A 57,671-nucleotide genomic window follows, 5' to 3' on the forward strand; every position below is an offset into this window, starting at 1 on the left:
CCCAGTCCCTCGAAGCGTTCCTGCGAATCATGGGGCGCGATCGACTCGATGACACCCTGCACATGATCGCGGACCCGCTGGAAGTCGGCGCTCGGGGGCGCCGCCTCAACGCCGAACCTGCCGGCGTGACGCGTGGCGTGGGCGGCGTGCGCGGCTGCGATCAGGGACTTGGACGGTACGCATCCATAGTTCAGGCAATCGCCGCCCATCTTGCCGCGTTCGATCAGGACGGTGTCGACGCCGAGTTGCGCCGCGGCGGCCGCGACGCTCAAGCCGCCGGAGCCTGCGCCAATAATGCAGAGGTATGGGTACAACGTGGTATCTGATGAAGTCATCGCGCTTGTGAACTATCCAGCTGGTCGTTTGGTCATGCCCCCCGGCACCATAGACTTGGCCCGCGCAGCGCGCGATTCGAGAAGAGGGTGGTTCGCTTGCTGCCGGGTGGGCACATCATCCCGTATGACGTAGTGCTTTCCTCGGCGGAATACCAAGGCGCGATCACGATACCCCGGTTGCGCACCTGATACCCGTCCACCACGCGTTTGCCGATCCGCCGAGGGGGACTGCGCCGACCGGATCCACGCCACTGCGCTGCGGCATCAACATGCCGCAGCCGCCATCAGCGCCCCCGCTCGCAGGCGTCTCCGCGCGACCGCCGCCGTCAGGCCGTCGTATAGACTCGCGGGCACGCGCGATGCCATGCGTGGATCACTTGTCTCCGGTCGACCATCGAGGTAGGGAACCATGGCCCAGCTTCCGAAGTATCAGATGCATGTTGGAGGTACGTGGGTGGACCCGCTGTCGGGGGAATGGCTCGAAACGGACAACCCGTTCAACGGCAAGCCCTGGGCATTGATTCCCCGCGGCAACGCGGACGACGCGAACCGCGCCGTCGCCGTCGCCAAGGATGCGTTCGTCGACGGCGAGTGGCCCCGCCTGACCGCGACAGAGCGCGGCAACCTGCTGCGCCGGCTCGGCGATCTCATCGCCCGCGATGCCGACCGGCTAGCCGCAACCGAGGTTCAGGACAACGGCAAGCTGATCGCCGAAATGCGCGGGCAGCTCCGGTACGTGCCCCAGTGGTACTACTACTTCGGCGGACTCGCGGACAAGGTCGAGGGTGCCGTGATCCCGTCCGACAAGCCGGACATGTTCAATTACACCCGTCACGAACCGCTCGGCGTGGTCGTCGCGATCACAGCCTGGAATTCGCCGCTGCTGCTCACGGCGTACAAGCTGGCACCGGCGCTCGCCGCCGGCAACACGGTGGTCCTGAAGCCATCCGAGTACACGTCCGCGTCGGCGCTCGAGTTCGTCAAGCTCGTGGACGAAGCCGGGTTCCCGCCGGGCGTGGTGAACGTGGCCACCGGGTACGGTCGTGAGGTCGGCGAGGCGCTCATCTCGCACCCTGATGTCGCCAAGGTCGCCTTCACGGGCGGCAGTGTTACCGGTCGGCACGTCTACGAGACGGCGGCCGGCGGCCTCAAGCGCGTGACACTGGAACTCGGTGGCAAGTCGCCGAACATCGTGTTCGAAGACGCCGACATCGAGGATGCCGTCAAGGGCGCCATCTCAGGAATCTTCGCGGCATCCGGCCAGACCTGCGTCGCCGGTTCGCGGCTGCTGCTGCAGGAAGACATCCACGACGAGTTCGTCGAACGACTGTTGCGGACCGCGGAAACCGCGCGCATGGGCGACCCGATGGACATGGACACTCAGGTCGGCCCGGTGACGACCCCGCCGCAGTTCGACAAGGTGCTGAACTACATCTCGATCGCCAAGGAGGAGGGCGCCAACTGCCTGCTCGGCGGCCGGGCCGCCCAGCGCCCGGAGTGCGGGGACGGCTGGTTCGTGGAGCCGACGATCTTCGACGACGTGAACAACGACATGCGGATCGCGCAGGAAGAGGTCTTCGGCCCCGTGCTCTCCATCATTCGCTTCCGCGATGACGACGAGGCCGTCGCGATCGCGAACGACGTCATGTACGGCCTTGCCGCAGGCATCTGGACCCAGAACGTCCGGCGGTCGATCACCGTTGCCGACCGACTGCAGGCCGGCACGGTCTGGGTCAACACGTACCGCGCCGTCAGCTTCATGTCCCCGTTCGGGGGCTACAAGATGAGCGGAATCGGGCGGGAAAATGGCGCGGACGCGATTCGCGAGTACCTGCAGACGAAGAGCGTCTGGATCAGCACGGCCAGCGAAGTTCCGAACCCATTCGTGTTGCGGTGAGCCGGAACCCGCCGAGTTTCCCGAATTCGGTGTCGGCGCGCGACGGTCGGCACCGGGAGGACTGACGGCCGGCTTGCCGCGGATATCTGGGGGCGGTTCGGCCGGATCCCGAACGCCCGGTTACCCTTCTCTCGTGTACGGGATGCCGATCGCTTTCGGTGGCACGCCGCGCCCCACGAACCCGGCCAGCAGCAGCACGGTCAGCACGTAGGGAAGCGCCTGCACCAGATGAACCGGCACCTCGCCCAGACCGGGCAGCGATGCGCCCTGCAACCGGATGGACACAGCATCGAGGCAGCCGAACAGCAAGCAGGCCAGCACCGCCGGCACGGGACGCCAATTGCCGAAGATCAGTGCAGCTAGGGCGATGTAGCCCTTTCCCGCGGTTATGTCGCGAAGGAACCCAGCGCTCTGCGCCAGTGCGAGATAGGCGCCGGCCAGACCGCAAAGCACGCCCGCGCAGACCAGCGCACGATAGCGGACCCCCGAAACCGACACGCCTGCCGTGTCGACCGCGTAGGGGTTTTCGCCAACCGCCCGGAGACGAAGGCCAAACCGGGTCCGATAGAGCGCCAGTGCCACCACCGGAACCGCCAGCCAGGTCAGGTACACGATCGCGTTGTGGCCGCTCAGGAGTTCCCCATACACCACGCCCACGATCGGAACCGCTTCGAGCACGCCCGCCCCCGGCCACTCCATGGACAGGAAGCGCGCCGAATCGGGGAGCTGGGGCGTGCGGCCGCCCTGTGCGAACCAGGCCACCGCGAGGAACGCAGTCAGGCCGGAAACCAGAATGTTGATCGCGAGCCCGGACACCACCTGGTTCCCCCGGTGCGTGACGCAGGCGTACCCGTGCAGGAGCGCCAGCAGTACGGACGTTGCAATGGCTGCAGTCAGCCCGACCCAGGCCGAACCCGTGACGGCCGCAACGCAACCTGCCGCGAAGGCCGCGCCGAGCATCTTGCCCTCGAGCCCGATGTCGATGATCCCGGAGCGTTCGGAGAACAGGCCCGCCAGTGCCGCGAGAACGAGCGGCGTGGCAAGACGCAATGTGGAATCGAGAACCACGACCGCGGCCACCAAGACCTCCATGTCAATCGACCGCGCGACGCGTGAGGAAGGGCCGAAGCGCCGGGGCGAACATGTATTCGAGCGCGCCTGCAAACAGGATGACCAGCCCCTGAATGATCACCACCATGTCGCGTGTGATCGCGGGGATCTCGAAGGCCAGTTCCGCCCCACCCTGGTACAGCGCACCAAACAGGACTGCTGAAGGCACGATCCCCGCAGGATGGCACCGTCCCATGAGGGCTACCGCGATGCCGACGAAACCGAACCCGCCGGTGAATTCGAGCACGAGCCGATGCTGCACACCCATCAGCTCGTTCAGGCTCATGCATCCCGCCAAGGCTCCCGAGAGCATCATCGCCACCAGCACCTGCGCACCGGGCGATATCCCGCCGAAGACCGCTGCTGCCGGATTGGCGCCAACCACCCGCGTGCGGTAACCGGCTCGGGTATGCCAGACAAACAGCCACGCCCCGGCACAGCAGAGGAGCGCCAGAACGAGCGACACGTTGAGCGGTGAAGACGGGAGTTCCAATCCAAGAGCGGCAGCTACCTCATGCATGTAAGGGAGGCGGGCGTGTTCGGCAAAGGCACGGGTCTCCGGCTGCATCGAACCTGCCGGAGACATGACGTCGACCAGCAGGTACACCATGATCGACGTTGCAATGAAGTTGAACATGATGGTGGTGATGACAATGTGGCTGCCGCGCCCGGCCTGAAGAACGGCCGGCACAAATGCCCAGGCCGCCCCGAACAGCGCGGCAGCCGCGATCGCAACCGGCACCAGCAGGAGAAATGGGAGGAAATCCAGGTACAGGCAGACCAGGGCCACACCCAGTCCGCCGATCAGTGCCTGCCCTTCTCCACCGATGTTGAACAGACCGCACTGAAACGCCACGGCCACCGCCAAGCCGGTAAAGACGAAACTGGTGGCGTAGAACAGGGTGTAGCTGACCGCATCGGCAGACCCGAAGGCGCCCCCCACCAATACCTGCACCGCCTGCCACGGATCCTCTCCGGCGAGCAGCACAATCAGGCCGCAGGCGGCGAACGCGGCCAGCAGGTTGAGCCCGGGCAGCAGCCCAAGCACCGACCAGCGGGGAAGGCCCGAGACGGGATCGGGTGCCGTGACGCTCATTGAGCGTGATCCGGGACGTCCGACTCGCGCACTCCGCCCATCAGCAGTCCGAGGTCCCGTTCAGCCGCCCGTCCTGCCGGAACTTCACCCATGATGCGGCCGCCTGCCATGACCATGACCCGATTTGACAGGTCCAGGATCTCGTCCAGATTCGCGGATACCAGCAGTATCGCCTTGCCGGCGTCGCGCAGGCTTCGAATGCGGTCATGGATGAACACGACGCCACCGAGATCGACCCCGCGCGTGGGCTGGCCGACAAGCAGCACCTTGGAGGCGCGCTCTACCTCCCTGGCCAGCATCAACTTCTGCTGGTTGCCACCCGAGAGTTCGGCCGTCAGTTGCTGGGGGTTCGCCGGTCGGACGTCGAACGCCTTCATCCGGCTCTGGGTGTCGCCGGAAACGGCCGGCCAATCCAGCATCAGTCCACGACCGTAGCGGCGATCGTGGTGGTAGCCGAGGATGGCCGATTCGCAGGCCCGGAAGGGCATGACCAGTCCGGTGCGCTGGCGGTCCTCGGGGACGTGGGCTACGCCTCGGCGGCGGCGGTCGCGACTGTTGGAGACTGTCGGTTCCCCGTCCACCAGGATCCGTCCCGTGGCGACGGGCCTGAGCCCAGCCAACGCTTCCAAGAGTTCGCTCTGCCCGTTGCCCGCGACGCCGGCGATTCCCACTATCTCACCCGCGCGGACCGAGAACGACACATCGTGCACGCGCACAACGCCAGATGAATCCCGTACGGTCACCCGATCAACATCCAAGAGAGAACGGCCCGGCTCGACCGGACCCCGCCTGATTGCCGGGCGAACTTGCCTCCCAACCATCAGTTCCGCGATCTCGGAAACCGTGGTGTCGGCAGTGCGTCGATGAGCCACGACCGCGCCGTTTCGCATGACCGATACGTGGTCGGTGGCCGCCACGATCTCCGCCAACTTGTGGGTGATGAGGATGATGGTCTTGCCCCGACCAGCCAGCGTACGGAGGATGCGGAACAGCCTTTCCACTTCCCGCGGGGAAAGCACGCTGGTGGGTTCGTCCAGGATCAGAATGTCAGCCCCCCGGTACAGGGCCTTCAGGATTTCGACCCGCTGCTGCTGTCCGACCGGCAGCTCACCGACGGGCACATCCGTGGGCACCTTCAGGCCAAATTCGCGCTCCAGTTCCGCCAGCGCTCGCCTCGCCCGCCGGCCGGCCGGACCCAGCAGCGGGCTGCCCTCCGCTCCCAGCATCACGTTCTCGACTGCCGTAAACGGTTCCACCAGCATGAAGTGCTGGTGAATCATGCCGATTCCAGCCGCTATGGCGTCGCCGCTGTGCCTGAAGTCGAGGGGCTTGCCGGCAATCAGGATCTTGCCTCGATCGGCGCGATAGAATCCGTACAGGATGTTCATCAGCGTGGTCTTGCCGGCGCCGTTCTCTCCAACGATGCCGTGGACAGTCCCGGGCGGCACCGACAGGTGCACCCGCCGGTTGGCATGAATTTGGCCGAACCACTTGTCGACGGCACACAGCTCTACGGCTGGTGCACCGTTCGCCGCGGTCACCATCCCATCGATGGCCGGAAGCGCCCTTCGGCTAGTCCACTGGACAGCGTCCGTCCGCGACGTAGTCGTGGACGCGGATGTTCCCGCGCTTGATGTCCGCTACCGCGCGGTCTGCGGCGGCTTTCATCCCGGGGGAGACAAGCGTTTCGTTGAATTCATCCAGCGCCCAGCCGACCCCGCCTTCCTTCAGACCCAGTTCGCGCACGCCGGCCGTCCACGTGCCCTGACGGGCGCTGTCAAATACCTCGTAGGCTGCCACGTCGACCCGTTTCAGCATTGACGTCAAGACACTTCCGGGATGGAGATGATTCTGGTTCGAATCGACCCCGATCCCCAACATGTCCGCGTCTGCCGCCGCCTGGAGTACTCCAAGACCCGTGGTACCCGCAGCATGAAAGATGACGTCAGCGCCTCGGTCGAACTGCGACCTAGCGAGTTCCGCCCCCTTCACGGGGTCGTTCCAGGCCGCGCCGGTAGTGCCCACCATGTTCTGGAAGATCTCGACGTCGGGGCTCGCGTGCCGCGCTCCCAGCACATAGCCGCAGGCAAACCTCCGGATCAACGGTACGTCCATGCCGCCGACAAACCCCAGCTTTCCGGTGCGGCTAGCCATTGCGGCCAGCACTCCCACAACGAATGCGCCCTCGTGTTCCCTGAACACGATCGATCGCACATTTGGCCGGTGAACTTCCGAGTCGATGATGGCGAAGCGGGTCTCGGGAAATTCGGCGGCAATTCTCTCCAATGCCGACGCGTACTGGAAACCCACGGCGAGGATCGGGTCGTAGCCGCGGCGGGCGAACGTACGCAGCGCCTGAACCCGCTGGGAATCCGTTTGAACTTCGAAGTCCCGAAACTCGATTCCCGTATCGGCGGCGAACCGCTTGGCACCGTTCCAGACGCCTTCGTTGAACGACTTGTCGAATTTGCCACCGAGGTCGTAGACGACACCGGGCCTGATGTCCGCGGCGTGGGCCGAGCACCCTACCAGTATCAGGATGATCGCCGCCAAGTTTTGATACTTCACACGAGGCCTCCGTCAACCTCTCGCAATATGCGGGCTCCGGCCGTGGATATTACATTCGGAGAAGTCGTGTTCCCTGACAGCATTATGACGATGCCGCCGCAAACGCATACGGTTGGACCGGACAGGCATGCCGATGGTTATCTTGCCAAGGGCACCGGCGCAAACAGACCCGTGACGCTGTCGTCACCCCACCGGGCCGCCGGAGTTCAAGGTGACTCGGTCGGTAAATCGCCGACTCAACTTCTCGGCGTTGCCAGCGGCCGTCATGGACCGCCTTCATCGTCCGTACCGACACCCGTACGAGATCGCGAGTACGCGGCCCGACCGCCGCAACTGACCTCGTGCCCACGTCCCTCCCGAGGCCGTCCGCGACCGTCAGACCTGAGCCACCGACATCCGCAATACGCCCCAACCATAAACCCGGCTCACCCTGTCGCTCATCACGGTCCAGCAGACGTGATGCAACGATCTGTTCGCGGCCACAGGGTTCCAAGTAACATACTGAATCATTAATCCTACGGAGGCTGGCGTCCGTATCACTGAGACCATCGCCAATGGCCTTCCGCGACTGCCGTCACGGCCAGGAACATGTCTCATCTGATGCGCTGCGCGGTCCTATGGCGAGAACCGATCCTCGCGCGGGCACTGCACCGGCGGGTACCTGCGCGAGATGGCGCCGGTCGCCATTGTTGTCACGGAAAGACTCGGATGTTTGCTTCCGCCGACCGGCACCGGAAGACAGGATGGCGGGCTGGGCAATCGAGGAATACACAGGGTGCGGGAACGAGTCCTCTCGCCTGGACGGCAGGAACCTTGGCTCGTTCATTGGCGCCGGCGTCGCTATCGTTCGTCACGCCACGGCACCGCCGTGATCCGCACCGCGGAGGCGGCGGCAATTCCGATGAAGCGGGATCGAATTGACCTCTTGAAGCCGCCTTCAGCCAGACCCCTTGAAACCGTGCACAGTTCGCAATTCCGAACCAATAAAGTATCGCTACTGCCAACTTGTGGATGGCAAGGTACGTACGGCGTGGCACACTTGATTCTTTGACAATCCGGAAATACATACTAAATTGCGCGAAATGCAAATAAATTTATTTTCATTCCGGTCTTTCACGACTCGAACTTATGGGACTGTACCGTCCCCACTTGCCGGGTCCTCGAGCAATGTTCATGCGGCATCCATCGCAATTCAGGGGAACAAAGCCGCACCGGTCAAGAGTCGGCCCAGTGGTCGCTCGGGCTCCACAGAAGCCGACGACCGCCTGAGAGGTAGACCTCGGCTTCGTCGACGGTTGTCGGTTTGGCGCGGTCGCCAGCCCTCGAACCAAGGCGGTCTGGAGAAACCAACATGATTCAGGAACACCTGACCATCCGCGGCTTTCGGACGACGATGCGGCGTATCGTTTCGGCGGTCGTGGGTGAGCTTCGGCAGATCGCACAAGAAGATGGCTATACTAGGGAGTGGCGGCCCGCACGCGACCGCAGGATTGAAATGCTCAACGCCTACCAGCAAGGCGCGTCTCTCCGGGCCGTAGGCGAACAGTTCGGGGTGTCGGGGTCACGCGTGCAGCAGATCCTGAAGTCGATGCCTGACTACCAAGCTGCCAGAGACGCCGCGAGATCCCATCGCAGGGGAACGTCGGCGGGAACGCGGCCGGCACAGCTCCAGTCGCCGCAGAGGACCTCGAATTCACGCGACGTGCGGCGATCGTGGAAAGCAGCGTCTGATGGCGAGGACGTCTTCGAGCGCCTCTATCAGATGCGCGCTGCCGGTAAGAAATGGAAGGATCTCGCGGAAGCAGTCGGTCGACCACCGGATCGGAGCAATGCGCACTCCACCATGCTGCACATGAAGCGGCAGGCAAAGGCAAAGGGCCGTCCGTGGCCGATCAAGCAGGCCCATGGTTCCGTGCAGCCGTCGCGCGCGCCCGGCATGCCCCCCGAGGTCGATTCAGCGGGATAAGCCGGACAGGCCGGCAATTGGCGCAACACAGGACGGCATCCGCGGCTCCAGTAGTTCGAGGCGCGTCCCCGCCCCAGAGCAGTTGCGACGAACCCGGGCATCTGCCAGTACATGACCCGCCCTGACAAGTAACTGGGAGAGAGACCGTCGTGCGTGGACTGTATTTCCTCGGGAACCGCGAACTGGACTTGCGCGAAATTCCCGACCCTACTCCCGGCCCTGGCGAGGTCGTGCTCAAGATCAAAGCGTCGGGAATGTGCGGCAGTGATCTCAAGTTCTATCGGCCGCCACCAGGGGAAGCGCAACGTGCACTCGGTCTAGGGGACGATGTGCCGCCAATCATTGGCGGCCACGAACCCTGCGGCGTGGTTGCTGAGCGGGGGGCCGGGGTAACGCCGGAAGCCGCACCGATCGATGCACGGGTCATGAATCACCACTATGCCGGGTGCGGCCTGTGCGACTCCTGCCGGGTTGGCTGGACGCAGATGTGTGAAACCGGGCCCGTGAAGGTCTACGGCGTGACGGCCGACGGTGCACACGCCGACTACATCGTGGTACCGGCCATCAGCCTCGTTCCATTGCCTGAAGCACTCAGCTTTGCCGAGGGTTCTGCGATCGCCTGCGGTACCGGAACCGCCTACGGCGCGCTGTGCCGCCTGCCCCGACTTGGGGGCTCGACCCTTGCGGTATTCGGCCTCGGACCGGTCGGTCTCAGCGCCGCACTGCTCGGCGAAGCCATGGGCGCGCGGGTCATCGCCGTCGAAGTGGAGTCGGAACGGCTGGCGCTCGCCACTGAGTTCGGCGCTGACGCGACTGTCGACGCCGCTTCCACTGACCCGGTCGAGGCCCTGATGGACCTTACCCACGGCCGAGGGGTGGACTTGGCCATCGATTGCAGCGCTTCCTCCGCGGCTCGCTCGGCGGCAGTGCGTTCGACGGGGCGATGGGGCACCGTATGTTTTGTCGGTGAAGGTGGCGACGTCACGATCGACGTCAGCCGCGACATGCTCCGCAAGCAACTCACCATCATTGGCTCCTGGACGTTCAACCCGACCGGACAGGCCGAGTGCGCCCGCTTCATCGCTGACCGCAAGATTCCGTTGGAGAAGATTTTCACCCATCGGTACACGCTTGATGAAGCCGTGGATGCCTATCGCTTGTTCGATACGCAGACCACGGGCAAAGGCGTGTTCCTGTTCGACTGAGCCCGCAACGCCGACGGCCCCGCCGTCGCTCCCCGCGGCGGCAGGCGTTCAGTGGATTTCCCTCGCGTCGGCCATGGCGCGCCGGAGCTGCGCGATATCGAATTCGGGCTGGCGTGCGCACGCCAGAATCACGGCCTCGCGCCGAGTCAACAGGTCGACGGCCGCTGGGAGCTCCTTCACTGCCTCCGGTGGAATGACGACGGCCCCATGACGGTCGGCATGAATGATGGCGTCATGCTCGACCCTCATTCCGTACACTTCGACAGGGCAGCCGGTCTCCACGACGTGTACATGTGCATGGCTGGGACCCACCATGCCGGCCAGTAACTGAAAGCCGGGAGCGCAGGCATCCAGGTCACGGATGGATCCGTTCGTGACGACTCCCTGTACCCCGAGGCCCTTGTGCACAGCCGTGTTCACCTCGCCCCAGAAGGCACCAAACCCGGGATTGGGGTCGATATCTTGAATCACCGCAACCGCCGGCCGCACGCCATCCGCAACGTACTCGTAGTACGCGATCCTGCCGCGTTGCTGCTGTTCAGCCGGCGCCTCGGACGGGACGCTACAACGGATCGTGGCCGTGCGCGCCCAGCCGACGATTGGCTTGAGGTCGGGATCCGCACAAACCATGGGGCGAACGGTGAAGCCGGTCGCCCGCCGGTCCGGTACCACCATCTCAAGCGCGTTGCAAATTGTGGGTGTGTCCCAAGCCGCAAGGTGCTCAAGATCCCGGGCAGTCACGTGTGTCATGAGAATCCCTCAAGTAGTTGGCGCTACCGGCGTGCCGCCTCGTGCCCTCCTGAGCATTGCTCCTGGCGTCAGGCATGCGACACGCGGAACGTGCGGCTGCGACAGGGTAACCGAGTCATCGTGCACCCCGTAGCACCTGCCTGACCGAAACTGCACGACCGCCTGCCGACCGGCGAACACCGTCTGCGTGGCGGCTGGCGCGGCACCAGCTTCCCGGTATCCGTAATGGCGGCGAACGCAGCGCCGCCTGCCGCAGCGTCGAATTGACAGCCCTTCTAGTATCATCGTTTCCGCAAGAACCTCCGAGGGAGACCATGGCCGCCCAGCATCGAGGAGCGCTACAGAACTCTTTCCTGAATCGGCTCCGGAAGTCGCGTACGCAAACGACGGTTCACCTCATGAACGGTGTACGTCTTCGCGGAACCGTTACGGCATTTGACGAATTCTGCATCTGGCTTTCAACGTCGGGTAACCAGCAGCTGGTATTCAAGCACGCGATCTCCACGATTGTTCCGAGCAAGCCGATCAGCCTCGGAGAACCGGGCGAGCCGGAGGCGCGCGGGCCCGAGCCGGCATCAACGGACGAGTGACTTCAGCACCGGTGGCCGAGGTTCCGGTTTGGGTTGTTCACCCGGTTGTCAGGGGAAACGACCCGCAGCTGCGTACACAGGCCAACCGGCTCGCTGAAGCCTGTTCACTGGCCGATTCCATTGGTCTTCGGGTCAAGCGTGCAGAGCAGTTCAGAGTCCGGCAGCCTCGGCCCGCCACACTGCTCGGACCCGGCGTCCTGGAATCCCTCCGGGCGGACATCGCTGGTGCCGCGGAAGCGCCACACCTGATCCTGTTCAATGTCGATCTGACGCCGGTCCAGCAGCGCAACCTGGAAGATCTGCTGCAAACGAAGGTCCTGGACCGTACCTCGCTCATCCTCGAAATCTTCGGTGCCCGTGCAGCCACCCGAGAGGGGCGTCTGCAGGTGGAACTCGCACATCTGGAATGGCAGCGGAGCCGGCTGGTCCGATCCTGGACTCACTTGGAGCGCCAGCGCGGCGGTTTCGGGTTTCTCGGCGGTCCGGGCGAATCGCAGATCGAGCTCGATCGTCGACTGATCACTGAACGCGTCATCCGGATCCGGAAAGAGCTTGAAGACGTGCGGCGACGACGGGGCCTTCACCGACAGCGTCGCGACCACCCGACCGTAGCGTTGGTCGGCTACGCCAACGCCGGTAAGTCCACGCTGTTCAGTCGCCTCACCGGACAATCCACCGACGCCCGGAACCTGCCGTTCACCACGCTGGATCCGCTGATGCGGGCACGGGCGCTTCCTTCCGGCCGCACCGTGGTCTTTTCCGATACCGTGGGCTTCGTCTCCGATCTTCCGACCCTGCTGATTGCGGCGTTTCGTGCCACCCTCGAAGAGGCGGTGCATGCCGACCTCCTGGTTCACGTCCGCGACATCACCCACCCGGAAACGGCGGCGCAGCGGCGCGACGTCATCAGCGTGCTGTCCACGCTGGGAGCACTTGCCGATGGCGCCGACCCGCAACTTGAAGTTCTGAACAAGATCGACCAGATGGCCGACGACGACATACAGCTGCTGCAAGCGCAGCTGCCGGCCGCGATTCCTGCATCAGGCCTGCTCGGTTCCGGTGTCACGGAGCTGCTGGAGGCCGTCGACCGCTGTCTTGGTCAAACCCGAAGCGAGTTCGATGTCGAACTCTCGCTGGCTGACACTTCCACACTTGCATGGCTGTACAGGCGAGGCGCAGTGGTACGTCAGCACGCTGATGCCACCTCTCTTCACGTGCGAGTGGCGCTGGACCCGGCCGACCGAGGACGTCTCAACGCACGGTTGGCAAAGGCGTCGCCGACCGATCCGTCCAGGTTGCAAACCTGAAATCCGGCCCGTCACCCGCTCACGCGGTTCGGGGGCACCAAACCTCTTTCCCCAAGCCCCTTGACATCGGGGGTTCGCATCCCCACTTCTACCCCTAACGGATTTTTTGGCACTCTCAGTGTTAGAGTGCCAATCCCGTTTTATGGGCGCCTCACGGACGCGCCGTACGCCCAGCACCCCTTTCCAATCAGAGAGGCATGGAAGCATGAAATTCAGGCCGTTGCATGACCGCGTCATGGTCCAGCGCGAAGACGACGACGAGCGCTCGCCAGGCGGCATCATCATTCCGGACACCGCGAAGGAGAAGCCCATGAAGGGCAGGGTCATCGCGACTGGTTCGGGCATCCGGAGCGAAGATGGCAAGATCACGCCCCTGGATGTGCAAGAGGGCGACACCGTCCTGATCGGCAAGTGGTCGGGCACTGAAGTCAAGATGGATGGCGAGGAATACGTCATCGTCAAAGAGTCCGACATCATGGGAGTCCTGGCCTAGGCCCGGTCCCGTCATTCCGCAGAGAAGGAACTCACACACATGCCTGCCAAAGAAGTTAAGTTCTCGGGGGACGCCCGCGAACGCATGCTCCGGGGCGTTGACGTCCTGGCCAACGCGGTCAAGGTCACCCTGGGACCCAAGGGCCGCAATGTCGTGCTCGACAAGTCGTTCGGCGCTCCCCGCACGACCAAGGACGGCGTGACCGTCGCAAAAGAAATCGAGCTTTCGGACAAGTTCGAGAACATGGGCGCCCAGATGGTGCGCGAGGTGGCCAGCAAGACCAATGACGTCGCTGGCGACGGAACGACCACCGCCACCGTGCTGGCGCAGTCGATCGTCCGCGAGGGCACGAAAGCCGTCGCCGCGGGAATGAATCCCATGGACGTCCGGCGCGGCATCGAGATGGCGACCAACGCCGTCGTTACCGAACTCAACAAGATGAGTCGAAAGGTCCAGGGCCACGACGAAGTCGCGCAGGTCGGGACCGTCTCCGCGAACGGTGAACGCGAAGTCGGCGACCTCATCGCGCGGGCGATGGAGCGGGTCGGCAAGGAAGGCGTCATTACCGTCGAGGAAGCCAAGTCGCTTGAAACGGAACTCGATGTGGTCGAAGGCATGCAGTTCGACCGAGGCTACCTCTCCCCGTACTTCATTACGAACGCCGAAAAGATGACGGCCGAGTTCGAGGACCCGTACCTCCTCATCCACGAACAAAAGCTGTCGTCGCTGCAGCCGATTCTTCCCGTCCTGGAGAAGGTCGTGCAGTCCGGCAAACCGCTGATCATCATCGCCGAGGACATCGAAGGCGAGGCCCTGGCCACGCTTGTTGTCAACCGCCTGCGTGGCGGCCTCAAGGTCGCCGCGATCAAGGCGCCCGGGTTCGGTGACCGCCGCAAGGCCATGCTGGTCGACATCGCCACCCTGACGGACGGTCAGGTCATCAGTGAGGAACTGGGAGTCAAGCTGGAGAACGTTGATCTCCGGATGCTTGGCCGCGCGAAGCGTGTGCTCGTCACGAAGGAGGAGACCACCGTCGTGGAGGGTGCCGGCAAAACAAAGGACATCCAGGGACGCTGCAACCAGATCCGCGCGCAGATCGAAGAATCCACCTCGGACTATGACCGCGAGAAGCTGCAGGAGCGGCTCGCCAAGCTGGCCGGCGGTGTCGCCGTCGTGCGGGTCGGTGGCGCGACCGAGGTCGAGGTCAAGGAGCGCAAGGACCGCGTCGACGACGCCATGAACGCCACGCGTGCAGCCGTCGAGGAAGGCATCGTTGCCGGTGGCGGCGTTGCATTCCTCTACGCTGCGCGACGGAGCCTGAAGAAGTGCAAGCCAGGCAATGACGACCAGCGCGTTGGTATCGACATCGTCCGCAAGGCCATGGAGACCCCGCTGCGCCAGATCGCCTCGAATGCTGGCTACGACGGTTCGATCGTGATCGGCAAGGTGCTGGAATCCAAGGACGAAGGCTTCGGGTTCGATGCCCAGGAGGGCGAGTACGGTGACCTGTTCAAGGCGGGCGTGATCGATCCGGTCAAGATGGTGCGGACGGCGCTCCAGGACGCTGCATCCGTGGCCGGCCTGCTCATCACCACCGAGGCAATGGTTGCCGAGAAGCCCGAGAAGCCCAAGAACGGTGCTGCTCCCGGCGGCGGAATGCCCGACATGGGCGGGATGGACTTCTAACGAAGCCCACCCGGCTTTTGACATTGAAGGGGGGCCGTGCCCGGCACGGCCCCCCTTTTTTCTTCGGCAATCTGTTCCGGTTTGCCTGACCGTCCGCGTGTTCGCGAATTCGATTCGCGGATTGTTGCCGAACGGGGCTGTCGGTGGTCGACCTCTCGCCCCCGGGCCGGCGGCGCCGACCCCCCGGTCTCTCTACTCGTCCTGCGGCTTGCGACGCCCTGCCGGCCGCTGCGCGACCAGCCGGGTTGCATGCGGCCGTCGCCCGATCCCCGCGACCGCCCGCATCGTTCGTCAATCAATGTATATAGGCCGTTCGGGACACGATGGGCCGGTACGGCCGCAACCAGCCGAGTATCCATCGGCTGCCGCGTCAATGTCCCGTCGCGCCGTCTGCGCATGACCACCGTCTAACATCTGGAGAAGCCGAGGCAATGGCCAACCCGCAACGCACTGCATTCCTAGGTCTTGGAGTCATGGGCTATCCCATGGCCGGCCATCTCGCAGCAGCCGGCCACGACGTCGTGGTCTACAACCGAACCCGGACACGGGCCGACGCCTGGACCAGCCAGCATGGCGGCGAATCGCGAGCGACACCCGCTGCGGCGGTCGAAGGCGCCGAGACTGTCTTCGTATGCGTCGGCAACGACCATGACTTGCGGAGCGTCGTCACCGGAGAGACAGGGGCGCTGGCTGGCATGAAGGCGGGCTCCATTCTGGTCGATCACACGACAGCGTCCGCGGGAATCGCCCGGGAGCTCGCGGCCGCCAGTGCCGACGGCGGCGTAGGATTTCTCGACGCCCCGGTCTCCGGCGGTCAGGCAGGAGCAGAAAACGGCCAACTCACCGTCATGGTCGGTGGCGAGTCCGGCACGTTCGAGCGTGCCCGCGGGCTGATCGACTGCTACGCCCGCGCCACCACGCTGATGGGGCCGGCCGGCGCCGGCCAGCTCACGAAAATGGTCAACCAAATCTGCATAGCCGGCTTGCTTCAAGGCCTGTCCGAAGCCATGAATTTCGCGAGCCGCGCCGGCCTCGACGGCGAGCAGGTCATCGACGTGATTTCGAAGGGAGCTGCGCAGTCTTGGCAGATGGAAAACCGCGCCGGCACGATGCTCGAGGGGAAATTTGATTTCGGCTTTGCTGTGCAGTGGATGCGGAAGGATCTCGCGATCTGTCTGGAGGAGGCGAAGCGCAACAACGCTCGGCTCCCGGTGACTGCGCTGATCGACCAGCTCTACGCGCAAGTGGAGGCACGCGGCGGGAAACGGTGGGACACGTCCAGCCTTATCCACCTGCTACAGAACGACTAGCGTTGTTGCCGGACGGCGGGGCCTGGCATTCCGGGCTCCGTCCGTGCCTACGGCTCCCCCGATGCGAGCTCAACCCATCCAGGCGGCGCTACCGGCTGTGCCAGACGCTGGCGCGCTGGTCGGGGGTGGCTTCCTGCAATCCCTTCCCTTCGTGCTGCAGCGTTCGCTCCAGCCGGCTCACACGCTGCTGAAACCGCGCGTTGGCATCATCGAGGGCGGCCTCCGGATCCACTCCGCTCATCCGCGACAGCCGCACCAGCGCAAACAAGGCATCCCCGAGCGTACGGCGGGCGTCGGCGTCGCCCGGCGCTACCGAACGCAGCTGCTCCAGCGGCTGGTAACTCTCGGCTGCAGGCTTGGCATCGGGTCCTGCCGTGTCGCCAGCCGCCCGGTCCAAGGCATCCTGTAGTTTCCGCGCCCGTACCAGCGCCGGGCCTGACCGCAGCACCCCTTCCAGCACGCTCTTTCCGCCGTGGCTCGGCGCCGTCTCCGCCGCCTTGATGCGCTCCCAGTTGCGCACCACCGCCTCCGAATCAGCAGCTGCCGCCTCCGCAAACACGTGCGGATGCCGGCGCACCAGCTTGTCGCTCAGCGCTTCGATTACCTCGGCCATGGCGAAAGCGCCGGCCTCCTCCGCCATCCGCGCATGGTAGATGACCTGCAGCAACAGGTCGCCGAGTTCGTCGCACAGCGCCTCCATGTCGCCCGCCCTGATGGCGTCGATAACCTCGTAGACCTCCTCAATCGTGTACGGAACGATCGTCTCGAACGTTTGTGCCCGGGTCCAGGGGCAGCCCCGCGCCGGGTCCCTCAGTTCCGCCATCAGCCCCAGCAAGCGTTGAAACGCGGGACCGACCTTGCTAGTGGCAGTTTCTGGAGTCCGGGTAAGAGAATCCTCGCGCGTTCGACGGTGATCGGGCATGGAACACTCCGGCAAGAGCCTGCGATGCCTGCGCTCGACAGGCGGTGCAAGCGCTCCAGTTTAGTTTCGGAAATACGGGAGCGAGCCCTTGCAACTGCGTGAGTTCCGAGCCCTCAGCTTCGACTGCTATGGCACTCTAATCGATTGGGAAACCGGGATCTGGGACGCTCTCAGCCCCCTGCGACGGGCCGGCTTGTCCGACCGATCAGCTGCTCTTGCAGCCTTCGCAAGACACGAAAGCGCTGTCCAGAAGGCGGAACCAGGGGCCAGTTATCCGGACGTGCTTGCCCGAGTGCACCAGCGCCTGTCGGAAGAGTTCGATTTTCCTCCCGACCCGGAACTCGATGTCCGGTTCGGCGGATCGGTTCAGGATTGGCCAGCGTTTCCCGATTCGGGGGCTGCGCTTCAATACCTCGGCCAGCACTTCCGGTTGATCATTCTTTCCAACGTGAGCAGGGCTGCTTTCACATCGAGCGAGCGCCGTCTCGTAGCCCGTTTCGACGCTGTCTACACGGCCGAGGACATCAAGAGTTACAAACCCGATCCGCGAAACTTCCGCTATCTGATCGAGCACTGCGAACAAGACTTCGGAATCGACAAGGGAGAACTCCTGCACGTGGCGCAAAGTCTGTACCACGATCACGTGCCGGCACGCGCCGCCGGGCTCGCCACCGCTTGGATCGACCGCCAGCAAGGACGGCCCGGCGCGACCAGGCCGGTGACCGACCGCCCCGACGTCAGCTTCGTCTTTCCTGATCTGGCTGCGCTCGCCGCGTCCCACCGGGCGGAACACGATTCTGCCTAGGGACGCCGCCACAAGATGATGACACGGTGGTCGGGGCCCGCCTGCGGATGCGGGCCGCTGAACTTCAAAACCCCGTTCTCCCAAACGATGTCGCGTTCAAGAGTGGAACCTATCAGCCTTGGATCGTGCGATAGATGGATCGTATGGTGCACCGTGGAACCAGAAAGGGTCCACGAACCTTGATAGGCAAAGAACCCGGCCCACGCCCGCGCCGCCGCCGCATCCGGCACCGGATTCTCCGGAAGCGACAGGTCGGAGCCGGCCAGCATCGCTATTACGGTGCGGTCGGCCCCGTAGTAGATCAAGCCCCGGGGGTTCTCTCCGAGGAGCGGAGTCCGCTCGCCATCCGGCGCTTCCAAATAGGTGTCTACCAAGTCCCAACGGCCCAGCAGGTCACGCTCAACGACGGCCATGAACCTCCCCAAAACCCGCGAAATCTGCTATAATCGATACGATTTCGCAACAGGGCACAACATCCTCCTGGCTGACCTACTCTGGCGCCCATATTGATGGTCTACGCGGCAGTGACGAATCGGAGTTGCATATGGGGCAGTCACTGAAACTCGACATTCCGGTCCAAATCAGCGCGCTCAGTGATGTGACCACCAAGGTTGAAGAGTTTTGTGACGCGGCCGATATTCCGATGGCAAGCGCCTTCAAGGTCAATCTCGTGATTCAGGAACTGGTCACCAACAGTTTGAATCACGGAGATTTTGGTGACCGGAAGCCGGAAATATCGCTATCAATCAATTGTGACGGCAGGCAGGTCGAGATGCTGTTCGAAGACAATGCTGCCCCGTTCGACCCCTTCACCGAAACGCCAGCACCTGATCTCAACTCAGATGTCAGTGAACGTTCGATCGGCGGTCTCGGAATCCACCTGATCCGGACGTTTTCGGATCAGTCCAGCCACGAGCACGTCGATGGCAAGAACCGGATTCGGCTGATCAGCCCGGTTGAATAGCTGATCCCGGAGCCCCCGTGCCTTTTTTCGCGGCGGCCAGATCCGGAAAGTTTCTCGTGTTTTCCCTGTCTGGTCGTATCGAAGGTGTGCGTGTGTCGGAATTCGCGGAACAACTCATGCGGCAAATCGATAGCGGAGAAAACCACATCGTCCTGGACTGTTCCGCGGTTTCCCGCCTTGCATCGCCAGCCAGAAGAGTGCTCCTCGCGGTGGCCCGCCGGCTGGAATCTCGCGGCGGCCTGTTCCGGGTCGCCGGTTTGCAACCGGCACTGCGAGCGCCCGTCGCGGAACTTCGGGGGCCGGGCGGCCCCCTGTCCCTCTTCGCGAGTCTTCCCGAGGCGCTGACTTCCCCGTGACCCAGCCCTACGCGGATTTTCGACCGTTCGAGCACGCCAATCCCCGCGGTCGTTTCCCGGCTCTGCTCGTCTGCGATCACGCGGTGAACACGGTACCGGAAGAACTGAGCGACTTGGGTCTGGACGCCAGGGAGCTTGAGCGGCACATTGGCTGGGACCCCGGGGCCCGAGCCGTAACGTTGGAGCTGGCCGCACTCCTGGATGCACCCGCCTTGCTCGCCGGCTATTCCCGTCTCGTGATCGATCCGAACCGGTCGCCGCATTCAGAAACATCGATCCTTGAGAACAGTGACGGCACGATCATTCCAGGGAATATCGGGCTGGATGCAAATGCCCGCCACGATCGGATCACTGCCTGTTTCCGGCCCTACCACGATGCCATCGATACGACGCTCGACCGGCTGGGCCCGCGCTGCGCCGCGCTCCTGTGTATCCATACCTTCACCCCCGCCCTTGCCGGCGACGGTATCGCGCGTCCATGGCACGCATCGATTCTGTGGGGCGGTAATCAAGCACAGTTTGCCGACCGGATCCGCATCGGACTCGGGCAGGTCACTGGCCTCAAGATTGGCAACAACCAGCCGTACGCCCAAACACCGGAATTCGGATACACGGCCGAAGCCCATGGGGAAGTCCGGGGACTGCCGAACCTTCTGATCGAAATCCGCCAGGATCTCCTGGAAGACGCGAACGCCCCACAACAGTGGGCCAACCATCTGGCGGAGGTGCTCGTGGCGGAACTGGCGACGGTCTGAGCCTCGGCATCGAATCAGGACCCGCTGTTTCGTCCGCAACAGCCGCCGCCCCGATTGCGAGGCTGCGTGTCGCCACGCACGGGCAGTTCCCGATTGCGGTGCGAAACCCCGACGGGCGATGCTGCCCCGCTCCGGCCAAGTTGCCCAGACGGCGCGCTTCCGCGTTGCCCGACGTTGCTCGCAAGCCATATATTGTCGGCGGCAATTCAAGGAGAAGCCCTCTCATGCGCCTGCTTCCCGCCCTGTTAACCGCGCTGCTGGTTTGGCCCGCAGCTGCCGAGGAGTCCGGCGAGTCGGTGCTCGAAAAGATTCTCGGAAGTGCGGACGCACCGCATGAAATCATCGAGTACGCATCGCTTTCCTGCCCCCACTGCGCCGCCTTCCACAACGAATCGTTGCCTGACATCAAGGCCCGTTTCATCGACACGGGACAGGTGCGGCTCGTCTTCCGGGACTTCCCTCTGGATCAGCCGGCCCTGACCGGATCCATGCTTGCCCACTGCCAGCCCGACAAGCACTTCTTTCCCGTACTTGAGCAGTTATTTGCGCACCAGACGAAGTGGGCGTTCGCCGAGGCCCCGAAAGACGTGCTGAAGGAAATATTTCTTCAGTTTGGAATCAGCGCGGACGATGTGGATGCGTGTTTCGCCGATACCGAAGCGAATCGCGCGCGCCTCAATCGCATCCTCAATACCCGCATGGACGGCCAAAACCGGATGCAAGTGGATTCCACGCCGACATTCTTCGTCAACGGGTCGAAGGTGGACGGGCGATTCGACGCCAATACGCTCGCGGAACTGATCGAATAGGGAGCAGTGGTTCAGGAAGCATTCGCTCCTGCGGAATGGACCGGGTTTCCGCCATGCGTCCAGCACCCGCGGCGATAGACTGATTCGCTGCTTGTCGCTATGCTGAGTTTCCGCTCGTGAGCGGTATCGAGACGGCAACGGCGCCCGCCATTCGAGGTCGATGTCCTCGGGTCGCCCGACGCATAGGCCGCAACGCTCGCCGGGTAGCCCGACATCCCGCTACAGCCAACCCGAAGGGGGCCTGTACCATGTTTCATCCCTCTCGCTTGCTATCGATATTGTTGTTGGCCCTGCTACCGGCAGCCATGGCTTCGGCCGGGAACGTCGTTGACCCGCTCGTCCACTACTCGACAGACTATGATGGTCGAGAACACCACCTGCGCATTACCGCCAGCTCAACCAGGGTTACCACACCCGACGAAACGTTCCGGGTGTCCACCCGCATGGTGCTCCAATACGACTGCCACGAAGTCGCGCCCCTGCATCCGGGAAGAGCCCTCCAGGCCGAGGCCTGGCACTTCCGCCTGCCGGCGGACGCAAAGGCCGCGGTCTCGGTGGAATCGCCTGCCAACTTCTTCGCCGATTTCTTCAATCTCGAGCCGCCGCCGTTCGTGGAAACGTCCGGTGTGTTGCGGGTCACCGATCTCGGTACGGGCGGATTCGTGGAGACGGCCGCCACGGTCATTCGTTCCGGCCACGGCTTTTCCACCGACACGGTCTACGAGACGCAGTTCGATTCCGGGGTGATCGCTCCGGAGAGGCTGCTCCGTGCGTTCGACGCCGGGCACTCCGTCGGGATCGAGCTGGAGTCGCCGGAATTCTCCTTGAGCGCGGTCTTCTCCCTGACCGCCGATCAAGCGGCTCCGCTGGCCACACTTGTGAACCGCTGTCCGCGGTAAGGCAACAGAGCTCGGCAACTTCCCGCGTCGGTTGGCGCTGGCCTCAGGCCGGCCGGCGCCGACTCGTCGACGCCTTAGCGGCACCGCCCATCCGAACTGACCGGCCGGAGGGGCCGCGGTCATGAACCAATCTCGCGCAGACGAAGCCGGGCGAATCGTTCACGATTGCTGGGCCGCCGGCTCGGTAGTCGCCGAACTGCCGGAGAACTGTCGGCCGGCGACGCTGGCGGCCGGCTACGAGGTGCAGCGGTCCTTCGTGCAACACTCCGGCGAGACCGTGGCGGGCTGGAAGATTGCGGCGACGAGTATCGCCGGCCAGCGCCATATCAATGTCGATGGACCGATCGCCGGGCGCCTGCTCAAGAGCCGCGTGCACCATAGCCCCGGCAGCGTGCAGCTCGGTCAGAACCGGATGAGCGTCGCCGAGGCGGAATTCGCATTCGTGCTCGGCAGAGCATTGCCGGCCCGCGGTGCGCCCTATACGGAAGCAGAGGTCTTCGCGGCGGTGGCAGATGTCCACCCGGCGATCGAGATCCCGGATTCCCGATATCGCGACTTCACACGGGCTGGCGGCCCCCAGCTCGCCGCGGACAACGCCTGCGCATGCCAGTTCATCCTGGGTCCCGCAGCTGCGGCGGACCTGCAGTCGATCGACTTTGTGGCCCATCCGGTACGTTTGGTCATCGACGGCGAGGAAGCCACCCGCGGAACCGGCGCCGACGCGCTCGGCGATCCGCGAACCGCCCTCGCCTGGATCGCCAACAACCACGCATTGCAAGGAGGTTCGCTGAAGGCCGGCGACATTGTCACGACGGGAGTCTGCGGGCAACCGAGCCCGATCAGACAGGGCAGCCGGGTCGTCGCGGATTTCGGCAGCCTGGGCACCGCGGTGACGGTCCTGCTCTGACCCGGCCGCCGACAGTGTAGATCCGGCACACCCGGCCTTCGGCCACGGCATCCGGGGCAGCCCGAGAATGCCATCGCCGGTCCTCCCGGGAATGCCCCATCCGCTGGAGCACGACACAGCAGCCGAATTGGCGAGCCAGGCTCACCGGTCAGGATGCGCCAGCAGCCCCAAAGCGCCGCCGGAGCCCGGAGTACCTAGCCCGATTTCTGGTAGATCTCGCTCCCGCCCTTGCGGAACTCCTGGGCCTTCTCCTGCATGCCCCGCTCGGCATATTCACGAACCTCCCGCGTGATTTTCATCGAACAGAACTTCGGCCCGCACATCGAGCAAAAGTGCGCCACCTTGTGGGCTTCCTTCGGCAAGGTCTGGTCGTGGTACTGCTGCGCGGTTTCCGGGTCGAGAGACAGGTTGAACTGGTCCTCCCACCGGAAGTCGAACCGGGCTCGCGACAGTGCGTCGTCGCGCGCCCGCGCACCCGGATGCCCCTTCGCAAGATCGGCGGAATGCGCGGCCAGACGGTACGCAATGACGCCCTCCTTGACGTCGTTGCGATCCGGGAGCCCGAGATGCTCCTTAGGCGTCACGTAGCACAACATCGCCGTACCGAACCAGCCGATCATTGCCGCACCAATGGCGCTGGTGATGTGGTCGTAGCCGGGCGCAATGTCGGTCGCCAGCGGTCCCAACGTGTAGAACGGAGCCTCGCCGCATGTCTCCAGCTGCCGGTCCACGTTCACCTTGATCTTGTCCATCGGCACGTGGCCCGGTCCCTCGATCATCACCTGCACGTCGTGATCCCAGGCGATCTTCGTGAGCTCACCGAGGGTCTCCAGCTCGGCGAATTGCGCCCGGTCGTTGGCGTCCGCGATCGAGCCCGGACGGAGCCCGTCACCAAGGGAGAAGCTGACGTCATACGCAGCCAAAAGTTCGCAGATCTCGGGGAATTTTTCGTACAGGAAGCTCTCACGATGATGTGCAAGACACCATTTGGCCATGATGGACCCACCGCGGCTGACGATGCCGGTAACCCGCTCAGCAGTCAGCGGAATGTGGGCGAGCCGCACCCCCGCGTGGACCGTGAAATAGTCGACCCCCTGTTCGCACTGCTCTACCAGCGTGTCGCGGTACAGCTCCCAGGTCAGTTCCTCGGGGACTCCACCGACCTTCTCGAGGGCCTGATAGATCGGCACCGTCCCTACAGGTACCGGCGAATTGCGCAGGATCCAATCGCGGATGTTGTGAATGTTGCGGCCGGTCGAGAGGTCCATGATGGTGTCGGCGCCCCAGCGCGTCGCCCAGACCATCTTGTCCACTTCGTTGGCAACGGAAGAGGTCACGGCGGAATTCCCGATGTTGGCGTTCACCTTCACCAGGAAGTTTCGCCCGATCACCATGGGCTCGAGCTCGGGATGATTGATGTTGGCCGGAATGATCGCCCGGCCGCACGCCACTTCCGCGCGCACGAATTCCGGCGTTACCCGGTCGGGAACGTGAGCACCGAAGGATTCTCCGCCCCGCTCCCCGGCCCCGTTGTCCGCCGAGCGCCCTTGATTCTCGCGCTCGGCAATGAACTCCATCTCCGGCGTCACGATGCCTCGCCGTGCGTAGGCGAGCTGGGTCACCGCAGCGCCGGTCGCCCTTCGCGGACGCCGCGGTACCGGAAACGACGGAACCCGATTTGCCGCCGACGGATTGCCGTTGTCCACGTCCTGAAGGGGTCGGCCGGCCTCGACACGCGTGTCGCCGCGGGCCTCAACCCAAGCTTCTCGCCACCGAGGCAAACCGGCTTCAATGTCGATGTTGACGGCCGGGTCGGTGTATGGCCCTGACGTGTCATACACGCGCAATGGCGGTTCGCCGGCCGATGGATGCAGCGAGATGTCACGGTGTGGCACCCGCAGACCGCGGGCCGAATCCCCTGTGTACACCTTGCGCGACGCGGGCAACGGGCCGGTTGTCACCTGAATGGGAATGGGCGTGTCAGCGTCCATGTGGAGTCTCCTGGGCCCGGAGGCCACGTTCCGAAGGACGTGCTTCGGGATGCGGGGCCGAGAGGACCGGGGAGATCCGGGCGCGTCCCGATCCCTCCGCCGGCATCACCCGGTTCAGGTTCGAAGGGTCCCCGCCAGACGGATCTCAGCCCCGGAACTCGGTCCGGGCACCCCTTCGGAACGACGCAGGATGAAGTTTGCGCTGAACGGCGGCTGACGTCAAACCGTGGTGGCCGGAACCAATTGTCGAGGCGAGGCACGCGCCATCGTGCCACGCCGTTGCACGCTGCCGGCCCTACCGTAAACTCCGCTCCTCGACCCGGTCCCGGCATCCAGACGTTGCTTCGCTGCAGGATATCGTCTTTGCTGTCGGGGGCGGCGGTCCCGGCCGGCCCCCTGCAACCGCGTTCCAGGTAGCGTCCTGTGCTCCGAATCGCCTTGTCAGCAGTTGCGATTCTGTTGTTCGCGACGGCGCCGAATTCGCACGCCGTACCCACATCCCCGCTCCACATCCAGCCGTTCAGCCTGATCGGCTCCGCCTTTGTGAGCGGGTTCCGTGCCGGCGAAGCCGTCATGGCATTCGATATCAACGCTGACAGCTACTCGGTACGCTTCAACGCTGAATCGCAGGGATTGATCCGACTCCTGTTTCAGTGGGCTTTCGAGCTGGAGGTGCAGGGCACGCTGACGGCCGAACACGCCGCCGGTCTCCGACCGGCCGTGTACCAGTCCCGGCGCTACCATCGGGACGGACATGTCGAGCGTCATGTTCGCTTCCGGGCCGGTTTCGCCGAGACGGTCCTTCCGGAGGGTGCGGAGCCGTATCCACATCCGGTGCCGCCCGAGGAGCGACGCCAGGTACTCGATCCGGCAAGCGCCCTGTTGTCGGCTGGATTGGTACTGGCCCGCACCGGCCGCTGCGAACAGACCATCCGCGTATTCGACGGCAAGACGCGAAGCAATCTGGTCCTGACGGACCGGGGCGACGGACCGGCGGCCGGTTCTCCGGCTTCAGGGCGTCTGAGCGGTGACGCCAAGCGATGCGCATTTCGAAGCCACCGGGTCGCCGGGTACAGTGATCGGCACATGCGCAAGCCTCCCGTCGAAGGTGAGATCTGGTTTCGTGCCCACGTCGACGGCCTGATGGTGCCGGTCCGGCTGCAAACCCCTACTCGGATTGGGATGGCGATCTTCCACTTCGAACCACCTGCCAGCTAGTTTCAAAGGCTCACGTCGAAACCGTGACATCCGCCGGCGCTGCACTGTCAGACGGGCACGGATGACGGCGGTTCGCCTCCCATCGTTCCCAACACCGCCTGCCATCGCGAGGTTCCATGAAAGCAGTCCTCTGCCACGCCTTCGGTCCGATCGAGTCGCTGTCGGTCGGTGACATCGACCCGCCGGTCCCTGCGGCTGACGAGGTCCGCATCAAGGTCCATGCAGCTGGCGTCAATTTCCCGGACATCTTGATCGTCGAAGGCAAGTACCAATTTCGTCCGGAATTCCCCTTCGCGCCCGGCTCCGAATGTGCAGGCGAGGTGATTGAGGTCGGCCGGGATGTGACGGACCTGGCCCCGGGGGACCGGGTCATGGCCCCTGCCAGGCACGGGGCCTTTGCGGAGGAAGTCTGTGCGCCGGCCATCAAGGCGGTGAAGTTGCCGGACCAGCTGGACTACACGATTGCGGCGACGCTGCTCCTGACCTACGGAACTTCCGCCCATGCGCTCATTCAGCGCGCCGATCTTCAGGCCGGCGAGACGCTCCTGGTGCACGGCGCTGCGGGAGGGGTTGGCCTGGCCGCGGTCGAGATCGGCAAAGCGCTCGGGGCCACTGTCATCGCCACGGCAGGATCAGACGCGAAACTCGCCTTCGCGCGCGAGCACGGCGCCGACCACGGTATCAATTACACTGACGGCCCCTTCAAGGATCATGTGAAGGAACTGACCGGCGGCCAGGGTGCCGACGTCATCTACGACCCGGTCGGCGGTGCCGTCTTCGACCAGTCGCTCCGCTGCATCAACTGGAACGGGCGGCTTCTCGTCATCGGGTTCACCTCCGGAACGATTCCCTCCGCGCCAGCGAATCTTGCGCTGCTGAAGGGCTGTTCGATCGTCGGCGTGTTCTGGGGTGCATGGGTGGAGCGCGACCCGGCCGCGCATCGGGCGAACATGGCGCGCCTGCTCGCGTGGCAGGCGGAGGGTGTCATCCGTCCCCACGTGGAACTCAACGTCGGACTGGACGGCGTTCCCGATGCTCTGCAAGCCCTGCGTGATCGCACCATCAAGGGCAAGGCGGTGGTCACGGTCCGGCCTGGCTGACCGAGGCCGTTCGCACGGATTCTTTCCGGCGGCGCGCCAGACGCCGCGGCGGCGGCGGCGAGCCATCGCGCATGCCCCCGTTCTGCGTGTGCTCCGCGAACCCTCCGACCCTTCGGTGCCGATCGTGAAGCCGATCTGCGCCGCGCCCGAGCGGCGGGACGCCGACCGGAAGCCAGTGATCGCGCACGCTGCAGCCACTTGAAACCGGAGGTATCGCCCGCCGCGTTGCGGACGCCTCCACGGGGGCCATAATGCGGGCGAACGTACTGTCGTCCGGGAGGGCCGACCAATGTTGGAGCGTTTTCCCGTAAACGGCGATGCGTGGTCTGGGAACGTCTTGGTTACCGGGTCCGGCGGCTGCATCGGAGCCTGGACGATGGCGCTTCTGGTGCGCGCCGGCGTGGACGTCACGGCGCTCGATCTTGATCCCAAGCCGCGCCGGCCAGCACTGTTGATGTCGGACGACGAGCTCGCCCGGATTAACTGGGTGGTCGGCGACATCACTGATCCCGAGACCGTCCGTCAGGCGGCAAAGGGCTGTCAGGCGATTATCCACCTCGCCGCCCTGCAGGTGCCCTTCTGCATGGCAGATCCAATCGGCGGCGCCAGGGTCAACGTGGTCGGCACGGTCAACGTGTTCGAAGCCGCCCGGCACGAGGGGATCCGTCGCGTCGGCCACGCCAGTTCCATCGCCGCCCACGGATTCTTCCCGGACAGCCCATTCCTGAAGACCCTGTACGGTGCCTACAAGACGTGCGGCGAGCAGATCGCGGCGGTCTACTGGCAGGACTGGAACGTGCCCAGCGTCGGGCTGCGCCCCAGCGTGGTTCAGGGGGTCGGGCGTGACCAGGGAGTCACCTCGAAGACGACGGTCGCGATCCAGGCGGCGGCCCTTGGCGCCCCCTATACCGTGCCCTTCAGCGGACCCGTGTCCTTCCTCCACGCCGGAGAGGTGGCCTCCGCATTCATCCAGTCCGTGGCGCGTGACGGCGACGGCGCGCCGGTCTTCGACATCAATGGAGGCGCTACCACGGTGGAGGCGATCGTGAGCCAACTCCAAACCCTGGCGCCCGACTCGAACATCGCCATCGAAGGTGACCCGCTCCCGTTTCCGGCAGATCTGCCCGATGCGGCTGTCCGCGCCCACCTCGGCGACTACGGCTCAATCCAACCCACAGAGGGCGTCGAAGGCACGTTTTACGCCTTTCGGTCACTTGCCGCGGAAGGCCGCATGACGGCCTCGGACATCCGCTGATCTGTACCGCCTCGGTTCTGGAATACCCTCCGGGGACGGGCGGATGAACACGCAGGACGGCAAGAGGCCGGTCGCGTTCGCCGCCGACCACGCCGGCTATGCCCTCAAGGAGCACCTGCGCGGACGGCTGGCCGACACCGGCGTGCCGGTCCTGGACCTCGGCACGGATTCCGACAAGTCCGTGGACTATCCCGACTTCGGAAACGGGCTGGCCGACGCGCTGCTACGGGGGGACGCGTGGCGCGGTGTGGCGATCTGCGGCACCGGGCTCGGCATCAGCATGGCGGCGAACCGGCACCCGGGCATCCGCTGTGCTCCGAGCCACGACGTCGATACCGTCAAGCTTGCCCGCGCCCACAACGACGCCAACGTGCTGGCCCTCGGGGCTCGGTTCATCGATTCGGAAACCGCATGGAAATGCCTGCAGGCATTTCTTGGGACCGAGTTTGAAGCCGGACGCCACGCGACCCGCGTGCGCAAGCTTGGTTGATCTCGCGCCTTGACCGGTCTCCCCGCACAAGTCCATCCGCGACCTGGCACGGACGGGATGCTGGCTGGCGATCCGGAGGTCCGCGCCGGGCTGAATCTCGAGCTCGAGCGGCAGCGCTCGACCATTGAATTGATTGCTTCCGAGAACTTCACGAGTTCAGCGGTGCTCGCGGCGCAGGGGTCGGTACTGACCAACAAGTACGCCGAGGGCTATCCGGGTCATCGCTACTACGGCGGGTGCGCGGCCGTTGATGTAGTCGAGGACCTTGCCATCAGACGGGCTCGCGAACTGTTCCGGTGCGCCCACGTGAACGTGCAGCCGCATTCCGGTTCAGCCGCCAACCAGGCCGCCTTCCTGGCGTTAATCAAGCCGGGCGACACCGTGCTGGGCATGAGCCTGGCGGCCGGTGGACACCTCACCCACGGCAATGCGCCCAACCTGTCCGGCCGCTGGTTCCGTACGGCCTTCTACGGCCTGGGAGGCGACGACCGCATCGATTACGACGAGGTGGCGAGGCGGGCTGCCGAGGCGCGCCCGCAACTGATCATCGCCGGCGCATCCGCCTACAGCCGGACGATCGATTTCGAACGCTTCCGGGCCATCGCCGATTCAGTCGACGCGTTTCTGCTGGCTGACGTCGCCCATTACGCCGGCCTCATCGCCGTGCACCGCTACCCGTCACCACTGCCGCATGCGCATGTTGTCTCGACCACGACCCACAAGACCCTGCGGGGACCGCGCGGGGGCATGTTGCTGACCAATGATCCCGACATGGGCAAACAGATCGACCGGGCCCTCTTTCCCGGACTGCAGGGCGGCCCCCTGATGCACGTGATCGCCGCCAAGGCGGTCGCGTTCGGGGAGGCGCTGCAGCCAGACTTCCGTACCTACATCGACCAGGTATGCGCCAATGCCGCGGCGCTGGCGCGGGTGCTACTGGCACGCGGGTTCGACATCGTCTCCGGCGGCACCGACACGCACATGGTGCTGGTGGACTTGCGCCGGCACGACGTCACCGGGCGCGATGCCGAGAACGCGCTCGAGCGGGCCGGCCTCACCTGCAACAAGAACGCCGTGCCCAACGACCCACGGCCGCCGCTGGTAACGTCCGGGATCCGGCTGGGATCACCAGCTGCCACGACGCGTGGCTTTGCCGTGCCGGAGTTCGAAACCGTCGGGCATCTCATCGCGGACGTCCTCGACGGCCTCCGCTCGAACGGGTCGAACGAGGAAGCCAACGCCGCAGTGGAAGGGAAGGTACGGCACCGCGTCGGGGAATTGACCCGCAGATTTCCCCTCTATCCCGAACTTGGCACTGAGTTGTCGGGAGAACTCTGATGCGCTGTCCGTTCTGTGGTGCCGAGGAGACCCGCGTCACCGACTCCCGCCCGGACGAGAACAAGACGGTGACCCGTCGTCGCCGCACCTGCGAGGGGTGCGGCCTGCGGTTCACCACGTATGAACGCATTCACCTCAGGGAATTGATGGTCGTCAAGAAGAGCGGCGAGCGGGTTCCGTTCAACCGGGACAAGCTGGTCCGATCCATGGAAATCGCTCTACGCAAGCGCGATGTGGCGCCAGACCGGATCGAGCAGGCTGCCAATGCCATCGTGCGACGGCTGGAGACCTCCGGCCAATCGGAATTCAACTCCACCGAAATCGGCGGCCTGGTTATGCAGACGTTGAAGCAGATGGACGAGGTCGCCTACGTGCGGTACGCCTCGGTATACCGAAACTTCCGGGAAGTCGAAGAGTTCGAGAGAGCGGTCGAGAGCCTCCGGGACGGTGATCGCATCTCCTGATTCGGCGCACCTGCGCACGGCCCTGGCACTGGGGCGGCAAGCCCTCGGCACGACGTGGCCCAACCCGGCGGTCGGCTGCGTCATCGCGGCTGCCGACGGGTGGGTCGTCGGACGCGGCGCCACCGGCATCGGCGGCCGGCCCCACGCCGAGGTGCAGGCGCTGGCCGAGGCAGGCGACCGAGCCGCGGGGGGCACGGCATACGTCACGCTCGAGCCGTGCGCGCACGACGGCGCCACACCGAGTTGCGCCCGGTTGCTCGCGGAGGCCGCGCTTGCGCGCGTGGTGATCGGCACGCACGACCCGGACCCCCGGACCAACGGCACCGGCGCTGCCCTCTTGACCGCTGCCGGCGTCACGGTCACGAGCGGTTTGCACGAGGACGAGGCCAAGCGACTGCACGCCGGCCACCTGCGCCGCGTGGAATCGGGCCGCCCGCACGTCACGCTCAAGCTCGCCGCATCGCTCGACGGCCGGATCGCGACTTCGACGGGGGCCAGCCAGTGGCTCACAGGGCAACTGGCCCGCCGACACGGGCATCTCCTTCGTGCCCGGCACGACGCCATTCTGATCGGAGCCGGCACGGCCGTCCGCGATGATCCCGAACTCACGTGCCGGATCCCGGGCCTCGGCGACCGCTCACCCGTCCGCGTCGTGATGATCGGCGCCGAAACCGAGTTGCCGGCAGGGCGCCTCCTGTCAACGCTCGGCAGGTCCCCGGTCTGGCTCCTGGCCACGGCCCAGCGCCGACCGGACACGGCAGAACTGCAGGCCGCGGGCGTGGAGGTCATCGACGTAGCCGCGGATTCCGGTGGGCGCCCGTCCCTCGAACAGGCGCTCGGGACGCTGGGCGCACGCGGCGTGACGGCAGTGCTGGTCGAAGGCGGCCAGACGGTCGCCACCGCGCTTCTGCGCGACCGTCTCGTCGATACGCTGGTGTGGTACAGTACGGATGCCATCGTCGGGAGCGACGGGTTGGCAGCGGTCGGCGGACTCACCCGCACCGCCCTCAGCGAAACGCGAGATTTTCGAACCTTCCGCGCGCGTTGGCTGGGGCCTGATCACGTCCGTTTTCTGGAGCGGGCCGCCTGACCGTGTGCGGCACAATCCGCATCGCTTCCGACTACACTCGCGCGATCGTGTCCGGCAGCAATACCTATCAAGCAATGTTCACTGGGATCGTCGTTGACACCGGCACCGTCACGGAGACCTCCGGACCCGGCGAACGTTCGGTCCGGATCGAACCGAAGCGCATGCCCGATTCCCTGCGCCTCGGCTCCTCGATTGCCTGCGCGGGCATCTGTCTCACCGCGACGGCGGTGGACCCGACCGGCTTCTCCGTCGATCTTTCCCCGGAAACCCAGGCGCGAACCACGGCCGGCACATGGCAGCCCGGAACCGAGATCAACCTGGAATATGCCATCCGGGCAGGTGATCCGCTCGATGGACACGTTGTCACCGGTCACGTCGACACGGTCGCCGAGGTCCTCGACGTCACCGCGGCCGACGACTGCAGCATCGTGCGCTTCTCGCTGCCCGCCTCGATTGCCGCGATGATCGCGTCCAAGGGATCGATCGCCGTCGACGGTACATCGTTGACGGTCAACACCGTGGATCGGGACGGGTTTTCCGTGACCCTGATCCCGCACACCGGTCGCGTCACCACCCTGGGCGCCCTGGCGGCCGGCTGCGCGGTCAACTTGGAGGCCGACATCCTCGCGCGCTACGTGGCCCGGGCCCTTGGCCGGAGCGGATCCGGAGACGCGCGTTGACCTCCCCTCTGGTGCAGCCGAAGGAAGTCTTCGCCTCGGTGGAGACGCTCATCGACGAGGCCCGCAATGGGCGGATGTTTGTGCTGGTAGACGACGAAGGCCGGGAAAACGAAGGAGATCTCGTGATCCCGGCCCAGATGGCAACTCCGGACGCCATCAACTTCATGGCCACGCACGGGCGCGGGTTGATCTGCCTCGCCCTCACCGGCAAACGCACTAGGCAGCTTGGCCTCGAACCTCTCGACCGGCGCAATCCCGGCCCGAGGGATACGGCGTTCACGCTGCCGATCGAGGCGCGTGAAGGCGTGACGACCGGAATTTCGGCGGCCGACCGCGCCCGCACCATCCAGGTTGCCATCGACCCCCGCAGCGCCGCCGACGACCTGCGCACACCGGGACACGTGTTTCCACTCGCCGCCCGCGACGGGGGCGTGCTCCTGCGGGCCGGTCACACCGAGGCGGCCGTCGATATTGCCCGTCTCGCGGGCCTGGTACCGGCCGCCGTCATCTGCGAGATCATGAAGGCAGACGGCACCATGGCGCGGCTGAACGACCTGATTCCGTTTGTCGAGCGCCACCAACTTCGTCTGGGCGCCATCGAGGATCTCATCGCCTGGCGGGTACGGCACGATCCGATCGTCACGCGCGTCCTGGAATCCGACTTCCTGTCCGACGAGGCCGGCAACTTCAAGCTGTACATTTACCGGAACACGGTCCTTGACGTGGAGCACGTGGCACTGGTCAAGGGCAGTATCGACGACGGTCGGCCGGTTCCGGTCCGCGTGCACGCACTGGACGTCCTCGCCGACGTACTCGGCGGCGGTACGGACGCGGCCGGACGCGAACGCGCGGGAACCCTGCGGGCGGCCATGCGCACGGTCCACGCGCTCGGGCGCGGTGTCGTCGTCCTGATCCGGGAAGCCATGACCTCCGGACTCGCGCAACGGCTCAACGCGGACGACGCGCCGCCCGGTGACCTCCGCGAGCACGGCGTCGGCGCCCAGATCCTGCGCGACCTCGGCGTGCGTGAGATGATCCTGCTCACCCACACCCAGCGCCCGATCGTGGGACTGGAGGGCTTCGACCTCCGGGTGGTGGAACGGCGTCCGCCGGACGAGACCGCATGACGCGCGATACCTTCCTGATTGTTCGAGCCGTGTTCTACCGGGATGTCGCCGACATGCTGACCGGCGGCGCTACCGCGGTGCTTGCGGCTGCCGCGCGGACATGGGAGGTGGTCGAGGTTCCCGGTGCGTTCGAAATCCCGGGCGCCATCGCGCAGGCGGCGCGGGGCGAGGGCTTCGCCGGTTACATCGCCCTTGGTTGTGTCATCCGGGGCAAGACCACCCACTACGACTACATCTGCAGCGAGAGTGCCCGCGGCCTGATGTCGCTGGCCGTCCGGGACCGATTGGCGATCGGCTACGGGATCCTCACCTGCGAGACACGGGCACAAGCCGTCGAGCGGGCAGATCCGCAGCAGGGCAACAAGGGGGCGGACGCGGCCAACGCCGCCCTGGCCGTAGCCGAGCTGCGCTCCCGCTTCGCCGCGTCATGAGCGGTACCGCCCCATCCAAGAAGACCAAGCGGACGTCCGCGCGGCAGGCAGCCGTGCAGGCGCTCTTCCAGATCTCGGTCACCGGTGCCTCGCCCGAGCGGGTCATCCGCGAATTTCTTGATCGTCCGGTCACCGATTCAAGCGTGGCCCACAAGCCCCAGTTCCGGCGCATCGTCACCGGCGCGGCCGGATGCCTGACGGAACTCGACGCAACGATCGATCCCCTGCTCGGTGAGCGCTGGTCGCTGAAGCGCATCGACACCACCCTGCTCTGCGTGCTCCGCTGCGCAATCTGGGAACTGCTCCATGCCTCCCGAAAGGCACCCGCACGGGTGGTCATCGCCGAATACCTGAAGGTGGCCTACGGCTTCGCGGAGGACGGCGAAATCAGGTTCGCCAATGCCCTGCTGGACCGTGTTGCGAGGTCGGCGCGCGTGAGCGAATTCGCCTGAACCGCGGTGGATGAGCACGACATCCTGACGCGCTGCCTCCGCCCGCTGGCCGCGGACTTCACGCCGGCGCACTGGCTGCTGGACGATGTGGCTGTACTGCCTTGCGACCCGGCGCTGGCCATCAGCACGGACACCTTGGTCGAAGGCGTCCACTTCCCGTCCGGACTTTTGTCGGCGGAACAGATCGCCAGGCGGGCGCTACGCGTGAACCTGTCCGATCTGGCGGCCTCCGCCGCCACACCGCTCTGTTACTTGCTCGGGCTCCAGCTGCCGCCCTCGACCGACCTGGACTGGATGGCGGAGTTTGCCGGCGGCCTCAGACAGGACCAGGAGCATTTCGGCATCCACCTCGCCGGGGGTGACACGGTCCGGACACCCGGCCCGCTTGCCGTGTCGATCACGGTACTGGGGCGACTCGCTGGCGGCGGCACTTTGCCGCGAACGGACGCCCAAGCCGGCGACGCGCTGGCGGTGACCGGAACCATCGGCGACGCCTGGCTCGGCCGACGGGAGCTGGAAGGCATGCTCCCGATTGCGGCGGGCGCTCCGGCGCTCGCCGAACGTTTCCTGCTCCCTGCGCCCCGGCTCGACATCGGCCGGGGGCTCGCCGCGCTGGCCCATGCGGCCATCGATGTCTCGGACGGCTTGATCGCGGATGTCCGTAACCTGTGCGGTGCCGCCGGGAAAGGGGCGCGGATCTCGCTCGACGACGCGCCGCTGTCCGAAGCCGCCCGGTTCCACCTGGACCGAGGCAACGCCACGCTGCCAGACCTGGCTGCCGGCGGAGATGATTACGAACTTCTGTTCAGCATTCCCGGGCGCGCGGTCCCGCAAGCCACGGAAGTGGCCACCGCGGGCGGAGTGGCGCTGACCGTGATCGGTGAGGTGACGGACGACCCGGGCGTGTTGGCGTCTACGCCGGACGGCGAGAGACCGGGTACCGACACGGGCGGTTACGTGCACACCTGGGAGGGCCCGGCCGACTGAACCTGATCGCGGTCCGGCCTGCCGTTGCGTCCAATGTCCGCAGTTTTTATCTTCTGTCCCGGCTTGAGCTAGTTGCCAGCCCAGAATCTTCGCCCATTGCAGGACACGCCTGGACATCCCGAGTCCAGGCCCAACCGAATCCCTCCTAGGAACGTCAACTCATGAGCATGGAACTTTGGTTCGCAATCGCATGCGGCGCACTCGCTCTGGTCTATGGCTTGTTCACCGCCCGGTCGGTCCTGGCCGCCAGTGCCGGTGAAGCCCGAATGCAGGAAATTTCCAACGCCATCCAGTTAGGCGCTGCCGCCTATCTCAACCGGCAGTACCGGACGGTGGCCGTGGTTGGCGCAGTAATCTTCGTCATCCTAGCGCTCGTCCTCGAGATTTCGGTGGCGATCGGCTTCCTCATCGGCGCGGCGCTGTCCGGGGCCGCGGGATACATCGGCATGATCGTCTCGACGCGAGCGAACGTTCGCACGGCCGAGGCTGCACGGACGGGGCTTGCGGCCGGACTGTCGCTCGCGTTTCGCTCCGGCGCCGTCACCGGCATGCTCGTCGCCGGTCTCGCCCTGCTGGCCGTTACCGTCTACTACATGATCCTGCTCGAATTGGGCGCCACCGGGAGGGGCTTGATTGACCCGCTGGTGGCGCTCGGCTTCGGCGCGTCGCTGATCTCGATCTTCGCGCGGCTCGGCGGCGGGATCTTCACGAAGGGGGCGGACGTCGGTGCCGATCTGGTCGGCAAGGTCGAAGCAGGCATCCCGGAGGACGATCCGAGAAACCCCGCGGTCATCGCCGACAACGTCGGGGACAACGTCGGCGATTGTGCCGGCATGGCGGCCGACCTGTTCGAGACCTACGCGGTGACCGTGGTGGCGACGATGGTGCTGGCGTCGATCTATTTCGCCGGTGCGGACATGTCAGCGATGATGGCGCTGCCGCTAGTGATTGGCGGCGTCTGTGTTATCGCCTCCATCCTCGGCACCTACTTCGTCAAGCTCGGCGCCAACGGGTCCATCATGGGCGCGCTGTACCGGGGGTTCGTGGCGGCTGCTGTGCTGTCGCTGTTCGGTATCGCGGTCGCGATCGAGTGGCTGATCGGTTTCGGAAGCTCCGTCGGGGCCGCCGGTGAGACCCTGTCCGGCGGTGCGCTGTTCGGATGCGCCGTGGTTGGTCTCGTCGTGACGGCACTCCTCATTTGGGTCACCGAGTACTACACCGGCACCAACTACCGCCCGGTCCGCGCTGTCGCCAAGGCCTCGGAGACCGGCCACGCCACGAACGTGATCCAGGGGCTTGCAATTTCCATGGAGGCGACCGCAGTTCCGGCGGTGATCATCTGCGCCGCCATCATCGTGAGCTATCTGCTCGCGGGTCTGTTCGGGATCGCCATCGCGGTCACCAGCATGCTCGCACTGGCCGGAATGGTGGTCGCGCTGGACGCCTACGGACCGGTGACCGACAACGCCGGCGGAATCGCCGAAATGGCCAACCTGTCCAGTGACGTCCGGAAGACGACCGATGCGCTTGACGCGGTGGGCAACACCACCAAGGCCGTCACCAAGGGTTACGCGATCGGTTCGGCCGGCCTCGGCGCACTGGTGCTGTTCACGGCCTACACCGCCGATCTTGAGTACTTCGGCAGTGACGCGGAGACCTACCCCTATTTCGCCGGGATCACCCTCGACTTCTCCCTCGCCAACCCGTACGTGGTGGTGGGCCTGCTGCTGGGCGGCCTGATGCCGTACCTGTTTGGCGCCCTTTCCATGACGGCCGTGGGGCGGGCCGCCGGAGGCGTGGTGCTGGAAGTCCGTCGTCAGTTCAGGGATATCGCCGGAATCATGGAAGGAACCGCGAAGCCCGACTACGGGCGCGCCGTCGACATGCTGACCCGAGCAGCGATTCGCGAGATGATCATTCCCTCACTGCTGCCGGTGCTGATGCCCATCGTCTTTTTCGTGCTGGTCAATCTGATCGCCGACAAGGCCGCTGCGTTCTCCGCGCTGGGAGCGATGCTGCTTGGCGTGATCGTCACCGGCCTGTTTGTCGCCATCAGCATGACGGCCGGCGGGGGCGCCTGGGACAATGCGAAGAAATACATCGAAGACGGCAATCTCGGTGGCAAGGGATCCGAGACCCACAAGGCAGCCGTCACCGGGGACACCGTGGGTGATCCGTACAAGGACACGGCCGGACCAGCCGTGAACCCGATGATCAAAATCACCAACATCGTGGCGCTGCTGCTGCTTGCCGTGCTGGCGCACGCGTAGCCAGCGGTCGCACGGCGCGGCGCGGGACCGGGTCCAGCGGAGATCTTTCGCGCGGACCCGGCTGCCAAGGCTGCGGTTCCCGGACTCCTCTTCGTCACGCCGCGTTCGGTCAAATGCGGCGAACCGATGCGCGGCACCCCGCCACGAGGCTCCAGACCACCCGGCCGTGCGGCTAGACAGACCCGGTACCGGGCCGACGGCAGTTCCTGCCCCGCGTGCCAGTGCGATCGCCGTTCGGACCGAGACCCGACGTCACGTGGTCCGCGACGTCGATCATGCCCGCGCGGCAACACGGCGACCGGCGATTCGGGAATTGGCGCGTGGGCCCGCTCCGATCATCGCCGGCGAGACCGTGAAGATCATCGGTACTGCGTAATCCAGCGCGTATTAACGTTTTACGTCCAATTAACTATGAATCTAAGATTGCCCGGATGCCGGAATCCTCGGTCATCTCGAACCGGAACAGCGGAGGGACCTGCCAAACATCGACATGCGACTGGTGCGGTCATTCCTGGCAGTCGCTGCGGAACGCAGCTTCTCGGTTGCAGCCGAGTTGCAGGGGTGCTCACAAGGAACCATGTCCCTTCGGATCCGGACCCTCGAGGACCAGCTGGGGATTCGCCTGTTTGACCGGAAGCACTCGAAGATCAGGCTGATCACCGCCGGCCAGGACCTCCTGCCCAGCGCGCAGGATCTCGTGAGTACCCATGACCTGATAGCCGGTCGTGCACGCACCATCCAGCACACCGGAACGGTTCGCATCGGCGTGGCGGAAGGAAACGGGATCCCGCTGCTCACGGAACTGCTGGCCAGCGTGCGGGAACACAGCACCACCATCGAAATCAGCATCGTGTGCCAGCTCAGCCGCCACCTGCTGCAAGAGATCCAGACCGGCACGCTGGACCTTGCGGTGGTGACGACGCTCGAAGAGATTCCGTCGGCGATCCTGCTGGACCGGCCCCGATCGTTCTGGGTGGCAGCTCCGGAATTTGCGGCAGACGGCGGCGCGCCACCGCCCGTTGCCCTCTCTCCGGACGGCTGCCAATTGCGCACCGCGGCCCTCGAGGCGCTGCAACGTCAAGGGATCTCGTACCGAGAAATGCTCGCCACCCCGAGCGGGGCGCTGATCGAAAGCACCGTATCCGCTGGACTTGCCGTGACCATCATGGCCGAAGGGGCGGTCCTGACGAATCTCCGGGTCGTTCGGCAGCCCGCGCTGCTGCCCCCGCTCGGAACGGTCTGCGTCCATCTGGTGCAAAGCGCTGCCCCGCAATCCGAGGCCGTACGTGCCATGAAACAGGCGATTGCGGGAACGTACCGCGTCTCGTGGCCTGGCCGGGGCGATCCCGGCACGTAGCCGCTTCAACGCCGGGCACACGCGACCAGGCGAGCGCGGGATCCGGTCCTCTCGCCGCATGATCGATCTCTTCCAAGGGAGTTCATTGTCGCGATTCGACTGGCGGCCGGACTGACTGCTGGCACCAACCCGCGGGGCACTTGCGAACCGGATCGACAGTCGGCGCCCTTGCCAGCAAGTGAGGTGCGCTTCGAACGCTGCGTCCTGGGGTAGCCGCGCGAGTGCGGGCACCCGGCCGCCGCCACGGTAACCTGCAGCGAAATCCAAGCGCGGCGGACCGACCCGGGACGCAGGATCGCGCGCGGGTCGGGGAAGGTATGACCGCTGGTTTCGCTATCGCTGCTCTGTGGCCATCATCTGGAGTTCAGTGGCACCGATGTCGGACCCTGCGACGTCGACTCTCATGCGAAGTATGTAAGTCCTGAACGGAACCCTTTACGCTTCGCACGCGTCCGGTCTGCGCGGACGTGAAGCATGGGACGGAGGAAACCCAGCTGCGGGAGGATCTCATGACGTGTATTCGCGACATCCTGATGGAAAAAGGCATCCAGGTCACCACGGTGAGCCCCGAGGAAACCGTCCAGAAGGCGGCGGCCATGCTCGCCCGCCTCGGGATCGGTGCCCTGCCGGTCATTCAGGATGGGGCGCTGGTAGGCATCATCTCCGAGCGCGACATCGCCTATTCGGTCGGTGTCAAGGGCGTCCGCACGTCCACGCGAAAGGTCCGCGAACTCATGTCGGGAAACCCCAAGACCTGCTCTCCCGAGGAGCCCGTCGAGGATGTGCTGGAGCGCATGAGCCAGCGCCGGGTTCGTCACCTCCCGGTGATGGAAGGCGACAAGCTGGCCGGCATTGTCAGCATCCGCGATCTTGTTCGAGTTCGTCTTGGCGCCGCCTTGGCGGAGGCCGACCAGCTTCGCGAATACATCCAGAACTAGCCGCAGGCACCGGGCCCGTGTCACGCGAACAAGTCATGCAGCCACCGCCGCCGCTTCACTCGACCCTCCGCCTTATCGGCAACCCACCAATTAGCGATCTGCCGCTTACGGAAACGTACCGCTGCCAGCAGTTCCTTACGCTCGAATGTCGGAAGCCGGAAGGTTCCACCCAGGACCGCCCCGCACGGCGGATGATCGCGGAAGCCGAGCAGGCAGGCAGGCTGCAGCCCGGCGGGACCATCGTTGAGGGGACCGCCGGCAACACCGGTCTAGGCTTCACCCTGATCGCCCGTCAGAAGTCTGCCCTGGATACCACGTCAGCGCGATCGGATCTCGCACGCATGGTCGGCCAGAACGGGTACGCTGTGGTCACAGATGATGGACGGCTGGTCGGAGTGGTCCCCGCGCTCGACTTGCTGCGCGATGCCGGGCGTACCGGCGTCAAGGAGCACTGATGAGCGGGCAAAACACACGATTCGAGACGCGTGCCATCCATGCGGGTCAGCAACCGGACCCCGCGACCGGCGCCGTCATCACGCCGATCTACGCCACGTCGACCTACGTGCAGCGCGAGCCCGCCGTGCACCAGGGCTACGAGTACTCGCGCACGGGCAATCCCACGCGGGCCGCCTACGAACGATCCATTGCCGACCTGGAGGGCGGGACGCACGGCTTTGCCTACGCCTCGGGGATGGCCGCCACGGACGCCGTGCTCACCCTGCTGGACTCCGGCAATCACGTCCTGGCCATGGATGACCTGTACGGCGGGACCCGTCGACTCTTTGAACGGGTGCGGCGCGATGCATCCAATCTTCGGTTCTCCTTCGCCGATCTGGCTGACGATGCGGTGGCGGATCGCGCCATCGACTCGGGCGTGCAGATGATCTGGATTGAGACGCCTACCAACCCGATGCTCAAGCTGGTGGACCTAGCCAAGGTTGCGGAGCTGGCCCACCGGGCCGGGGCGATTGCGGTCGCTGACAACACCTTTGCATCCCCCTTCCTGCAGCGGCCCCTGGAACTCGGGTTCGACATTGTCGTGCATTCCGCAACCAAGTACCTGAACGGCCATTCGGACATGGTCGGCGGGGTAGCCGTGACCCAAGACGCCGGGATCGCCGAGCAGCTCGCGTTTCTGCAAAATGCCGTGGGCGGTGTGCAGGGACCTTTCGATTCCTTCCTCGCGCATCGCGGCCTGAAGACACTGGCCCTGCGCATAGAGCGACATGTTGCCAACGCCATGACCATCGCGGCGTGGCTGGAGGGGCGGCCGGAAATCGAACAGGTGATCTATCCCGGACTGCCGAGCCATCCCCAGCATGCCCTCGCGCGCCGTCAGATGCCGCTGGGGTCGGGCGGGATCGTCACCGCGATTCTGCGCGGAGACATTGAATCCTCGCGCCGAATGCTTGCTGCCTGTGAGGTGTTCGCGCTGGCCGAATCCTTGGGCGGTGTGGAGAGCCTGATCGAGCATCCAGCGCTGATGACGCACGCGTCGGTACCGCCGGAGGTGCGCGCTGAACTGGGCATCAGCGACGGGTTGATTCGTTTATCGATCGGCATCGAGCATGTCTCGGACCTGATCGCTGACCTGGAACAGGCCCTCAGCGAAATCCGCTAGCCTTGCGAACCCTCTATCTCCTGCGGCATGCCAAGTCCTCTTGGGCCCGTCCGCTCCTTCGCGACCACGATCGGCCGCTGGCCCGCCGGGGCCGGGACGCCAGCCGCGCCATCGCCGACTACATCGCGAGCAGTCACCCTCTTCCCGATCTCGTGATCACCTCGACCGCAGCGCGAACGCTGGAAACCGCCCGGCTGGTCATCGCGCGGTGGAACCCCAAACCGCCTGTCGTGGAAGAAGCCTCGCTCTATCTCGCCGCACCGGGCGACATGCTCAAGTGCATTCACGCGGTCGCGGATGCCCCGGTACTGATGCTGATCGGACACAACCCCGGGACCGCGGAGCTTGGCCACCTGCTGGCCGGCAACCGCCAGCTGTTCGGCAGCAAGTTTCCGACCGCCGGTCTGGCCGTGTTCACGTTTGACATCGACGACTGGGCGCTTGCCGAGCCAGGCGCCGGCAACCTCCAGGCCTTCGTCCAGCCGCGCGGCCTGATCGCTCAATCCGCCTGACCGGCCGAACGCGCCGGGGAGGAGCCAATCCCCAACCGCCGTCCTAATCCGATGGTGGCTTTTTCACCGTATTCCGCACCGCCGGTAGGTCCTGCAGCCAAGCGACCAATGCGTCAAGGTCTTCGGGCGTCATCTTGCCCGTGCTGTGTTCCACGACCAGTGCCATGGCGCCACCGGCAGCATCGCCATCCGGCGTCAGTCCGGTCTGCAGGAAGAAACGAAGGTCGACTGCGTCCCAGTCGAGGCCAGTTTCGGGGTCGGGGGTAAGGTTGCCAGCCACATCGCCGTCGCCCAACCTGGCCCCCGCCATCGCCATGGTTCTCCGCAAGGCGCCAAATCGGTTCCGAGGGGTATGGCATTCGCCGCAATGCGCCAGCGCATTGGCGAGATAGCCGCCGCGAGACGCGGTATCGAAAGAATCGTCCGCAGGGTCGAAGTAGAGGAGCCGCCAAGCCCACAGGCCGGTCCGGACAGAGAACGGAAACGCCAGATCATGACCGGGTGACGCCTCCCGAACCGGCTCCACGGTACGGAAATACGCGTAGAGATCACGTGCGTCCTGGTCGGTCATCCGGGCATAGCTGAGATAAGGAAACGCCGGGTAGTACGGCTGCCCCGCCGGACTCACGCCCTGCTTGAGCGCCTTGACGAAATCGGCCTCGCTCCACCCGCCGATTCCGTGGTCGGAGTCGAAGGTGATGTTCGGTGCCCGAAAGGTCCCGAAATCCGAATGCAATGGTGGACCGCCGGCGTAGTGTCTGCCGCCGTGCTCGAAGTCGGTATGGCACGACGCGCATCCCGCGACGGCCGCGAGGTAAGCGCCCCGTTCGGGGTCGCCCGCGTGGGCCGCAGCCGCGGCAAGAAACGTTGCCGCGGCCAAGGTGATGCGGCCTGCTATTCGTCCTTGATTCGGAATGACTTGTGGCATGCGCCGCAACTCTTGCCGAGCGCGCCGAGTGCTGCGCCTACTGCAGCCATGTCGCCGCCCGCGGCCGCCATTGCGAGCGCCTCAGCCTTGCCGATGGTGTCCTCGAGCGCAGCATCGAACTTCGCACGATCCTGCCAGATCTCGGGCTTGGCCTTGGTCTTGCCTTCGGCTGTGCCCTCCGGGAAGGCGATACCCGCGTTGTTCAGCAGGTCAACGATGGCTTGCGAGTCGGTGACCAGTCCGTCGGAGAAATCGACCTGACCTTTCACCAGCAATGCCACATTGCTGATGTGCCCGCCGACGGCCTTCATCAGGTTCTGCCGGTACTTAATCACGTGCTCCGGGGCGTTCGCGGCGGACGCCGCTCCCCCCACAACGGCGGCCGCCAGGATCGCAGCCGAGGCGATGCGGACGAGATGCTGCATGACCCCCTCCTTCCAAGGGTGTTTCGCGTACCGCAAGTGTGTGGCGTTTTGGAGGTGAGGGCAAGCCACGTCGAGGCCGCGACCCGTAGCCCGGGCCAGGAGGTGCCGGCGCCGGCAAGCAGCTGTTCGGCGCTGGTCCGGAGGGCACCCCGTGTCGGCAGGTTCGCTAGACTGCCGGCCTTTGCCGGAATCAAACGTCCTGCCCGAGCTGCGCGCCCATGCTGAACCTAGCCACCGTCCTCGAATCCAGCGCCCGCGACCGTCCGGACGCGACCGCGATCACGTTTCTCGGCAGCACGTTCAGCTACGCGGAAGTCGATGCGCTGGCGAACCAGGTGGCCACCGGGATCCGGGCGGTAGGGATCGAGCCGGGTCAGCGTATCGCGCTCTGCTCACCCAATGTCCCACAGTTCATCTTCGTCTATTTCGGGATCATCAAGGCCGGTTGTGTCGTGGTCCCGTTCAACGTCCTGCTGGCGGAGGACGAGTTCGCGTACATCCTCGAGGACTCTGGCGCCGTCGGGTTCTTCTGCTTCGAAGGCACCAACGAGCTGCCGGTCGGAGAAACCGGCCGGAAAGCCTTCGTCCGGACGGAGGGCTGCCGTTGCTTCTGGTCCATTTCGCTGGATCCGCAGGCGCCGGACCCGTTCCCAGGCGCGAGCACATTCCAATCGCTCGTGCAGGGAGCGGACGACCACTTCGACACGGTTGATCGGTCGGGCGAAGACACCGCCGTCATTCTCTACACCTCGGGGACCACCGGCCGCCCGAAGGGCGCAGAGCTCACACACTCGAACCTGGTGCTGAACACGGTCGTGCTGGCGAAGGTGACCGATCTGTCAGATCAGGACCGCATCCTCGTGGCCCTTCCGCTGTTCCACGTGTTCGGCCAGGTCGTCCTGATGCTTGCGGGGTTCCTCGGAAACTGCCGCCTGGTCCTCATGCCGCGCTTCGAGCCGGCCGCCGTGTTCGAACGCGTCAAGGCGGAAGGGGTCACCGTCCTAGCCGGGGTTCCGACGATGTACTGGGGCTTGCTCACGTACGCAGAAGCCGAACCCGGGCTGGACGCGGGCGGGGCGCTGGAGACCGTCCGGGTGTGCGCCACCGGCGGGGCCGCCATGCCCCTCGAGGTCCTTCGAGCGGTGGAAGAACGCTTCAACGTCACCGTGCTGGAAGGCTACGGTCTCTCGGAAACATCGCCTGGCGTCAGCTTCAACAGCGTCGACGTCGAACGTCGGGCCGGCTCGGTCGGACGCGCGATCTGGGGCGTTGAGATGCGCATCGTCGATCCCGATGACAACCCGTTGCCGCCCCGAGAGACCGGCGAAGTCGTCGTCCGCGGACACTGCGTGATGAAGGGTTACCTGAATCGGCCGGAGGCGACCGCCGAGGCCATGCGGGGCGGCTGGTTTCATACCGGCGACCTGGGCTACATGGACGAGGAGGGTTATCTCTACATCGTGGACCGGCTCAAGGATCTGGTGATCCGGGGCGGTTACAACGTCTATCCGCGCGAAGTGGAGGAAGTCCTGATCGAGCACCCTGAGGTATCGTTGTGCGCGGTCATCGGTGTCCCGCATGAACAGTATGGCGAAGAGTTGAAAGCGTTCATCGTCCGCGAACCCGGCTCCGGTCTCGACGCTGAGACCGTGATTGCATTCGCGCGCGAGCGCATTGCGGCCTATAAATATCCACGAATTGTCGAGTTCTGCGACACCCTGCCCATGAACGCTACTGGTAAGATCCTCAAGACCCACCTTCGGAAGCAGCCGTGAAACGGATCCTCCTGGCCAACCCCCGAGGCTTCTGCGCCGGCGTCGAGCGCGCGATCGAGGTGGTCGAGCGGGCAATCGACATCTACGGGCCGCCGGTCTACGTCCGGCACGCAATCGTCCACAACGAACATGTGGTCGCGACGCTCCGCGATCAGGGCGTCGTATTTGTCGACGAAGTGGACGAGATCCCGGTGGGCGCCATCGCAGTTTTCAGTGCCCACGGCGTCGCCAGCAGCGTCGAGAACGCGGCGGGAGTCCGGAGCCTGCGGGTGATCGACGCCACCTGCCCGCTGGTTTCCAAGGTTCACAAGGAGGCCGTGCGCTACCACGAAGCAGGGTACGAAGTCCTGCTGGTCGGCCATCGCGGCCATCCGGAAGTGGTCGGTACCACGGGCCGGGTCAAGAGCGGTATCTTCGTGCTCGAGACGGTTGCCGATGTCGAAGCATTCACGCCTCGTGACCCCGAACGCCTCGCCTACGTCACGCAGACCACGCTGTCGATGGACGATACGCGCGAGATGATCGACGCGCTGCAGGCCCGGTTCCCGACCATCCGGGGACCCGATCTGCGGGATATCTGTTACGCCACCCGGAACCGTCAGCAGGCGGTGCGGATCCTGGCCGGGCAATCGGACCTCATCATCGTGGTCGGCGGTTCCATGAGCTCCAATTCCGCGCGGCTGCGCGAAATCGGCGAGCAGGCCGACGTCCCGAGCTACCGCGTCAAGAGCGCGGACGACCTCGAGACCTCGTGGTTTGACGGGGTGTCGACGGTGGGCGTCACGGCCGGCGCATCCACTCCGGACGTGCTGGTCGACATGGTGGTCGAGCGCATCCAGACCATCGCCGGGCGCACCGTGGCCGTCCAGGAGCTCGAGGCAAAACCAGAGAACACCCGGTTCCGGCTGCCCAAGCATTGGCCCGAGGCCGAAACCCCGCTGCATCCCGCGTAGGCCAGAGCCCCTTTTTCGCACGCATCGCGCCCGGGCGATCGCCAAGCCGATCCCGGGCTGTACCGGTCGCGGCGAACCGGCCGGGCTCGCCAAGCATCCTCCAACGAGTGGCCGGCGGCTGCAGCTGCCGGGTTCGTCGAGCGCCACGCCCGATGCGACTTCTCGACGCGCCGATCGCCTGCGTCCCGGCGCCCTGTCGGCAACGGTCCTGGCTGCCCGTCGTCGATCAAGCCCGCCCAGGCAACGGAGCGGCCGACAGGATCCGCGCGCCTGGAACGGCGCCGCGAATGGGAAACCGGGACTCTTGTGGCCGGATTGGAACCATGAGCCCTGCTATGCTCTGCATCCTTTCACGGTCAAGGGGCTGAGGAAGGAGGGTCCATGGCCACGAAGACGACTTCGCGCCGGATCTTCCTGCAGTCCGCAGGCGCCGCCGCAGCCGGGGCGCTCGCCGCCCCCTATGTGAAGACCGCTACGTCAGCCGGAAAACTGAAACTGGGCGTCCTGGACCACTGGGTGCCGGGCACGAACCAAGCGCTCCGACAGATCCTGACCCGGTGGGGTGAGGCCAACGGGGTCGACGTCTCCGTCGACTTCATCACGTCGCTCGGAAACAAGCCCCTGCTGACGGCGCAAGCGGAAGCCCGCGCCAGGGCCGGGCATGACATCTTCATGCATTCCTCTGCGATGGTCCCCTTATTCAAGAATCGGCTCGTCCCCCTTGACGACGTGGTGGAAGACATTCTGTCCACGCAGGGCCCGATCGCTGACGTCTTCCGATACGCCGGCCACCTCGATGGCTCCTGGCGGGTGAGCCCTGCCCCTACCGGAACCAATTGCTACGCAACCGTGGCGCGGCGCGACCTCTTCTTGGAACACGCTGCCGTCGACCTGACGGAGTTGTTTCCGGCAAACGATTCGCGAGACCCCGCAAAGGTGGAAAGCTGGGACTGGGAGGCGTTTCGAAACGCGGCGGGCGCGCTCCATGCCGCAGGCGTCCCCGTCGGAGCCCCTGTTGCGCCGATCCCCGACAGCACCGGTTGGCTGACCCAGCTGTTCGCCGCCTACGGCGCGGCCGTGGTCGACGAACGCGGTGACATTGCCGTCAATTCCGACCCTGTACGGGAGGTACTCGAGTACGCAATCCGACTTCTGGAATTCCTGCCCGACGGCGTGTACGCGTGGGACGACGCGGGCAACAATCGGTGGATCATTTCGGGCTCGGGCAGCGCCATTTTCAATCCGCCGAGCGCCTGGGCGGTCGCCAAACGCGACAGCCCTGACGTGGCTCGTCACATCTGGCACTGCGATTCTCCCCGGGGACCGGCCGGCCGGTTTCGCACCTTCAACACGATCTTCTGGGGACTCTGGGACTTCTCCGAAAACCAGTCCGCTGCCCGTGACCTGCTCCGCTACGTGGCCGAGCCGGATGTGGTCGCGGCCATGCTGGAGGCTTCGCAGGGCTACGACCTCCCCATGGTTCTTTCGCACTACGACCACACGAACGTGTGGGCGGAAGGTCAACCGCCAGCGGGCGGGCTGTACAACTATGCCATTCGCGGCGACGAACAACCGATCGTCGGCGGGTACCCTGCGCCCGCTGAAATCGGCGCGAGCATTACGGTGCAGCGGGTCGTTTCCAATCTGGTCGCTCGCGTTACCCAAGGCGGGGACAGCATCGACGCGGGCATAAGCTGGGCCGAGAACGAGCTTGCAGGCGTGCTCCGCGGCTGATGGGCGCGGGTGACGGCTTCCACAGCGGCGGTCCGGGTTTGCCCACAGGAATTGCCGGTTTGGGACATGATTCGATGCTGGCGAGAACTGCATTTGCAGGCGCGCACCCGTCAGTCAGGTTGCCTGACCGTGCGCGTCCCTTGAGGTAACGAAGAAGGAAGCATGAACTTGACGACAGGTTCGACCCGCCGAACTTTCCTGAAGGCCGCCGGTGCCGCCGCCGCGGGGACACTCGCGGCCCCCTACGTGCAGACCGCTGGCTCAGCCGGCCGGCTGAGACTCGGGGTCATCGACCATTGGGTACCGGGCACGAATGAGGTGCTGCAGCAACTCCTGGAACGATGGGGCGAAGCCAACCACGTCGAGGTCACGGTCGACTTCATCACCACCATCGGCAACAAGCTGCTGCTGACCGCCCAGGCGGAGTCGCGCGCCGGGTCCGGGCACGACATTTTTGCGCTCGAGTTTCACATGGTCCCGATGTTCAAGCATCGCCTGATTGCCGTCGACGACGTGGTCGACGACATCGTCGCTGCGTACGGACCCATTGCTGAACTGTCCAGGCAAGCCGCATTTCTCGACGGCGCGTGGCGAGGGGGCCCCTCCCCAGCGATGAACGCATCGGCGGCGACCGTGGCCCGGCGCGACCTGTTCCTGGAACACGCCGGCATCGATCTGACCGAATTGTTTCCGGCCAGCGATTCCCGTGATACCGCCAAAGTCGACCGTTGGGACTGGGAGGCCTTCGCCAAGGCGGCGGCAGCCCTCCACGCTGCCGGTCGTCCGGTTGGTGCCGCGATTTCTCCCGTCACCGACAGCAGCGCCTGGCTGGCCCAGCTGTTCGCATCCTACGGCGCGGCCATGGTGAACGAGCAGGGCGAGATCGCCGCGGATTCGGATGCGGTTCGCGAGGCCCTCGAATACCTGACCCGACTGGCGGAGGTCATGCCGGACAGCGTGTATGCGTGGGACGACGCCAGCAACAACCGCTGGATCATCTCGGGCGCCGGCAGCGCCATCTTCAACCCCCCGAGCGCGTGGGCCGTCGCCAAACGGGATAGTCCGGACGTGGCGCAGCACCTCTGGCATTGCGACGTGCCGCGTGGCCCGGCCGGGCGCTTCCGGGCCTTCAACTCGATCTTCTGGGGCATCTGGGATTTCTCCGAGAACCAGTCGGCAGCCCGTGACCTGCTTCGCTACGTGGCCGAGCCGGAAGTGGTCGTTGCCATGCTGGAGGCTTCGCAAGGCTATGACCTTCCCCTGATTGCCTCGCATTATGATCGCACCGCGGTGTGGGCGGATGCCGGGCCGCCTGCCGGAGGGCTCTACAACTACGCCCTCCGCGGGGACGAGCGGACGCTGACCGACGGCTACCCTGCGCCCCCGGAGATCGCGGCTCGGATCAGCTTGCAGCGAGTCGTTCCCAATCTCGTGGCCCGAGTCACGCAAGGGGGCGAGAGCTTCGACGACGCCATCGGATGGGCTGAGAACGAACTCGAAGGCGTGCTTCGCAGCTGACCGCCACGATGGCCTGATCGCGGCGCTCCCCGGGGCCTGACCACCCCAGCGCCTGCCTCGCCCTGCCCGTAACGGACCCAGCGTTCCGGCCGCGCCGCTCCTCGAAAACGGCCCGATTCACAACTCGTTACCCATGCTGGTACGGGCCAGCACAACGCCGCAACCACAGCAGGCCTCCGGCGCCATGAATGCGGTCGGGACGCGATGCAGGGCGCTTCGCGCCAAGCAGGCGCCAAGGTCTCTTGCTATGCTCGGCATCCTTTCAAGGTCAGGTGGCTGTGGAAGGGGGGGACATGGGCACGAAGGCGACCCGTTCACGCCGAACCTTCATGAAGACGGCTGGTGCCACTGCGGTGGGGGCGCTCGCCGCTCCCTACGTCAAGACCGCATACTCTGCCGGCAAGCTGAAACTGGGCCTATGGGACCACTGGGTGCCCGGCGCCAACGAGGCGCTGGAACAGATCCTGACCCGCTGGGGCGAAAACAACGGCGTGGAAGTCACGATCGACTTCATCACGTCGATTGGCAACAAGTTGCTGCTCACGGCCCAGGCCGAGTCGCGCGCCGGCTCGGGCCACGACATCTACTCGCACGCGTTCGCGATGGTGCCGCTGTTCAAGCATCGGCTGGTGGCCGTGGACGACGTGGTCGAGGACATCCTTTCCACCCAGGGGCCGATCGCCGAGATCTCAAGGTTTTCCGCCTTCCTCGATGGCGCATGGAGGGGGAGTCCCTCGCCCACGGGAACGCTCTCGTACCCGACGGTCGCTCGCCGCGACCTGTTTCTGGAGCATGCAGGAATCGACCTCACGGAACTGTTCCCCGCCAGCGATTCACGGGATCCTGCCAAGATCGACGGCTGGGACTGGGAGGCCTTCCTTCAAGCTGCGGCAGGGCTGCACGCGGCCGGACGCTCGTTCGGCGCCCCGCTGGCGACCACGCCCGACGGCAGCGCCTGGCTGGCCCACCTTTTCGCTTCCTACGGCGCAGCCATGGTGGACGAACAAGGGGAAGTCGTGGTCAATTCGGATGCCGTCCGCGAAGTGCTCGAGTACCTGATCCGAATCGCCGAGTTCATGCCCAACAGCGTGTACGCATGGGACGACGCCAGCAATAACCGCTGGATCATCTCGGGAGAGGGCGGCGCAATCTTCAACCCGCCGAGCGCGTGGGCCGTCGCTAAACGCGACAATCCGGACGTGGCCAGACACATCTGGCATTTCGACGTCCCCCGGGGACCGGCCGGCAGGTTCCGCGCCTTTACGTCGTTCTTCTGGGGCATCTGGGACTTCTCCGAGAACCAGTCGGCAGCCCGCGATCTACTGCGTTACGTCGCCGAGCCGGAAGTGGTGACCCAGATGCTGCGGGCCTCTCAGGGCTTCGACCTCCCCATGATCCGCTCGCACTACAACCATTCGCAGGTCTGGGCTGAGGCGGAGCCTCCGGCAGGAGTCCTCTACAACTACGCTATGCTCGGAGACGAGCGGACGGTGTTTGCCGGCTATCCCGCCCCCCCGGAAATCGGGGCGCGGATAGCGACGCAGCAGATCCTCCCCACGCTGGCCGCATTGGTCACGCAGGGCGGCGAAACCATCAACGATGCCATCGGCTGGGCCGAGAACGAGCTCGAAGGGGTACTCCGCGGCTAGTCGCCGCGGATCAGCCGGTCGGGAAGTGATGCAGGGAACAGGCTCCGACTAGTGCGCGTGCTTCCCCCGCTTCTCCGGCGCAAACCCGCCGTCGCGGTACTCATGTGCGTGCCGCTGTTCGGGCTCATTCTCGGCCTCGTGGCGTATCCGTTCTTCCACGCACTCTTCCTGGCCACCCTCAACAAGGCGGAAACCGCGTTCGTCGGGCTGGACAATTTCAGCTTCCTGTTCGGACGCCAGACGTTCTGGATGGTGGTTCGCCAGAGCCTGCTGTTCGCGCTCGTGGCCGTCGTCTTCAAGGCACTGATCGGACTCGCGGCGGCCCATGCCATCAACACAATCCCCACCAAGGGTCAGCGCAAATGGCGCGGCATGATGCTGATTCCGTGGGTCATTCCGCCAGCCCTCTCCACCCTCGGATGGTGGTGGCTGTTCGAGCCCACCTACAGCGCGATCAACTGGGGGCTGACGAAGCTGGCCGTGCCGGCCGTGCCGTGGCTGTCCGATACGTTCTGGGCCCGGTTCTCGATCATCCTCGTCAATGTCTGGGTCGGTGCCCCGTTCTTCCTGATCATGTATCTGGCGGCCCTCAAGTCGATTCCCGGCGAGCTCTATGAGGCGGCCGAGATGGACGGTGCCGGCCCCTGGCAGAAGTTCTTCTACATCACGCTGCCGATGATCCGGAACATCATCGCCATCACCACGCTGTTCTCGATCATCGTCACCCTCGCCAATTTCGACATCGTCCGCGTCCTGACCCAAGGCGGGCCGCTCAATACGACCCACCTGTTTGCCACGTACGCATTTCGGGTGGGTATCGAGTCCGGCGACATTCCGTTGGGCGCGGCGGTCTCGCTGTTCATGTTCCCGATGCTGGCCATTCTCGCCTTCATCATTCTCCGAAACGTGCGCCGTCGGGCGGCGAGCCTCGCATGACCGCCGTTCCGGTCACGGGAGCCACGAGTCTTCGGGCCAACCGCCGGTGGGCGCTGATCGCCGCCTACGCGTGCCTCGGCGTCTTCGTGGTCTTCTTCCTGTTCCCGCCGTACTACATGCTGGTCACGTCGCTGAAGACGAATGCGGAGATTGCCGAACTCGCCTCCAATCCCTGGATCGTGACCGACGGCGTGACGTTCGGCCACTACGAACACCTGCTCACGGAATCGTCGTTTCCGAGGTTCTTCCTGAACACGACCATCGTCACGGTGGTCGTGGTCGCCATCACCATGGTGATCAGCGTGCTCGCCGCGTACTCGCTGGCACGGCTGCGGTTCTGGGGCTCCGGCGTGCTCGCCACCGGCGTGTTCCTCACCTACCTGGTGCCGGACACGCTGCTGTTCATCCCCCTGTTCAAGATCGTGGGTTGGCTCGGTCTGCTCGACACGTACTGGTCGTTGATCCTCGTGTACCCGACCCTTACCGTCCCATTCTGCACGTGGATCATGATCGGCTATTTCGGATCGATCCCGCGCGAACTCGATGAGGCGGCACTGATCGACGGCGCCAACCATCTGCAGATGCTGCTCAAGGTCTTCATTCCGGTGGCCCTGCCGGGGCTGATCGCGGCGACGATTTTCGCGTTCACGGTGGCGTGGGCCAATTTCCTCTACCCGCTCGCCTACATCTATTCCGAATCGGAGATGGTCCTGACCGTCGGAACGGTCACGACGCTCATCAAGGGCGACGTGTTCCACTGGGGTGGGCTGATGGCCGGCGCGCTGCTCGCCGCGGCACCTCCCGTGATCCTGTACGCGTTCCTGATGGACTACTACATTGCCGGTCTCACCTCGGGCGCGACCAAAGGCTGATCCCGATGGCAGACGTAACCCTCCAGAACCTCGTCAAGACCTTTGACACCGTGGAAGCGGTGCGGGGCATCGACTTGCGGATTCCGAATAACGAATTCGTGGTCCTCGTCGGGCCGTCCGGCTGCGGCAAGAGCACCGTGCTCCGCATGATCGCGGGATTGGAAGACATCACCTCGGGCGACATCCGGATCGGTGATCTCCGCGTCAACGACGTGCCGCCCAAGGACCGGAACATCGCGATGGTGTTCCAGAACTATGCGTTGTACCCGCACATGACGGTCGAGCAGAACATGTCCTTCGGCCTGCGGCTCCGAAAGGTCGCCAAGTCGGAGATCCGCGGCAAGGTCCAGCGCGCCGCGGACATCCTCGGCATAGCGGAACTGCTCGGGCGGCGGCCGCGGGAGCTCTCGGGCGGGCAGCGGCAACGGGTCGCGATGGGGCGCGCCATCGTCCGCGATCCGCAGGTGTTCCTGTTCGACGAACCCCTGAGCAACCTTGACGCCAAGCTCCGAGGCCAAATGCGGATCGAGATCCAGCGGCTCCATCAGCAGCTTCGGACGACCACCATCTACGTCACGCACGACCAGGTGGAGGCCATGACTCTCGCCGATCGCGTCGTGGTCATGAACGCCGGCCGGATCGAGCAGGCAGGAACCCCCGACGAGGTGTATCACCAGCCGCGCACACGCTTCGTGGCCGGCTTCATGGGGTCGCCCGCCATGAATTTCCTCAACTGCCAGGTCACCGAAGAAAACGGCCACACGGTGGCGCGCCTGGCCGACGGCCCAGCGCTGCCGCTCCCGACCGAGCAGGCCGCGCGCGTGCGCAGCTACGCCGGTCGGACCCTGGTGGCCGGCCTCCGGCCTGAAAACATCCGCGAGGCGGCCAGCCACGACGGCGGCAACAGCAGCGGTGTCCCGCATGACGTCTCGATCGACATCGTGGAGCCTCTCGGTCGCGAAACAATCGTCTATTTCAGGCTGGGTGACAGCACCCTGTGCGCGCGTGTTGGGACCGAGGTACATCCGCGGGCGGGCGAGCAGACGTCACTCGTATTTCACCCCGACAGACTGCACCTGATCGACCCCGAGACCGACCTCGTGCTGTGAGCCGGGGCTCCGTCGGCCACGCGTCGAGACACCGTCAGTACCGGGCCCTCGGGTGATGCCCGAGGTCAGCAATGCCGTACGGCGGGGCCTGCAGACCGTCGTCGGAGCGGCCGGCATCTTTACCGATCCCGCGGACCTTGAAGCTCACCTGGTCGACGAACGCGGGGCCTTCCGGGGCGTTTCCCCGGTACTCCTCAAGCCCGCCACGACCGACGAGGTCGCCGCGATCGTACGAATCTGCGCGGACGCCGGCGTCGGTATCGTTCCGCAGGGCGGACGGACCGGCCTTTGCGGTGGAACGGTACCTGTGACGCCGGGGGGCGAGGTCCTGGTCAGCCTCGAGCGCCTGCGGCGGATTCGGGAGTTGGATGCGCAGGGATTCACGATGACCTGCGAGGCGGGCTGCATCCTGCAAACCCTGCAGAATGAAGCAGAGAGCGCCGATCGCCTCTTCCCCCTGTCATTGGCGGCAGAAGGGAGCTGCACCATTGGCGGCAATCTCTCCACCAACGCGGGCGGGATCAACGTGCTGCGGTACGGCATGGCCCGGAATCTCACCCTTGGTCTTGAAGTGGTGCTTCCGGACGGGACGCTGTGGGACGACCTCGGCGCCCTGCGGAAGGACAACCGCGGCTACGACCTGAAACAGCTGTTCATCGGCGCCGAGGGGACGCTCGGAATCATCACCTGCGCGACCATGGAGCTCTTCCCCCGACCCCGGGACGTGGATACCGCGTTCCTCGCGGTGGCCGATCCCGAGGCGGCCCTCCAGCTGTTCGCTGTCGCACGCGAGGTGGCCGCCGACATGATGGTCGCCTTCGAGCTGAACGACCGAAATGCCCTGGACATGGTGTTCCGACACATGGACGGCGTCCGCGATCCGTTTCCCACCCGGTACAGCTGGTACGTGCTGCTTGAGCTCACGGCCGGCGTCGACGGCCACGCCCGGGCCGCCGGCGAGCAAATTCTCGCGGCAGCGGTCGACCGCGGTCTCGTGCTGGATGGCGTACGCGCCGAGAGCCTCGCCCACCGCGCCGGATTGTGGCGCCTGCGGGAGACCGTGACCGAGGCGCAGAAGCACGAGGGGCGCAGTCTCAAACACGATATCTCGGTTCCTGTGGTCGCGGTCCCGCAGTTCATCGACGAAGCCACGGCGGCGGTCCAGCGCTACTGGCCGGGATACCGGGTGCTCGCGTTCGGCCACGTGGGTGACGGCAACATCCACTTCAACGTGTTCGGGCCGCCCGGAGATGACGGCAACCGCCTGTTTGCGGAAAGCGACGCGATCGAGGAAGCCGTGTTCGCGATCGCCGATCGAATGCAGGGAAGTTTCAGCGCCGAGCATGGGATCGGACAGCTGAAGCGCCGGGCCCTCCGGCAGTACGCCCCGGCCGGGTCCCTCGAGATGATGAAGGCCTTGAAACGCACGCTTGACCCGCAGGGGATCATGAATCCCGGCAAGGTGGTGTGAGCCACGCTCAGGCTTCCAGCAGCTCCTGGAACGCCGCCTCGTCCAGCACCTCGATGTTCAATTCTTCGGCCTTTCGCCGCTTGGCGCCCCCACCTTCCCCGGCGACGAGGTAGTCGGTCTTCGCGGAAACCGCGGACGCCACGCGCGCACCAAGTGCTTCCGCACGGGCCTTGGCCTCGTTCCGGGAGAGTCCGGCCAGCGTTCCCGTGAACACCAGCGTCCGACCGGAGAGAGGAGAATCGGCAGCCGGCGCTTCCGCATCCTGCACGTTCACTCCGGCCGCCCGGAGGTTGTCCACGACGGTTCGCGTGGACGGGTCCGTGAAATGGTCGACCAAGGCACGGATCTGCGCCGCGCCGATCCCGTCCACGCCCGCCAACTCGGCGTACTCCGGCGTTTCCGGGTCTTGTGCGCGCTCGGCCAGTTCCATGAGCCTGCCGAGTGACTCGGCAGCCCGTGCCAGTTGCGCGGCGTTTCCCTGACCGACGTGCCGGATCCCCAGCGCGAACAGAAATCGCTCCAGCGCGACGTCCCTTGCCCCATGAATGGCGGTGCGAAGGTTGTGGACCGATGTCGGTCCCCAGCCCTTTTCGTCGCTCAGAGCCTGCAACCACTGCTCGTCTTCGGCTACCAGGAAGATGTCAGCGGGCTCGCGAATATCGCCACGGTCCCAGAAAGCCCGCAGTTGGCGCTCTCCCAGACCGTCGATCGCGAGGGCATGCCGGCTCACGAAATGCACCAGTTGCTGGAATGCCTGCGCCTCGCAGGCTCGGCCGCCCGGACACCGGGTCACGACCTCGTCGGGTTCACGCTCTACCGGGCGACCGCAGGCCGGGCACCGCTCCGGGAATTCGAACGATGCCGACGTTTCCGGTCGACCATCGAGATCGACGTCCACGACCTGCGGGATCACGTCGCCCGCGCGCTGGACCGTCACGAGGTCGCCCTCGCGGACGTCGAGACGATCAATCTCATCGCGGTTGTGAAGCGTGGCCCGCCCGACCACCACGCCGCCCACCGTCACGGGTTGGAGCCTCGCGACCGGTGTCAGGGCTCCCGTTCGGCCGACCTGCACGTCGATCGATAGGACGCGCGTCTTGGCACGTTCGGCCGGAAACTTGCGGGCGACGGAATGACGCGGCGCGCGCGTGGAGGCACCCAGCCGCTGCTGCCAATCCAGACGGTCCACCTTGTACACGATCCCGTCCACGTCGAATCCGAGCTCCGAACGGTTCGCGTAGAGCTGTTCGGCGAACCGCACCATGGCATCGATGTCCCGGCAGACCTCGGTGCCTGGCGTGACATTGAAACCGTGGCCGGCCAGCCGCTCCCTGGCCTTCGTCACCGTTTCTCCGAGCGCCTCAGAAGTCTCACCCCAGCTATGGACGAAGAACCCGAGGTCGCGTTCGGCCGTGATCACCGGATCGATCTGCCGAACGGACCCGGCCGCGGCATTGCGGGGATTCACGAACGCGCGCTTGCCGGACGCCAGTTGCTCGGCGTTCAAACGGTGAAAGGACTCGATCGGGAAGTACACCTCGCCGCGCACTTCAAGGCGTGCGGGTGGCCGGCCCTGCAGCCGCTCCGGCACGGCGGCGATCGTCCTGAGATTGCGCGTGACGTCCTCGCCGTCCCGTCCATCGCCGCGGGTAGCGCCTACCGCCAGCTCGCCATCGTCGTACCGCAGGGAGGCCGACAGGCCGTCGATCTTCGGCTCGGCCGCTATCGCGATCTCGACCGCCGGGTCCAGGTTGAGAAACTTTCGGACCCGTTCCACGAATTCTTGCAACTCGTCGTCGGTAAAGACGTTGTCCAGCGACAGCATGGGTTGCGGATGCCGTACTTTGCGGAAGCCGGAGGTCGGGGGCGCGCCGACCCTTCCCGACGGGCTGTCGTTTCGAACCAGCTCCGGCCAATGCTTCTCGATCTCCGAGTTTCGGCGACGGAGAGCGTCGTAGTCCGCATCCGAGATCTTCGGTGAGTCATCGATGTAGTACGCGCGGTCGTGCCGCAGGATGGCGGCCGACAGCCGGGCGAGTTCGGACCGGGCTTCCTCCCGGCTGAGTGCCGCCACGGCGGTCGCGGCGGTATCGGCGGTCACTTGCCCCCTTCCTGCAACAGCCGCTTTGCGGCGGCGCGAGCCTCTTCGGTCAGTCCGCTGCCAGACATCATGCGTGCAATTTCCTCGACGCGGGCGGCCTCGTCGAGTTCCGAAGCCGACACCGCATCTTCAGACCGAAGGATCAGCCA

Annotated in this window: 54 protein-coding genes, 1 pseudogene and 1 riboswitch (1 of these 56 running past the window's edge); of the genes and pseudogenes, 42 read left to right on the forward strand and 13 right to left on the reverse strand. The window is 65.3% G+C overall.

Annotated elements, in window-relative coordinates; translation table 11 throughout:
- Window positions 1-335: FAD-dependent oxidoreductase (locus OXH60_09455; GenBank protein MDE0712343.1), on the reverse strand; the 335-nt coding region annotated here is incomplete at its 3' end.
- Between the two features lie 409 nt (window positions 336-744).
- Between OXH60_09455 and OXH60_09460 the strand changes: the two genes are divergently transcribed.
- The gene (locus tag OXH60_09460) at window positions 745-2,232 is read left to right on the forward strand and encodes an aldehyde dehydrogenase (protein MDE0712344.1); all 1,488 of its coding nucleotides are present in this window, start codon (window positions 745-747) and stop codon (window positions 2,230-2,232) included.
- 120 nt (window positions 2,233-2,352) lie between these two features.
- On the opposite strand, the gene OXH60_09465 is transcribed toward OXH60_09460, so the two are convergent.
- From OXH60_09465 to OXH60_09480, 4 genes are read right to left on the reverse strand one after another with little or no spacing between them, the layout of a single operon-like run.
- Window positions 2,353-3,324 (reverse strand): ABC transporter permease, encoded by a 972-nt coding sequence (locus tag OXH60_09465; GenBank protein ID MDE0712345.1) that lies wholly within the window; start codon window positions 3,322-3,324, stop codon window positions 2,353-2,355.
- Between the two features lies 1 nt (window position 3,325).
- On the reverse strand, window positions 3,326-4,438 hold the full coding sequence (locus tag OXH60_09470) for an ABC transporter permease (protein MDE0712346.1): 1,113 nt from the start codon (window positions 4,436-4,438) through the stop codon (window positions 3,326-3,328).
- Entirely contained in the window at window positions 4,435-5,982 is a 1,548-nt protein-coding gene (locus tag OXH60_09475; GenBank protein MDE0712347.1) for an ABC transporter ATP-binding protein, read from the reverse strand. The genes OXH60_09470 and OXH60_09475 overlap by 4 nt, the downstream gene beginning before the upstream one ends.
- Before the next feature lie 28 nt (window positions 5,983-6,010).
- Window positions 6,011-7,006 carry a BMP family ABC transporter substrate-binding protein gene (locus OXH60_09480; protein MDE0712348.1) on the reverse strand — a complete coding sequence of 332 codons (996 nt, stop codon included), beginning with the start codon at window positions 7,004-7,006 and terminating at the stop codon, window positions 6,011-6,013.
- Window positions 7,007-8,357: 1,351 nt separating this feature from the next.
- On the opposite strand from OXH60_09480, the gene OXH60_09485 reads away from it, so the two are divergent.
- Window positions 8,358-8,972, forward strand: a complete 615-nt coding sequence (locus OXH60_09485; protein MDE0712349.1) for a hypothetical protein — start codon at window positions 8,358-8,360, stop codon at window positions 8,970-8,972.
- 149 nt (window positions 8,973-9,121) lie between these two features.
- Window positions 9,122-10,177 carry a zinc-binding dehydrogenase gene (locus OXH60_09490; GenBank protein MDE0712350.1) on the forward strand — a complete coding sequence of 352 codons (1,056 nt, stop codon included), beginning with the start codon at window positions 9,122-9,124 and terminating at the stop codon, window positions 10,175-10,177.
- Between the two features lie 48 nt (window positions 10,178-10,225).
- Here OXH60_09490 and OXH60_09495 read toward each other — a convergent pair whose 3' ends face one another.
- Entirely contained in the window at window positions 10,226-10,927 is a 702-nt protein-coding gene (locus tag OXH60_09495; GenBank protein MDE0712351.1) for an RraA family protein, read from the reverse strand.
- Between the two features lie 314 nt (window positions 10,928-11,241).
- Here OXH60_09495 and hfq point away from each other — a divergent pair, with 314 nt between their 5' ends.
- The 5 genes from hfq to OXH60_09520 all read left to right on the forward strand — a co-directional run bounded on the left by hfq (window position 11,242) and on the right by OXH60_09520 (window position 16,313).
- Window positions 11,242-11,517: an RNA chaperone Hfq gene (gene hfq / locus OXH60_09500; protein ID MDE0712352.1), complete on the forward strand. Its 276-nt coding sequence runs from the start codon at window positions 11,242-11,244 to the stop codon at window positions 11,515-11,517.
- A complete protein-coding gene (hflX, locus tag OXH60_09505) occupies window positions 11,514-12,824 on the forward strand; it encodes a GTPase HflX (protein ID MDE0712353.1) in 1,311 nt (436 codons plus the stop codon). Before hfq ends, hflX begins: the two co-directional genes overlap by 4 nt.
- Window positions 12,825-13,029: 205 nt before the next feature.
- Complete coding sequence (locus OXH60_09510) at window positions 13,030-13,317, forward strand: co-chaperone GroES (GenBank protein MDE0712354.1); 288 nt, start codon at window positions 13,030-13,032, stop codon at window positions 13,315-13,317.
- A gap of 39 nt (window positions 13,318-13,356) precedes the next feature.
- Window positions 13,357-15,003, forward strand: coding sequence for a chaperonin GroEL (gene groL, locus OXH60_09515; GenBank protein ID MDE0712355.1), 1,647 nt, complete (start codon window positions 13,357-13,359; stop codon window positions 15,001-15,003).
- Window positions 15,004-15,434: 431 nt separating this feature from the next.
- On the forward strand, window positions 15,435-16,313 hold the full coding sequence (locus OXH60_09520; protein MDE0712356.1) for an NAD(P)-dependent oxidoreductase: 879 nt from the start codon (window positions 15,435-15,437) through the stop codon (window positions 16,311-16,313).
- Window positions 16,314-16,401: 88 nt separating this feature from the next.
- On the opposite strand, the gene mazG is transcribed toward OXH60_09520, so the two are convergent.
- The gene (gene mazG, locus OXH60_09525) at window positions 16,402-17,235 is read right to left on the reverse strand and encodes a nucleoside triphosphate pyrophosphohydrolase (GenBank protein MDE0712357.1); all 834 of its coding nucleotides are present in this window, start codon (window positions 17,233-17,235) and stop codon (window positions 16,402-16,404) included.
- A gap of 88 nt (window positions 17,236-17,323) precedes the next feature.
- Here mazG and OXH60_09530 point away from each other — a divergent pair, with 88 nt between their 5' ends.
- Window positions 17,324-18,040, forward strand: a complete 717-nt coding sequence (locus OXH60_09530; GenBank protein ID MDE0712358.1) for a haloacid dehalogenase type II — start codon at window positions 17,324-17,326, stop codon at window positions 18,038-18,040.
- On the opposite strand, the gene OXH60_09535 is transcribed toward OXH60_09530, so the two are convergent.
- Complete coding sequence (locus OXH60_09535; GenBank protein MDE0712359.1) at window positions 18,037-18,453, reverse strand: lipocalin-like domain-containing protein; 417 nt, start codon at window positions 18,451-18,453, stop codon at window positions 18,037-18,039. The two genes, OXH60_09530 and OXH60_09535, sit on opposite strands and share 4 nt — an antisense overlap.
- 131 nt (window positions 18,454-18,584) lie before the next feature.
- Here OXH60_09535 and OXH60_09540 point away from each other — a divergent pair, with 131 nt between their 5' ends.
- The 6 genes from OXH60_09540 (at window position 18,585) to OXH60_09565 (ending at window position 22,730) form a co-directional block, all read left to right on the forward strand.
- The gene (locus OXH60_09540; protein MDE0712360.1) at window positions 18,585-19,004 is read left to right on the forward strand and encodes an ATP-binding protein; all 420 of its coding nucleotides are present in this window, start codon (window positions 18,585-18,587) and stop codon (window positions 19,002-19,004) included.
- A gap of 17 nt (window positions 19,005-19,021) precedes the next feature.
- Window positions 19,022-19,360: an STAS domain-containing protein gene (locus OXH60_09545; protein ID MDE0712361.1), complete on the forward strand. Its 339-nt coding sequence runs from the start codon at window positions 19,022-19,024 to the stop codon at window positions 19,358-19,360.
- A complete protein-coding gene (locus OXH60_09550; GenBank protein ID MDE0712362.1) occupies window positions 19,357-20,115 on the forward strand; it encodes an N-formylglutamate amidohydrolase in 759 nt (252 codons plus the stop codon). The genes OXH60_09545 and OXH60_09550 overlap by 4 nt, the downstream gene beginning before the upstream one ends.
- A gap of 164 nt (window positions 20,116-20,279) precedes the next feature.
- On the forward strand, window positions 20,280-20,924 hold the full coding sequence (locus OXH60_09555) for a thioredoxin domain-containing protein (protein MDE0712363.1): 645 nt from the start codon (window positions 20,280-20,282) through the stop codon (window positions 20,922-20,924).
- 284 nt (window positions 20,925-21,208) lie between these two features.
- Window positions 21,209-21,823, forward strand: coding sequence for a hypothetical protein (locus OXH60_09560; protein ID MDE0712364.1), 615 nt, complete (start codon window positions 21,209-21,211; stop codon window positions 21,821-21,823).
- A 121-nt stretch (window positions 21,824-21,944) separates the two neighbouring features.
- A complete protein-coding gene (locus tag OXH60_09565) occupies window positions 21,945-22,730 on the forward strand; it encodes a fumarylacetoacetate hydrolase family protein (GenBank protein ID MDE0712365.1) in 786 nt (261 codons plus the stop codon).
- A 194-nt stretch (window positions 22,731-22,924) separates the two neighbouring features.
- Here the strand turns inward: OXH60_09565 and thiC are convergent, their stop codons facing one another.
- Window positions 22,925-24,721, reverse strand: a complete 1,797-nt coding sequence (thiC, locus tag OXH60_09570) for a phosphomethylpyrimidine synthase ThiC (protein ID MDE0712366.1) — start codon at window positions 24,719-24,721, stop codon at window positions 22,925-22,927.
- A 74-nt stretch (window positions 24,722-24,795) separates the two neighbouring features.
- Window positions 24,796-24,906, reverse strand: a riboswitch (TPP riboswitch).
- 253 nt (window positions 24,907-25,159) lie between these two features.
- Between thiC and OXH60_09575 the strand changes: the two genes are divergently transcribed.
- From OXH60_09575 to OXH60_09660, 18 genes and pseudogenes are all read left to right on the forward strand, one after another.
- Window positions 25,160-25,939 (forward strand): DUF3108 domain-containing protein, encoded by a 780-nt coding sequence (locus tag OXH60_09575; GenBank protein MDE0712367.1) that lies wholly within the window; start codon window positions 25,160-25,162, stop codon window positions 25,937-25,939.
- Between the two features lie 116 nt (window positions 25,940-26,055).
- Window positions 26,056-27,039 (forward strand): NADPH:quinone oxidoreductase family protein, encoded by a 984-nt coding sequence (locus OXH60_09580; protein ID MDE0712368.1) that lies wholly within the window; start codon window positions 26,056-26,058, stop codon window positions 27,037-27,039.
- Between the two features lie 289 nt (window positions 27,040-27,328).
- Window positions 27,329-28,294, forward strand: a complete 966-nt coding sequence (locus OXH60_09585) for an NAD(P)-dependent oxidoreductase (GenBank protein ID MDE0712369.1) — start codon at window positions 27,329-27,331, stop codon at window positions 28,292-28,294.
- A gap of 43 nt (window positions 28,295-28,337) precedes the next feature.
- Window positions 28,338-28,784 (forward strand): RpiB/LacA/LacB family sugar-phosphate isomerase, encoded by a 447-nt coding sequence (locus tag OXH60_09590; GenBank protein MDE0712370.1) that lies wholly within the window; start codon window positions 28,338-28,340, stop codon window positions 28,782-28,784.
- A 57-nt stretch (window positions 28,785-28,841) separates the two neighbouring features.
- Complete coding sequence (locus tag OXH60_09595) at window positions 28,842-30,122, forward strand: serine hydroxymethyltransferase (GenBank protein ID MDE0712371.1); 1,281 nt, start codon at window positions 28,842-28,844, stop codon at window positions 30,120-30,122.
- Window positions 30,122-30,586 carry a transcriptional regulator NrdR gene (nrdR, locus tag OXH60_09600; GenBank protein MDE0712372.1) on the forward strand — a complete coding sequence of 155 codons (465 nt, stop codon included), beginning with the start codon at window positions 30,122-30,124 and terminating at the stop codon, window positions 30,584-30,586. The genes OXH60_09595 and nrdR overlap by 1 nt, the downstream gene beginning before the upstream one ends.
- A complete protein-coding gene (gene ribD, locus OXH60_09605; GenBank protein MDE0712373.1) occupies window positions 30,570-31,676 on the forward strand; it encodes a bifunctional diaminohydroxyphosphoribosylaminopyrimidine deaminase/5-amino-6-(5-phosphoribosylamino)uracil reductase RibD in 1,107 nt (368 codons plus the stop codon). The genes nrdR and ribD overlap by 17 nt, the downstream gene beginning before the upstream one ends.
- 2 nt (window positions 31,677-31,678) lie before the next feature.
- On the forward strand, window positions 31,679-32,356 hold the full coding sequence (locus tag OXH60_09610; GenBank protein MDE0712374.1) for a riboflavin synthase: 678 nt from the start codon (window positions 31,679-31,681) through the stop codon (window positions 32,354-32,356).
- Window positions 32,353-33,483, forward strand: a complete 1,131-nt coding sequence (gene ribB, locus OXH60_09615; GenBank protein MDE0712375.1) for a 3,4-dihydroxy-2-butanone-4-phosphate synthase — start codon at window positions 32,353-32,355, stop codon at window positions 33,481-33,483. The genes OXH60_09610 and ribB overlap by 4 nt, the downstream gene beginning before the upstream one ends.
- Entirely contained in the window at window positions 33,480-33,914 is a 435-nt protein-coding gene (gene ribH, locus OXH60_09620; GenBank protein MDE0712376.1) for a 6,7-dimethyl-8-ribityllumazine synthase, read from the forward strand. Before ribB ends, ribH begins: the two co-directional genes overlap by 4 nt.
- Window positions 33,911-34,366, forward strand: coding sequence for a transcription antitermination factor NusB (gene nusB, locus OXH60_09625; GenBank protein MDE0712377.1), 456 nt, complete (start codon window positions 33,911-33,913; stop codon window positions 34,364-34,366). Before ribH ends, nusB begins: the two co-directional genes overlap by 4 nt.
- Window positions 34,367-34,372: 6 nt before the next feature.
- Window positions 34,373-35,353, forward strand: a complete 981-nt coding sequence (gene thiL / locus OXH60_09630; protein ID MDE0712378.1) for a thiamine-phosphate kinase — start codon at window positions 34,373-34,375, stop codon at window positions 35,351-35,353.
- A 161-nt stretch (window positions 35,354-35,514) separates the two neighbouring features.
- A complete protein-coding gene (locus tag OXH60_09635; protein MDE0712379.1) occupies window positions 35,515-37,623 on the forward strand; it encodes a sodium-translocating pyrophosphatase in 2,109 nt (702 codons plus the stop codon).
- 490 nt (window positions 37,624-38,113) lie between these two features.
- Window positions 38,114-38,980, forward strand: a complete 867-nt coding sequence (locus OXH60_09640; protein ID MDE0712380.1) for a LysR family transcriptional regulator — start codon at window positions 38,114-38,116, stop codon at window positions 38,978-38,980.
- Window positions 38,981-39,489: 509 nt separating this feature from the next.
- A complete protein-coding gene (locus tag OXH60_09645; protein MDE0712381.1) occupies window positions 39,490-39,918 on the forward strand; it encodes a CBS domain-containing protein in 429 nt (142 codons plus the stop codon).
- A gap of 140 nt (window positions 39,919-40,058) precedes the next feature.
- Window positions 40,059-40,190, forward strand: a pseudogene (locus tag OXH60_09650) (cysteine synthase A).
- Between the two features lie 182 nt (window positions 40,191-40,372).
- Window positions 40,373-41,539: a PLP-dependent aspartate aminotransferase family protein gene (locus OXH60_09655; protein MDE0712382.1), complete on the forward strand. Its 1,167-nt coding sequence runs from the start codon at window positions 40,373-40,375 to the stop codon at window positions 41,537-41,539.
- A 2-nt stretch (window positions 41,540-41,541) separates the two neighbouring features.
- On the forward strand, window positions 41,542-42,051 hold the full coding sequence (locus OXH60_09660; protein MDE0712383.1) for a histidine phosphatase family protein: 510 nt from the start codon (window positions 41,542-41,544) through the stop codon (window positions 42,049-42,051).
- Between the two features lie 43 nt (window positions 42,052-42,094).
- On the opposite strand, the gene OXH60_09665 is transcribed toward OXH60_09660, so the two are convergent.
- Window positions 42,095-42,979: a cytochrome c gene (locus OXH60_09665; GenBank protein MDE0712384.1), complete on the reverse strand. Its 885-nt coding sequence runs from the start codon at window positions 42,977-42,979 to the stop codon at window positions 42,095-42,097.
- Entirely contained in the window at window positions 42,946-43,404 is a 459-nt protein-coding gene (locus OXH60_09670; GenBank protein MDE0712385.1) for a cytochrome c, read from the reverse strand. The genes OXH60_09665 and OXH60_09670 overlap by 34 nt, the downstream gene beginning before the upstream one ends.
- A gap of 218 nt (window positions 43,405-43,622) precedes the next feature.
- Between OXH60_09670 and OXH60_09675 the strand changes: the two genes are divergently transcribed.
- The 9 genes from OXH60_09675 to OXH60_09715 all read left to right on the forward strand — a co-directional run bounded on the left by OXH60_09675 (window position 43,623) and on the right by OXH60_09715 (window position 55,421).
- On the forward strand, window positions 43,623-45,179 hold the full coding sequence (locus OXH60_09675; GenBank protein ID MDE0712386.1) for a long-chain fatty acid--CoA ligase: 1,557 nt from the start codon (window positions 43,623-43,625) through the stop codon (window positions 45,177-45,179).
- Entirely contained in the window at window positions 45,176-46,132 is a 957-nt protein-coding gene (ispH, locus tag OXH60_09680) for a 4-hydroxy-3-methylbut-2-enyl diphosphate reductase (protein ID MDE0712387.1), read from the forward strand. The genes OXH60_09675 and ispH overlap by 4 nt, the downstream gene beginning before the upstream one ends.
- Before the next feature lie 381 nt (window positions 46,133-46,513).
- Entirely contained in the window at window positions 46,514-47,866 is a 1,353-nt protein-coding gene (locus tag OXH60_09685) for an extracellular solute-binding protein (GenBank protein ID MDE0712388.1), read from the forward strand.
- Between the two features lie 162 nt (window positions 47,867-48,028).
- Window positions 48,029-49,384: an extracellular solute-binding protein gene (locus tag OXH60_09690; protein MDE0712389.1), complete on the forward strand. Its 1,356-nt coding sequence runs from the start codon at window positions 48,029-48,031 to the stop codon at window positions 49,382-49,384.
- A gap of 293 nt (window positions 49,385-49,677) precedes the next feature.
- On the forward strand, window positions 49,678-51,033 hold the full coding sequence (locus OXH60_09695) for an ABC transporter substrate-binding protein (protein ID MDE0712390.1): 1,356 nt from the start codon (window positions 49,678-49,680) through the stop codon (window positions 51,031-51,033).
- 57 nt (window positions 51,034-51,090) lie between these two features.
- Window positions 51,091-51,969, forward strand: a complete 879-nt coding sequence (locus OXH60_09700) for a sugar ABC transporter permease (protein ID MDE0712391.1) — start codon at window positions 51,091-51,093, stop codon at window positions 51,967-51,969.
- Window positions 51,966-52,841 carry a carbohydrate ABC transporter permease gene (locus OXH60_09705; protein MDE0712392.1) on the forward strand — a complete coding sequence of 292 codons (876 nt, stop codon included), beginning with the start codon at window positions 51,966-51,968 and terminating at the stop codon, window positions 52,839-52,841. The genes OXH60_09700 and OXH60_09705 overlap by 4 nt, the downstream gene beginning before the upstream one ends.
- 5 nt (window positions 52,842-52,846) lie before the next feature.
- Entirely contained in the window at window positions 52,847-53,950 is a 1,104-nt protein-coding gene (gene ugpC, locus OXH60_09710) for a sn-glycerol-3-phosphate ABC transporter ATP-binding protein UgpC (GenBank protein ID MDE0712393.1), read from the forward strand.
- A gap of 55 nt (window positions 53,951-54,005) precedes the next feature.
- Complete coding sequence (locus OXH60_09715) at window positions 54,006-55,421, forward strand: FAD-binding oxidoreductase (GenBank protein ID MDE0712394.1); 1,416 nt, start codon at window positions 54,006-54,008, stop codon at window positions 55,419-55,421.
- Window positions 55,422-55,428: 7 nt separating this feature from the next.
- On the opposite strand, the gene ligA is transcribed toward OXH60_09715, so the two are convergent.
- Complete coding sequence (ligA, locus tag OXH60_09720) at window positions 55,429-57,522, reverse strand: NAD-dependent DNA ligase LigA (GenBank protein MDE0712395.1); 2,094 nt, start codon at window positions 57,520-57,522, stop codon at window positions 55,429-55,431.
- Window positions 57,519-57,671, reverse strand: partial view of a DNA repair protein RecN gene (gene recN, locus OXH60_09725; GenBank protein ID MDE0712396.1) — the 3' portion only. The gene runs 1,512 nt beyond the window's last position; the window shows 153 of its 1,665 coding nt (coding positions 1,513-1,665); the start codon falls outside the window, past its right edge; the stop codon is at window positions 57,519-57,521. Before recN ends, ligA begins: the two co-directional genes overlap by 4 nt.

The sequence above is a fragment of the Rhodospirillales bacterium genome (assembly GCA_028824295.1).
Lineage (GTDB): Bacteria > Pseudomonadota > Alphaproteobacteria > TMED109 > TMED109 > VXPW01.

Excerpts from the sequence above, each read along its gene's own strand:
- OXH60_09460 (MDE0712344.1), top strand. The coding sequence starts at position 745 with ATGGCCCAGCTTCCGAAGTATCAGATGCATGTTGGAGGTACGTGGGTG.
- OXH60_09465 (MDE0712345.1), bottom strand. The coding sequence starts at position 3,324 with ATGGAGGTCTTGGTGGCCGCGGTCGTGGTTCTCGATTCCACATTGCGT.
- OXH60_09470 (MDE0712346.1), bottom strand. The coding sequence starts at position 4,438 with ATGAGCGTCACGGCACCCGATCCCGTCTCGGGCCTTCCCCGCTGGTCG.
- OXH60_09475 (MDE0712347.1), bottom strand. The coding sequence starts at position 5,982 with ATGGTGACCGCGGCGAACGGTGCACCAGCCGTAGAGCTGTGTGCCGTC.
- OXH60_09485 (MDE0712349.1), top strand. The coding sequence starts at position 8,358 with ATGATTCAGGAACACCTGACCATCCGCGGCTTTCGGACGACGATGCGG.
- OXH60_09495 (MDE0712351.1), bottom strand. The coding sequence starts at position 10,927 with ATGACACACGTGACTGCCCGGGATCTTGAGCACCTTGCGGCTTGGGAC.
- hfq (MDE0712352.1), top strand. The coding sequence starts at position 11,242 with ATGGCCGCCCAGCATCGAGGAGCGCTACAGAACTCTTTCCTGAATCGG.
- OXH60_09510 (MDE0712354.1), top strand. The coding sequence starts at position 13,030 with ATGAAATTCAGGCCGTTGCATGACCGCGTCATGGTCCAGCGCGAAGAC.
- groL (MDE0712355.1), top strand. The coding sequence starts at position 13,357 with ATGCCTGCCAAAGAAGTTAAGTTCTCGGGGGACGCCCGCGAACGCATG.
- OXH60_09520 (MDE0712356.1), top strand. The coding sequence starts at position 15,435 with ATGGCCAACCCGCAACGCACTGCATTCCTAGGTCTTGGAGTCATGGGC.
- mazG (MDE0712357.1), bottom strand. The coding sequence starts at position 17,235 with ATGCCCGATCACCGTCGAACGCGCGAGGATTCTCTTACCCGGACTCCA.
- OXH60_09535 (MDE0712359.1), bottom strand. The coding sequence starts at position 18,453 with ATGGCCGTCGTTGAGCGTGACCTGCTGGGCCGTTGGGACTTGGTAGAC.
- OXH60_09540 (MDE0712360.1), top strand. The coding sequence starts at position 18,585 with ATGGGGCAGTCACTGAAACTCGACATTCCGGTCCAAATCAGCGCGCTC.
- OXH60_09565 (MDE0712365.1), top strand. The coding sequence starts at position 21,945 with ATGAACCAATCTCGCGCAGACGAAGCCGGGCGAATCGTTCACGATTGC.
- thiC (MDE0712366.1), bottom strand. The coding sequence starts at position 24,721 with ATGGACGCTGACACGCCCATTCCCATTCAGGTGACAACCGGCCCGTTG.
- OXH60_09580 (MDE0712368.1), top strand. The coding sequence starts at position 26,056 with ATGAAAGCAGTCCTCTGCCACGCCTTCGGTCCGATCGAGTCGCTGTCG.
- OXH60_09585 (MDE0712369.1), top strand. The coding sequence starts at position 27,329 with ATGTTGGAGCGTTTTCCCGTAAACGGCGATGCGTGGTCTGGGAACGTC.
- OXH60_09590 (MDE0712370.1), top strand. The coding sequence starts at position 28,338 with ATGAACACGCAGGACGGCAAGAGGCCGGTCGCGTTCGCCGCCGACCAC.
- OXH60_09595 (MDE0712371.1), top strand. The coding sequence starts at position 28,842 with ATGCTGGCTGGCGATCCGGAGGTCCGCGCCGGGCTGAATCTCGAGCTC.
- nrdR (MDE0712372.1), top strand. The coding sequence starts at position 30,122 with ATGCGCTGTCCGTTCTGTGGTGCCGAGGAGACCCGCGTCACCGACTCC.
- ribH (MDE0712376.1), top strand. The coding sequence starts at position 33,480 with ATGACGCGCGATACCTTCCTGATTGTTCGAGCCGTGTTCTACCGGGAT.
- nusB (MDE0712377.1), top strand. The coding sequence starts at position 33,911 with ATGAGCGGTACCGCCCCATCCAAGAAGACCAAGCGGACGTCCGCGCGG.
- OXH60_09635 (MDE0712379.1), top strand. The coding sequence starts at position 35,515 with ATGAGCATGGAACTTTGGTTCGCAATCGCATGCGGCGCACTCGCTCTG.
- OXH60_09640 (MDE0712380.1), top strand. The coding sequence starts at position 38,114 with ATGCGACTGGTGCGGTCATTCCTGGCAGTCGCTGCGGAACGCAGCTTC.
- OXH60_09645 (MDE0712381.1), top strand. The coding sequence starts at position 39,490 with ATGACGTGTATTCGCGACATCCTGATGGAAAAAGGCATCCAGGTCACC.
- OXH60_09655 (MDE0712382.1), top strand. The coding sequence starts at position 40,373 with ATGAGCGGGCAAAACACACGATTCGAGACGCGTGCCATCCATGCGGGT.
- OXH60_09665 (MDE0712384.1), bottom strand. The coding sequence starts at position 42,979 with ATGCCACAAGTCATTCCGAATCAAGGACGAATAGCAGGCCGCATCACC.
- OXH60_09670 (MDE0712385.1), bottom strand. The coding sequence starts at position 43,404 with ATGCAGCATCTCGTCCGCATCGCCTCGGCTGCGATCCTGGCGGCCGCC.
- OXH60_09675 (MDE0712386.1), top strand. The coding sequence starts at position 43,623 with ATGCTGAACCTAGCCACCGTCCTCGAATCCAGCGCCCGCGACCGTCCG.
- OXH60_09685 (MDE0712388.1), top strand. The coding sequence starts at position 46,514 with ATGGCCACGAAGACGACTTCGCGCCGGATCTTCCTGCAGTCCGCAGGC.
- OXH60_09690 (MDE0712389.1), top strand. The coding sequence starts at position 48,029 with ATGAACTTGACGACAGGTTCGACCCGCCGAACTTTCCTGAAGGCCGCC.
- OXH60_09695 (MDE0712390.1), top strand. The coding sequence starts at position 49,678 with ATGGGCACGAAGGCGACCCGTTCACGCCGAACCTTCATGAAGACGGCT.
- OXH60_09705 (MDE0712392.1), top strand. The coding sequence starts at position 51,966 with ATGACCGCCGTTCCGGTCACGGGAGCCACGAGTCTTCGGGCCAACCGC.
- ugpC (MDE0712393.1), top strand. The coding sequence starts at position 52,847 with ATGGCAGACGTAACCCTCCAGAACCTCGTCAAGACCTTTGACACCGTG.
- OXH60_09715 (MDE0712394.1), top strand. The coding sequence starts at position 54,006 with ATGCCCGAGGTCAGCAATGCCGTACGGCGGGGCCTGCAGACCGTCGTC.